General features: G+C 65.2%; 48 protein-coding genes (2 of these 48 cut by a window edge). 17 read left to right on the forward strand and 31 right to left on the reverse strand.

The genetic code is table 11. The features are described 5' to 3' along the window. From Q4I12_RS04865 to Q4I12_RS04905, 9 genes are all read left to right on the forward strand, one after another. Positions 1-517: the 3' portion of a cytochrome c3 family protein gene (locus Q4I12_RS04865; protein WP_302260804.1), read on the forward strand. Its footprint begins 296 nt before the window's first position; the window shows 517 of its 813 coding nt (coding positions 297-813); its start codon lies beyond the left edge, outside the window; it ends in the stop codon at positions 515-517. Positions 518-527: 10 nt separating this feature from the next. Beyond that, entirely contained in the window at positions 528-1,799 is a 1,272-nt protein-coding gene (locus Q4I12_RS04870; protein ID WP_168934736.1) for an electron transporter RnfC, read from the forward strand. Then, positions 1,799-2,758 (forward strand): RnfABCDGE type electron transport complex subunit D, encoded by a 960-nt coding sequence (locus tag Q4I12_RS04875; protein WP_168934737.1) that lies wholly within the window; start codon positions 1,799-1,801, stop codon positions 2,756-2,758. The genes Q4I12_RS04870 and Q4I12_RS04875 overlap by 1 nt, the downstream gene beginning before the upstream one ends. 2 nt (positions 2,759-2,760) lie before the next feature. Continuing rightward, a complete protein-coding gene (gene rnfG / locus Q4I12_RS04880; protein WP_297137676.1) occupies positions 2,761-3,339 on the forward strand; it encodes an RnfABCDGE type electron transport complex subunit G in 579 nt (192 codons plus the stop codon). Between the two features lie 10 nt (positions 3,340-3,349). Beyond that, positions 3,350-4,030, forward strand: a complete 681-nt coding sequence (gene rsxE / locus Q4I12_RS04885; protein WP_168934739.1) for an electron transport complex subunit RsxE — start codon at positions 3,350-3,352, stop codon at positions 4,028-4,030. Positions 4,031-4,057: 27 nt separating this feature from the next. Next, complete coding sequence (locus Q4I12_RS04890) at positions 4,058-4,633, forward strand: electron transport complex protein RnfA (RefSeq protein ID WP_168934740.1); 576 nt, start codon at positions 4,058-4,060, stop codon at positions 4,631-4,633. Positions 4,634-4,682: 49 nt separating this feature from the next. After that, a complete protein-coding gene (rnfB, locus tag Q4I12_RS04895) occupies positions 4,683-5,615 on the forward strand; it encodes an RnfABCDGE type electron transport complex subunit B (RefSeq protein ID WP_006007242.1) in 933 nt (310 codons plus the stop codon). Beyond that, positions 5,608-6,636, forward strand: coding sequence for an FAD:protein FMN transferase (locus Q4I12_RS04900; protein WP_302260811.1), 1,029 nt, complete (start codon positions 5,608-5,610; stop codon positions 6,634-6,636). The genes rnfB and Q4I12_RS04900 overlap by 8 nt, the downstream gene beginning before the upstream one ends. Positions 6,637-7,021: 385 nt before the next feature. Continuing rightward, positions 7,022-7,782, forward strand: a protein-coding gene (locus tag Q4I12_RS04905) for an IS5 family transposase (RefSeq protein ID WP_295640739.1) whose coding sequence is annotated in 2 segments (ribosomal slippage) — positions 7,022-7,379 and positions 7,379-7,782 — 762 coding nt in all. Because the reading frame shifts where the segments join, the coding sequence is not laid out codon by codon here. A gap of 9 nt (positions 7,783-7,791) precedes the next feature. On the opposite strand, the gene Q4I12_RS04910 is transcribed toward Q4I12_RS04905, so the two are convergent. From Q4I12_RS04910 to Q4I12_RS04925, 4 genes are all read right to left on the reverse strand, one after another. Beyond that, positions 7,792-8,202 (reverse strand): OsmC family protein, encoded by a 411-nt coding sequence (locus Q4I12_RS04910; protein ID WP_168934742.1) that lies wholly within the window; start codon positions 8,200-8,202, stop codon positions 7,792-7,794. 199 nt (positions 8,203-8,401) lie between these two features. Further along, positions 8,402-9,712, reverse strand: a complete 1,311-nt coding sequence (locus tag Q4I12_RS04915) for a malic enzyme-like NAD(P)-binding protein (RefSeq protein ID WP_302260813.1) — start codon at positions 9,710-9,712, stop codon at positions 8,402-8,404. Between the two features lie 743 nt (positions 9,713-10,455). Next, positions 10,456-10,959: an aspartate 1-decarboxylase gene (panD, locus tag Q4I12_RS04920; protein ID WP_168934744.1), complete on the reverse strand. Its 504-nt coding sequence runs from the start codon at positions 10,957-10,959 to the stop codon at positions 10,456-10,458. 184 nt (positions 10,960-11,143) lie between these two features. Further along, positions 11,144-14,710, reverse strand: a complete 3,567-nt coding sequence (locus Q4I12_RS04925; RefSeq protein ID WP_168934745.1) for an FAD-binding and (Fe-S)-binding domain-containing protein — start codon at positions 14,708-14,710, stop codon at positions 11,144-11,146. Between the two features lie 263 nt (positions 14,711-14,973). Here Q4I12_RS04925 and Q4I12_RS04930 point away from each other — a divergent pair, with 263 nt between their 5' ends. Then, on the forward strand, positions 14,974-16,077 hold the full coding sequence (locus Q4I12_RS04930; RefSeq protein ID WP_168934746.1) for a hypothetical protein: 1,104 nt from the start codon (positions 14,974-14,976) through the stop codon (positions 16,075-16,077). 128 nt (positions 16,078-16,205) lie between these two features. Here Q4I12_RS04930 and lepA read toward each other — a convergent pair whose 3' ends face one another. The 21 genes from lepA to Q4I12_RS05035 form a co-directional block, all read right to left on the reverse strand. Next, a complete protein-coding gene (gene lepA / locus Q4I12_RS04935) occupies positions 16,206-18,011 on the reverse strand; it encodes a translation elongation factor 4 (protein WP_168934747.1) in 1,806 nt (601 codons plus the stop codon). 172 nt (positions 18,012-18,183) lie between these two features. Next, positions 18,184-18,558, reverse strand: coding sequence for a Rid family detoxifying hydrolase (locus Q4I12_RS04940; protein ID WP_168934748.1), 375 nt, complete (start codon positions 18,556-18,558; stop codon positions 18,184-18,186). Positions 18,559-18,562: 4 nt separating this feature from the next. Then, complete coding sequence (locus tag Q4I12_RS04945; protein ID WP_302260816.1) at positions 18,563-19,879, reverse strand: MmgE/PrpD family protein; 1,317 nt, start codon at positions 19,877-19,879, stop codon at positions 18,563-18,565. After that, on the reverse strand, positions 19,863-21,308 hold the full coding sequence (locus Q4I12_RS04950) for a Na+/H+ antiporter NhaC family protein (protein ID WP_204625511.1): 1,446 nt from the start codon (positions 21,306-21,308) through the stop codon (positions 19,863-19,865). The genes Q4I12_RS04945 and Q4I12_RS04950 overlap by 17 nt, the downstream gene beginning before the upstream one ends. 44 nt (positions 21,309-21,352) lie before the next feature. After that, positions 21,353-22,036, reverse strand: a complete 684-nt coding sequence (locus Q4I12_RS04955) for a helix-turn-helix transcriptional regulator (protein WP_297137671.1) — start codon at positions 22,034-22,036, stop codon at positions 21,353-21,355. Between the two features lie 156 nt (positions 22,037-22,192). Then, positions 22,193-22,594 carry a F0F1 ATP synthase subunit epsilon gene (locus tag Q4I12_RS04960; RefSeq protein WP_204674999.1) on the reverse strand — a complete coding sequence of 134 codons (402 nt, stop codon included), beginning with the start codon at positions 22,592-22,594 and terminating at the stop codon, positions 22,193-22,195. 9 nt (positions 22,595-22,603) lie between these two features. Then, positions 22,604-24,025, reverse strand: a complete 1,422-nt coding sequence (atpD, locus tag Q4I12_RS04965) for a F0F1 ATP synthase subunit beta (protein WP_168934755.1) — start codon at positions 24,023-24,025, stop codon at positions 22,604-22,606. A gap of 12 nt (positions 24,026-24,037) precedes the next feature. Next, complete coding sequence (locus tag Q4I12_RS04970) at positions 24,038-24,919, reverse strand: F0F1 ATP synthase subunit gamma (RefSeq protein WP_168934756.1); 882 nt, start codon at positions 24,917-24,919, stop codon at positions 24,038-24,040. A gap of 17 nt (positions 24,920-24,936) precedes the next feature. Then, complete coding sequence (gene atpA, locus Q4I12_RS04975; RefSeq protein ID WP_006007267.1) at positions 24,937-26,445, reverse strand: F0F1 ATP synthase subunit alpha; 1,509 nt, start codon at positions 26,443-26,445, stop codon at positions 24,937-24,939. 3 nt (positions 26,446-26,448) lie between these two features. Beyond that, on the reverse strand, positions 26,449-27,000 hold the full coding sequence (atpH, locus tag Q4I12_RS04980) for an ATP synthase F1 subunit delta (protein ID WP_006007270.1): 552 nt from the start codon (positions 26,998-27,000) through the stop codon (positions 26,449-26,451). After that, positions 26,997-27,542, reverse strand: coding sequence for a F0F1 ATP synthase subunit B (locus tag Q4I12_RS04985; protein WP_168934757.1), 546 nt, complete (start codon positions 27,540-27,542; stop codon positions 26,997-26,999). The genes atpH and Q4I12_RS04985 overlap by 4 nt, the downstream gene beginning before the upstream one ends. A 148-nt stretch (positions 27,543-27,690) precedes the next feature. Continuing rightward, positions 27,691-28,110 (reverse strand): F0F1 ATP synthase subunit B, encoded by a 420-nt coding sequence (locus Q4I12_RS04990; protein ID WP_006007274.1) that lies wholly within the window; start codon positions 28,108-28,110, stop codon positions 27,691-27,693. A 303-nt stretch (positions 28,111-28,413) separates the two neighbouring features. Then, on the reverse strand, positions 28,414-29,475 hold the full coding sequence (locus Q4I12_RS04995; protein ID WP_302260820.1) for a glycosyltransferase: 1,062 nt from the start codon (positions 29,473-29,475) through the stop codon (positions 28,414-28,416). 68 nt (positions 29,476-29,543) lie between these two features. Beyond that, complete coding sequence (gene aroL, locus Q4I12_RS05000; RefSeq protein WP_168934759.1) at positions 29,544-30,062, reverse strand: shikimate kinase AroL; 519 nt, start codon at positions 30,060-30,062, stop codon at positions 29,544-29,546. A gap of 9 nt (positions 30,063-30,071) precedes the next feature. Continuing rightward, a complete protein-coding gene (locus Q4I12_RS05005; protein WP_302260821.1) occupies positions 30,072-31,151 on the reverse strand; it encodes a M24 family metallopeptidase in 1,080 nt (359 codons plus the stop codon). Between the two features lie 552 nt (positions 31,152-31,703). Further along, on the reverse strand, positions 31,704-32,105 hold the full coding sequence (locus tag Q4I12_RS05010) for a (deoxy)nucleoside triphosphate pyrophosphohydrolase (RefSeq protein WP_297137667.1): 402 nt from the start codon (positions 32,103-32,105) through the stop codon (positions 31,704-31,706). Beyond that, positions 32,102-34,108, reverse strand: coding sequence for an ABC-F family ATP-binding cassette domain-containing protein (locus Q4I12_RS05015; protein ID WP_168934761.1), 2,007 nt, complete (start codon positions 34,106-34,108; stop codon positions 32,102-32,104). The genes Q4I12_RS05010 and Q4I12_RS05015 overlap by 4 nt, the downstream gene beginning before the upstream one ends. Then, positions 34,105-35,157: an NAD-dependent epimerase/dehydratase family protein gene (locus Q4I12_RS05020; RefSeq protein WP_302260823.1), complete on the reverse strand. Its 1,053-nt coding sequence runs from the start codon at positions 35,155-35,157 to the stop codon at positions 34,105-34,107. The genes Q4I12_RS05015 and Q4I12_RS05020 overlap by 4 nt, the downstream gene beginning before the upstream one ends. Next, entirely contained in the window at positions 35,154-36,287 is a 1,134-nt protein-coding gene (locus tag Q4I12_RS05025) for a hypothetical protein (protein ID WP_302260825.1), read from the reverse strand. The genes Q4I12_RS05020 and Q4I12_RS05025 overlap by 4 nt, the downstream gene beginning before the upstream one ends. Before the next feature lie 197 nt (positions 36,288-36,484). Beyond that, entirely contained in the window at positions 36,485-37,411 is a 927-nt protein-coding gene (locus Q4I12_RS05030; RefSeq protein WP_168934816.1) for a dihydroorotate dehydrogenase, read from the reverse strand. 28 nt (positions 37,412-37,439) lie between these two features. Continuing rightward, the gene (locus Q4I12_RS05035; RefSeq protein WP_006007298.1) at positions 37,440-38,249 is read right to left on the reverse strand and encodes an iron-sulfur cluster-binding protein; all 810 of its coding nucleotides are present in this window, start codon (positions 38,247-38,249) and stop codon (positions 37,440-37,442) included. Positions 38,250-38,721: 472 nt separating this feature from the next. On the opposite strand from Q4I12_RS05035, the gene Q4I12_RS05040 reads away from it, so the two are divergent. From Q4I12_RS05040 to ggt, 6 genes are all read left to right on the forward strand, one after another. Then, positions 38,722-39,768: an aspartate-semialdehyde dehydrogenase gene (locus Q4I12_RS05040; protein WP_006007301.1), complete on the forward strand. Its 1,047-nt coding sequence runs from the start codon at positions 38,722-38,724 to the stop codon at positions 39,766-39,768. 259 nt (positions 39,769-40,027) lie between these two features. Next, positions 40,028-40,978, forward strand: a complete 951-nt coding sequence (locus Q4I12_RS05045; RefSeq protein ID WP_297158257.1) for an aminotransferase class IV — start codon at positions 40,028-40,030, stop codon at positions 40,976-40,978. Between the two features lie 382 nt (positions 40,979-41,360). Beyond that, a complete protein-coding gene (locus tag Q4I12_RS05050) occupies positions 41,361-42,269 on the forward strand; it encodes a PP-loop family protein (protein ID WP_168934765.1) in 909 nt (302 codons plus the stop codon). Positions 42,270-42,491: 222 nt separating this feature from the next. After that, positions 42,492-45,842, forward strand: coding sequence for a DEAD/DEAH box helicase (locus Q4I12_RS05055; protein ID WP_302260831.1), 3,351 nt, complete (start codon positions 42,492-42,494; stop codon positions 45,840-45,842). Positions 45,843-45,844: 2 nt separating this feature from the next. Further along, positions 45,845-47,140 (forward strand): amidohydrolase, encoded by a 1,296-nt coding sequence (locus Q4I12_RS05060; protein ID WP_302262091.1) that lies wholly within the window; start codon positions 45,845-45,847, stop codon positions 47,138-47,140. 408 nt (positions 47,141-47,548) lie between these two features. Beyond that, entirely contained in the window at positions 47,549-49,306 is a 1,758-nt protein-coding gene (ggt, locus tag Q4I12_RS05065) for a gamma-glutamyltransferase (RefSeq protein ID WP_302260833.1), read from the forward strand. Between the two features lie 247 nt (positions 49,307-49,553). Here ggt and panB read toward each other — a convergent pair whose 3' ends face one another. The 4 genes from panB to Q4I12_RS05085 form a co-directional block, all read right to left on the reverse strand. Continuing rightward, positions 49,554-50,375 carry a 3-methyl-2-oxobutanoate hydroxymethyltransferase gene (panB, locus tag Q4I12_RS05070; RefSeq protein WP_302260835.1) on the reverse strand — a complete coding sequence of 274 codons (822 nt, stop codon included), beginning with the start codon at positions 50,373-50,375 and terminating at the stop codon, positions 49,554-49,556. A 125-nt stretch (positions 50,376-50,500) separates the two neighbouring features. Beyond that, on the reverse strand, positions 50,501-51,175 hold the full coding sequence (gene purN / locus Q4I12_RS05075) for a phosphoribosylglycinamide formyltransferase (RefSeq protein ID WP_168934768.1): 675 nt from the start codon (positions 51,173-51,175) through the stop codon (positions 50,501-50,503). Between the two features lie 3 nt (positions 51,176-51,178). Further along, positions 51,179-52,696: a uroporphyrinogen-III C-methyltransferase gene (gene cobA, locus Q4I12_RS05080; RefSeq protein ID WP_204674030.1), complete on the reverse strand. Its 1,518-nt coding sequence runs from the start codon at positions 52,694-52,696 to the stop codon at positions 51,179-51,181. Then, positions 52,697-54,196, reverse strand: a complete 1,500-nt coding sequence (locus Q4I12_RS05085; RefSeq protein WP_302260837.1) for a leucyl aminopeptidase — start codon at positions 54,194-54,196, stop codon at positions 52,697-52,699. Positions 54,197-54,386: 190 nt separating this feature from the next. On the opposite strand from Q4I12_RS05085, the gene hemW reads away from it, so the two are divergent. Further along, on the forward strand, positions 54,387-55,553 hold the full coding sequence (gene hemW / locus Q4I12_RS05090; protein ID WP_302260838.1) for a radical SAM family heme chaperone HemW: 1,167 nt from the start codon (positions 54,387-54,389) through the stop codon (positions 55,551-55,553). 52 nt (positions 55,554-55,605) lie between these two features. Here the strand turns inward: hemW and Q4I12_RS05095 are convergent, their stop codons facing one another. Together Q4I12_RS05095 and asnS are read right to left on the reverse strand one after the other, a co-directional pair. Then, positions 55,606-56,601 carry an IS30 family transposase gene (locus tag Q4I12_RS05095; RefSeq protein WP_302260839.1) on the reverse strand — a complete coding sequence of 332 codons (996 nt, stop codon included), beginning with the start codon at positions 56,599-56,601 and terminating at the stop codon, positions 55,606-55,608. 467 nt (positions 56,602-57,068) lie between these two features. Beyond that, positions 57,069-57,671, reverse strand: partial view of an asparagine--tRNA ligase gene (gene asnS, locus Q4I12_RS05100; protein WP_302260840.1) — the final stretch only. 762 nt of this gene lie beyond the right edge of the window; the window shows 603 of its 1,365 coding nt (coding positions 763-1,365); its start codon lies beyond the right edge, outside the window; it ends in the stop codon at positions 57,069-57,071.

A 57,671-nucleotide genomic window follows, 5' to 3' on the forward strand; every position in this document is an offset into this window, starting at 1 on the left:
TGCCAAGAGCTATCCGGCGGAAAGCTGTGTGACCTGCCACCATTACGAACTGGCGGCCAAGGACTGGGGGCACCAGCAGCACAGCGAGGACTTTGGCGTGGACTGCACCTCCTGCCACCATGCCGACACGAACATCGAGCCCGAACCGCAGAGCTGCGCCAACTGCCATGAGGCCGGGGCCCGGCCCGCCAACAAGGCTGCCGAGCCCGGCACGCCGCCGGTGCTGGCCGATGCCGTGCACGCGCGCTGCGCGGCCTGCCATCAGGATCTGTTCGGCAAGGCCAAGAACTGCGCTTCCTGCCATGAGCTGAAGCCCACGCGCAAGGATGAGGCTGCCGTGAAGGGCAAGGTGAACGCCCTGTATGCCGACTGCACGGTCTGCCATGTGAAGAAGACGCCGGACAAGCTGATCCCCGGCCGTATGGACGCCTTCCACGGCCAGTGCATGGGCTGTCATGAAAAGCTCGGCAAGGGCCCCTTCGGCAAGGACAAGTGTGCCCAGTGCCATACCAAGTAGTGAGGCGGGTATGAAAGAAGTATTTCAGATGTTGAAGGACCCGCGTTTCCACCTGGTGTACGGGGTGACGCAACGCTACAGCAACGGCCCGGAACCGCGCCGCGTGCGCCTCAACCGCGAGGGCTACAAGCTCGTGGAAGGCGTGACCAAGAAAGCCCTGGTCTACCCGCGCATGCGCCTGGCGGTGCATCCTTCGCCGCTCAAGGGGGACGCGTTTTCGCCCATCTTCGGCCGCATCACCGACGTGACCGAGCGCAGCCTCTTCGTGGAGGCCATCGAGCCCGACGAGGCCCTGCGCGCCCTGGCCGACGGCGTGGAAAAGGTGGACCTGATCAATGACGAACGCACGGGCCAGGAACTGGCCGTGCTGCTCAAGAGCCTGGGCCTGAACACCAAGAGCCTGGGCCAGCAGTGCGAGACCCTGATCATCAACGGCCTCAACCCCGACCCCGGCGTCACCTGGGCCGAGCCCATGCTGCTGACCCACCAGGGCACGCTGCGGGCCGGTCTGGCCGTGCTGCGCCGCCTTTCCCCGGCCAAACGCATCCTGCTGGCCGTGCCGCGCGAGATGCACCTGCATTTCGACGACGTGGAAGTGGTGCGCGTGACGGCCCGCTATCCGGCCAGCGTCGATGCCCTGCTGGTCAAGAGCGTCACCGGCAAGGAAAAGCCCGAAGGCGTGGGCGTGGTGGGGCTCCACAATGTCTGGAGCCTGGGCCGCGTGGCCCGCACGGGCCTGCCGCTCATCGAGTCGGTCATCACCCTGGGCAGCTACACCCACTCCGGCAACTATATCGTCAAGGAAGGCAGCATGCTGGGCGAGCTGCTGGAATTCGCCCACATCAAGCTCAACAGCGGCGACACCCTGGTTCGCGGCGGCCCGCTGCGCGGCGAGAGCATCGACCGCCTGGACCGCAGCATCACCAAGGGGGCCACGGGCGTCTTCGTGGTGGAGGCCGGTACCGTGCCGCCCATGGAAGGCCACAGCCCCTGCATCAACTGCGGCGCCTGCGTGCTGATCTGTCCCGCGCGCCTGAGCCCCAGCATGCTGAGCCGCAACGCGGAATTCGCCCTGCACGAGCGCTGCCGCGACGAACACGTGGACTGCTGTCTGGAATGCGGCCTGTGCGGTTATGTCTGCATCGCCCGCCGTCCGGTCCTGCAATACATCCGTCTGGCCAAGCACAAGCTGGCCCAGGCCGATGAGGCCCGCCGTCTGAAAGAACGGGAGCTGCGTCCCGCGGCGCAGCCTGCCGCCGAAGCCAAGGAAGGAGAAAACTGATGCCCGCTGCCGCTCAATCTTCCGTTTTGCTGGCCATGAGCGCCCCGCCGTACTGGCATTGCGGGCGCACCGTGCGCCGCCAGAGCCTGATGACCCTCGCGGCCCTGCTGCCTGCCGTCATCGGGGCCGTCTGGACCTGGGGCCTGCCCGCCGTACGCGTCATGTCCCTGTGTGTGGCCGTGGCCGTGCTCACCGAGGCCGCCTGCCAGAAACTCATGGGCCGCGAGCTGGCCATCGACGACTACACGGCCGTCTGTTCCGGCCTGCTGCTGTCCTTCATGCTGCCGGCCGACGCCCCCTGGTGGATCGCGGTCATGGCGCCGCTCATCGCCATCAGCCTGGGCAAGATGGCCTTTGGCGGTCTGGGCGCCAACCCGGTCAACACCTCCGTGGTGGGCTGGGCCGTGCTCTTCGTCTCCTTCCCCCTGTTCATGGAACCTAATGCCGTGCAGCTCAACGCCGCGTCCATGGTGGACCCGCTGGTGCGGCTCAAGTTCTTCGGCTGGGCCGATGCCGGCAGCATCCCCCTGCAGGACCTGCTGCTGGGCCAGCAGATCAACGGCCTCGGCGCCGGGCAGGTGGGGGCGCTCTTCCTGGGCGGCTCCCTGCTGGCGGCCCGCGGCATCATCCGCTGGCAGATCGCCCTGGGCTTCTTTGCCGGGGTGGCCGGCCTGGCCGCGCTCTTCTGCATGAGCAGCCCCGCCACCGACGCCTCGCCCCTGTTCCATCTGTGCACGGGCTCGGTCATGCTGGGCGGTTTCTTCCTCATCACCGATCCGGCCAACGCGCCGTCGCGCCCCCTGCCCATGTTCCTGTACGGCCTGCTGGGCGGCGCGCTGGTGATGACCATCCGCAAGTACGGCATCTACCTTGACGGTGTGCCCTTTGCCATCCTGCTGGCCAATCTGGTGGCCCCGCTGCTGGATTCCATCCGGCCCAAACCTTTTGGAGTGCGCTAGCCATGGCCGATATCCTGCGAATGATCGTCGTCCTGTCAGCCCTGTGCGGCCTTTCAGGCTTTGCCCTGTCCTACCTCAAGATGGTCACTGCGCCCGTCATCGAGGAACAGGTGCTGACCTATGTGCAGGGACCGGCCATTGCCGGGGTGTTCTCTGATATCGACAACCAGCCCATCGCCGACCGCAAGGCCTTCGAGACCGAGAAAGGCCGGGTGCTGGTCTTTCCCGCCATGCGTGACGGGAAGCTGGTGGGGGTGGCCCTGGAAGCCAAGGGCAAGGGCTACGGCGGTGACGTGGGCGTGATGGTGGGCTTCAATGTGGCCAACGACACGCTGGCGGGCATCGGCACCACCACCCTCAAGGAAACGCCCGGTCTGGGCATGCGTATCGCGGAGCCCGGCTTCACCGGGCAGTTCAGGGGCATCGCCGCGCCGGTGGGCCTCAAGAGCCAGGGGGGCAGCATCGACGGCATCTCCGGCGCCACCATCTCCTCTTCGGGTGCGGTGACGGCCGTGAACCTGGCCGCCGAGGCCTACAAGGCCCTCAAGCCTGAAATCCTCAAGACCTGGGGCAACAAATAAGGAGCCGGCCATGAGCAGCGTCATGCAAGAATTCACCAAGGGGCTGTGGAAGGACCTGCCGCCCTTCCGGCTGGTGCTTGGTCTGTGTCCCACGCTGGCGGTCACCAACTCCGCCAACAACGGCCTGGGCATGGGTGCGGCGGTCATCTTCGTGCTCGTGCTCTCCAACATGATCATTTCCATGGTGCGCGGCATCATCCCCAAGAAAGTGCGCATCGCCTGCTTCATCGTCATCGCGGCCTCGCTGGTGGTGGCGGTGGAACTGCTCATGCAGGCCTATGCCTATCCGCTCTACCAGCAGCTGGGCATCTTCGTGCCGCTCATCGTGGTGAACTGCATCATCCTGGCCCGCGCCGAGGCCTTCGCTGCCAAGAACGGCGTGGCCGCCTCGGTGGCCGACGGCCTGGGCATCGGTCTGGGCTTCACCATGTCGCTGACCTTCCTGGGCTCGCTGCGCGAGATCCTGGGCAACGGCACCTGGTTCGGCCACCCGGTCATGTGGGACGGCTTCCAGCCGTTCGCCATCATGGTGCAGGCCCCCGGCGCCTTCATCTGCCTGGGCCTCATCCTGGCCACCATGAACGTCATCAATGTCTGGCAGGCGCGCCGCAAGGGCGGCCAGGTGGTGGAAACCTCCAGCTGCGGCGGCTGCAAGGCGTGCAGCATGCTCCAGCAGCGTCAGGAACAGTAGCCCGCAGGCTTTCGCAAGGATGCGCGTATGGATATCTTCCAGCTTTTCATCTCGGCCATCTTCGTCAACAACATCGTGCTGGCCCAGTACCTGGGCAACTGCCCCTACCTTGGCTGCTCCAAGGAAAAAGGCGTGGCCCTGGGCATGGGCGGCGCGGTGATCTTCGTCATCATCGTGGCCACGGCCTGCACCTGGCTCATGCAGCGTTACGTGCTGGAGCCCTTTGGCCTGGGCTACCTGCAGACCATCGTCTTCATCGTGGTCATCGCCTCGCTGGTGCAGTTCGTGGAGATGTTCCTCAAGAAGATGGTGCCGCCCCTGTATGCGGCCCTGGGCATCTTCCTGCCGCTGATCACCACCAACTGCGCCGTCATGGGCGTGGCCATCCTGGTGCAGCGCGAGGAATACGACCTGCTCACCTCCGTACTGTACGGCGGGGCCTCGGCCGTGGGCTTCACCCTGGCCCTCCTGCTCATGGCGGGCATCCGCGAGCGGCTGGATACCTGCCGTCTGCCCAAGGCCATGGCCGGGACGCCCATCGCCCTCATCATGGCCGGCCTGATGTCGCTGGCTTTCATGGGCTTCAAGGGCATGGCGCAATAACGCGGACTACGGGCTTTTGACTGCCGCTGGGCGGCAAGGAGAGGCATATATGGTTTTCGTTTCCATCATCACCCTGTTCGGATTGGGGCTCGTGGCCGCCATCCTGCTGTCCATCGCCTCGCGCGTCTTCTACGTCAAGGAAGACCCGCGGGTGGAGGCCGTGCTGGAGGTCCTGCCCGGGGCCAACTGCGGTGGTTGCGGCTTTGCCGGCTGCGAAGGCTACGCCGCGGCCGTGGTCTCCGATCCCGACATCCCGGCCAACAAATGCTGCGCCGGCGGTGCCGATACGGCCATCGCCGTGGGCGAGCTGACCGGCAAGACCGTGGCCGAGGCGGAGCCCCTGTTCTCGCTGCGGCGCTGTGACAAGCTGGCCGGCAACGTGGCCCTGCGCTACCAGTACCAGGGCATGCCCTCCTGCGCGGCGGCGGCCATGCTGCGCGGCGGCACCGATACCTGCCACTGGTCCTGCATGGGCTTCGGCGACTGCGTGCAGGTCTGCCCCTTCGACGCCATGCAGGTCAAGGACGGCGTGGTGCGCGTGGACATGTCCCGCTGCACGGGCTGCGGCATGTGCGTGTCGGCCTGCCCGCGCGGGGTGCTGGAGCTGGTGCCGCGCCGCCATCGTGTGGCCGTGTTCTGCAATACGCGCGACAAGCTGCGTGCCGTGACCGAAGTCTGCGACGCGGGCTGCATCAATTGCGGCCGCTGCGCCAAGGCCTGTCCGGCCAAGGCCGTGAGCAACGTGGCCGGGCGCATGGTGGTGGACCAGATCAAGTGTGTTTCTTACGGGCCTGATTGCGGTGAGGCCTGCGTGGAGGCCTGTGCCCGCCACATCCTGCGGCGAACCTGCCCCACGGGCATCGAGGCCGCCAATGTGGCCAGGATGAAGGATGACAGCGATGGCGACGGCGCTGCTGGGGGCGGCACCGTGCCTGTGACCGGAAAGAATGACCGCCCCGCACAGGAGAACTGCAATGCCTAAGACCTCTCGCCGAGATTTTTTGCGTTGGACGCTGGCCGGCAGCGGCCTGCTTCTGGCCGGTGCGGCCTCCGTCCTGGAGCCCGCGCCCGCCCGGGCCGTGACGCGCCTTGGCGCGCCCACGCAGCAGACGGCCCTGTTCATGGGCACCATGGTGAGCATCACCGTGGCCTGTCCCTCGTCCACCCAGGCCCACGATGCCATGGATCTGGCCTTTGCCGAGGGGCGCCGTCTGGAAGCCCTGCTGACCCAGCATGACGCGGCGGCCCCCCTGGGCGTGCTCAACAGCCAGGGCAGCCTGCGTGACGTGCCGCCCGAGCTGCTCAATGTCTGGCAGCGGGCCCACGGCATCTGCCATCTGACCGGCGGTGCCTTCGATGCCACTGTCCTGCCCCTGGTGCGCCTGCTGGAGAGCCGCAGCAATCCCGAAGGCGAGCTGGAGCTGCCCGAGAGCGACCTGCGCGAGGCCCTGGCCCTGGTGGATACCGAGGCCGTGTACGCCGGTCGCGACGGGATGCGTCTGGAACGGCAGGGCATGGGCCTGACCCTGGACGGCATCGCCAAGGGGCATATCGTGGATGCCATGTCCGCCGTGCTGCTGCGCGCGGGCTGCGAGAACCATCTCATCAATGCCGGCGGCGACATCTTGGCGCGCGGTCACAAGGCCCCGGGCGTGTTCTGGCGCGTGGCCGTGGAAGATCCGGAAAAGCGCGGCCACTACCCGCAGGTGCTGGAGCTGTACAACCAGGCCATCGCCACGTCCGGCGGTTATGAGATGCACTATGACGCCGAGGGGCGCCATCACCATCTGCTGGACCCGTCCACCGGGCGGAGCCCCGTGCTGGGCAGCATGAGCGTGCTGGCCGCCACCTGCATGCAGGCCGATGCACTGGCCACCGGCCTGTCCGTCCTGCCCGCCGGGGAGGCCCTGACGCTGGCCGACAGCCTTTCGGGCTGCGCCTGCGGCCTGCTGCGCCGGGACGGCCGCCTGCAGGTCTCCCGCCGCTGGCCTGCGGAAGCCTGATACTGATTGTTCATGGATGCAAAAAGCCCGTCCCCCAGGGGACGGGCTTTTTCCGTTTCCGGCATCGGCCGTTCCTGTTCCCCATCCCGGCAAGCCCGCTCTCCGCGATCTGCCGCGGTATCCTGTCGTCGGGCCTCAAAAGGGGCACGGCAAAAGGAGGCAAGAGGGGAGGAGGAAACAACGTCCGGGACGTCTTCCGGCCGCTGGCGGCCATCCGGGGAGAGCGACCTGGTCCGCCGCCGCATCCGGCGGCTGCCGCAAGGCATGAAAAAAGGGAGGACGTCGTCCTCCCTTTTTTGTCATATCGTGCGCCGGGTACCCTAGATAGTGTCGTCAAATTCAAAAGTATGTTATAATCTCTTCACTTACAATGAGGAGAGACCATATGGCGGCACATCGGAGGCATGATATTTCCGACAAGGTATGGGCAAATATTGAAAAACTTCTTCCCGGTTCCAAAGGCTCTGTCGGTCGTCCTTCCGCCGATAACCGATTGTTTATCAACGCCGTCTTCTGGATACTGAGAACCGGGGCTCCGTGGCGGGATTTACCCCCCGATCTTGGCGACTGGAAAAATACACATCGCCGCTTCTGCCGATGGCGAGATCGGGGAGTTTGGGAGAAAATACTCGAAGCTCTCATTGTCGAACCTGATTTTGAATGGCTCATCATTGATGCCAGTCATTGCAAAGTACATCCCCATGCGGCGGGCGCTGCGGGAGGTAATGAGGCCATGAGCCGCACAAAAGGGGGCTCAACTCAAAAATACATCTGGCCGTGGATGCGCATGGTATGCCGGTCAGAGTTATTGTTACAGAAGGTACCCGAGCTGATTGCAAAGAGGCCTGTGCGTTGATTGACGGGTTGAGTGCCGGGGCACTTTTGGCTGATAGAGGCTACGATACGGAGAGTATTCTCCGCAAAGCAGGTGAATCCGGTTTCCAGGTTGTCATCCCGCCAAAGAGAAGTCGTAAAATATCACGCAACTATGACAGAGAGCTCTACAAAGTCAGGCATCTTGTCGAGAATGCTTTTCTCCATCTCAAGCGCTGGCGGGGAATTGCCACACGATATGCCAAAAGATGTGCATCTTTTCTTGCCGCCGTTCAAATCAGATGCATATCTTTGTGGGCAAACATAATTTGACGACACTATCTAGCGGCTCCACTTGAAGGTGAAGACCTGCTCGGTATCGGGATGCAGGCTCAGATGCACGGGGCAGGTATGGGCGGCCCGTTCGATCATGGTCTTTTCCTTTTCGGAGAACTCACGGTCGGGCATGTTGAAGATGATCTCGATCTTGCCGATGCGGCGCGGGTTGGCGCTCATGGTCTTGCTGATCTCGATGGTGGTGCCGGTCACGTCCACGCCGTGGTTCCGGCCGTAGATGCCGATGATGGTCATGGCGCAGGCGGCCAGGGCCGTGGCGCAAAGGTCGGTGGGGCAGAAGGCCTCGCCCTTGCCGTTGTTGTCCTTAGGGGCGTCGGTGACGAGCACGGTACCGCTCTGCTGGTGCACGCATTCCACGCGCAGGTCGCCGAGATATTTGGCGGTGATGTCTGCCATGGGGGAACTCCTTTTTTGCCCCAGAATGCCCTGTCCGCTCCCCGGACGCAACCGCAGTCAGGGAAAACGGTTTCGCGGCTTCTGGGGGCCTTGTGGCGTTATGCCGGGCCATGTCCGGGATGCCGGACCGTTCCGGCCATGAAAAAAGGGGAGGCGGCTGCCTCCCCGTACGTTCGGAACAGCGGGATCGTCCGCTGCTTTAATCGTTGGCCAGACGGGCGGCGTCGGCGCGATGGCGCATGCGGGCCACGCGTTCGCGCAGACCGGCGCGGTAGGCGTCCAGATCCTCGATGCGGGCGCGGGCCACGCCGCTTTCCATGGCGGCACGGGCCACGGCGGGCGTCACCCATTCGATGATGCGCGGATCCAGCGGGCTGGGGATGATGTAGTCGGGGCCGAAGCTGAACTTCTTGCCGCCGTAGGCCTTGCTCACTTCTTCGGGCACGTCTTCGCGGGCCAGCATGGCCAGGGCCTCGGCAGCGGCCAGCTTCATGGCTTCGTTGATCTCCGTGGCCTGCACGTCCAGGGCGCCGCGGAAGATGAAGGGGAAGCCGGACACGTTGTTGATCTGGTTGGGGCAGTCGGAGCGGCCGGTGCCCATGAGCAGGTCGTCACGGGCGGCCTTGGCTTCGGCGTAGGTGATCTCGGGCACGGGGTTGGCGCAGGCAAAGATCACGGGATGCGAGGCCATGCTGCGCACCATGTCCTGCGTGACCAGACCGGGCTTGGACAGGCCCAGGAACACATGGGCACCCTGCATGGCTTCGGCCAGGGTGGCGTCCTTTTCCTGCGCGAAGGCGGCCTTGGTGGGATGCAGCTTGTCCTGGCGGCCCTTGTGGATCAGGCCCTTGCTGTCGAACATCCAGATGTTCTCGCGCTTGACGCCCAGGCTGACGTAGAAGTTGGCGCAGGCGATGCCGGCGGCACCGGCGCCCACCACCACGACCTTCATGTCTTCCATCTTGCGGCCGGCGATGTGGGCCGCGTTGATGAGGCCCGCGCCGGAGATGACGGCGGTGCCGTGCTGGTCGTCATGGAAGACGGGGATGTTCATGATCTCCTTGAGCTTCTGTTCGATGTAGAAGCACTCGGGGGCCTTGATGTCTTCCAGGTTGATGCCGCCGAAGGTGGGCTCCAGGGTCTTGACCACGTTGATGAGTTCGTCGGGATCGGTGGTGGCCAGCTCCAGGTCGAAGACGTCCACGTCGGCGAACATCTTGAAGAGCATGCCCTTGCCTTCCATGACGGGCTTGCCCGCCAGGGGGCCGATGTTGCCCAGGCCCAGCACGGCCGTACCGTTGCTGACCACGGCCACCAGATTGCTGCGGGCGGTGAGGCTGGCCGCGGCGGCGGGATCGGCCTCGATGGCGCGGCAGGCATCGGCCACGCCGGGCGAATAGGCCAGGGTCAGGTCGTCCTGGGTCTCGCCCCGCTTGGAGGGCAGCACTTCCACCTTACCGGGGCGGGGCTCCGCATGATATTTCCAGACATCTTCCTTGGTATAGCTCATAGTATCCTCTGCTGCTCGGCTGGAGCGGTGAGATAGTGAAAAACGGGCCCGGACAGGCGTGGGGACAGCGTTCTCCTGTTTGCGTGGCTCCTTGATCGGAGCGGGGAGGAACACGCGCTCTCGCGCCATGACGGGCGTTTTCGGCCCCGGGCCGCGGGACATGGCCGTATGCCATGCGATCGCCCGGCCAACACATGAGTATAAAAATCCGTTGCCGCTTTCGCAAGTGCGGGCAGGGGGGCGGACGTGGCTGGTTGCGGGGGAAGGAGGGACCCTTGGCCGGCGCACAAGGGGCCCTCCTTCCCCCCGAGCCCCCCATCCTCCCCCCAACGCGTTTTTTTCAGAAGGATGGACGGGTGGTGTGGCGCGGCAGACTGCGCGCCTCTGATGGTCCCCCGGTACTGTGGGAGAGGGGCAATGGAAAATATGGCGGGATGCCCGCTACTTCCGCGGGATGCAGGGAGTAGGTCGCCTATGGAGCGGGGACGGGAAGAGGACGGCCGATGTCCCTAGGTGCGCCGTTTTGTTCCGGCATGCGGTGTGGCCATCAGCGGGGCAGGGGAGGGAGGCGCTGTCAGGCTTCGTGTGCGGCCTTTTTGAAGGCTGGAGAAGACACGAGGGGAAGGGGAGATTTTCCACCGGAGACGGCCGGAGGCGGTCGCAGGGCCATGCCCGTCATGACGCGGTCGCTTCGGGCATCGGCAGCGCGATGGCGTCCCCTTCCCCTCTGGTAAAAGAACTGTCTAGCCGATCCATTCCTGGCCGGTGGCCATGTCCATGATGACGAATTCCGTGCCGTCGCCCTTGGCGGCCACGCGGTATTCCAGCTTCTCGGCCACACGGTTGGGCAGCTCGCCGCTCTGGTCGAAGGTCAGCACCCGGCAGGAGAAGCCGTCGTGATAGTCGCTGACGGGGATCTCGCGGGAAGAGGCCACGATGATCTCGTCGCCCACCTGACAGGTACGGGCCGCGGCGCCGTTGAGGCAGACCACGCCGCTGCCGCGCGGGCCGGGCAGCACATAGGTCTCGATGCGGGAACCGCTGTGCTTGTTCCAGATGTAGACGTATTCCAGCGGCAGCAGATGGGCCGCTTCGAGGATGTCGGTGTCGATGGTGATGGAGCCGTGGTAGTTGAGCTTGGATTCCGTGACTACGATACCGTGCAGCTTGGCGCCTACGACGCGGATGGTGCCCTGCCCCTGGGGCTGGACACCCACCAGCATACGGGTGACTTCTTTTCTTTCCATGTGGTTCCCCTTGGGGGACCTGTCCGTCATGCGGCAGAACGTACCGCCGGGCAGGGTCTGGAGGAGCCGTCGGGCTCCTTGTGGACGATTTTGAAGAATGGGGGAGCATGAAGGGGGAAGGGGACTTTCCCCGCGGAAAACGTTCCCTTCCCCCCTCATATCATTTCATCGTCATCATTCTCGTCTAGCACTGGACGATGCGCACGTCGCCGCGGGTCTCGTTGGCGCGGCGGCGGAAGCGCTGGCGGCGGTCCTCACCGTCCACCTGGTTGGCCAGCCATTCCAGCACGTGCAGCACGGGGTGCTTTTCCTTGAGCTGGATGAGGCAGCGGGCGATGCCGATCTTGCAGGAGGGGCAGCCCACCAGGATGGGCCCGGCGTAGCAGGCGCCGGTCTGCGGCTGGGGCTCGAAGGCCTGGGCCAGGCGTTCCTTTTTGCGGGCGCGCAGCAGGTTGTAGATGGTGGGGGAGGTCACGGCGCCCATGCCGGACTCGCCGCAGCAGCCGGGGATGGTGGAGACCTTGACCTTGCAGAGCTGTTCCAGGGCGCCGGTGAGCTGGGCCTGTCCCTTGAGGGTGGGCACGCCCGCCCATTCGCAGTGGCAGGCCGCGTGATAGAGCACATTGGTGCCGGGGGCCACCGGGGCTTCCATGCCCTCGTGCTGCAGCAGGGGCAGGACGATCTGGCTCACGTCCTTCTGTTCCAGCTGCGGGAACTGCTCGTTGAGCTTCATGCGGGCCAGGCTGTCGCGGCAGGAACCGCAGGCCGTGGCCAGATAGCGCACATCGAAGCCCTGCTTGATGAGGTTGCGCAGCATGGAGGCCAGATACTGGCGGTTCTGGGCCATGTTGTCTTCGTATTCGGTATCCATGCCCGCGGCCAGCAGGGGATAGCCGCAGCACAAATGGCGCGGCGGCACGGCCACGGCGTGGCCGGTGTGCAGCAGCAGCATGATGGCGGCCAGACCGATGCGGTCATAGAAGAGCGAACCGCCGCAGCCGGGGAAGTAGAGCACGCAGGGCATGCCCGGCGTCACTTCCCTGGGCGCGAACACGGAACCGCGGTGCAGGCGCAGGGATTCGTACAGGTTGGTGTAGCCCATCTTGGGGCCGCTGCCCGCAAAGATGGGGCTCTGCATGCGCTTCTTCCACACGGAGGGCACCACGCCCAGCAGCTTGTTCTGCACCTTCTGGCCCAGCGAGGCCATCTTGGCCGCCTTGGGCACGCGGGACGAAACGTCATGCACCAGCCATTCCAGGGCACGCTTCTTGATGGGATGACCGCCGGCGTTCTCGTGTTCCAGCAGGGAGCGCAGGGTCAGGGCCACCTCGCCGGACGGGATCTTGACCGGGCAGTTGGCCAGGCAGCGGCCGCAGGCCGTGCAGTGTTCCACCAGGTCGCGCAGCCAGCGCAGCAGGTTGTCGTCGATGGCGCCCTTGTTGACCTGCGAGTAATAGACGGCTTCCAGCAGCATGCCCAGCACCATGTTCTTGTTGCGGGGGTGGTACTGCATGGAACGCTCGGGGTAGCACATGGAGCAGACCTGCTTGCACTTGCCGCAGCGGGTGCAGACCTGCACCGTGGACAGCAGGCTGATGAGCTTTTCCTTGTCCGGCAGACCGCTGGCGTGGATGTCGTTGATGAGCCGGTTGAAGGAGAAGGTGAAGGGACGCACGGGCAGTTCGCGATGCACCAGCTTGGCCGGGTTCATGACGTCGCGGGGGTCCACGCGTTCCTTGAAGGCGCGCAGGGCGTCCATCTTGCTCTTGCCGAGGAAGGAGATCTTGGTGATGCCGATGCCGTGCTCGCCGGAGACCTCGCCGCCCATCTCCTGGCATTCGGCCATGACGCGGGCCGCGGTCTCTTCGGCCTCTTCCAGCATGTGGGCGTCGTTGGAGTTGACCGGGATGTTCACATGGCAGTTGCCGTCACCGGCATGCATGTGGCTGGCCACCACGATGCGGCTGGCTTCCATGTAATCGCGGATTTTGCCGATCTTCTTGTCCAGATGGGCGTACTTCTGGCCCATGCCGGCCAAAAAGGCCTCGGCGCGCTTCCAGAGCTCGGTATCGGAAAGCTCGGCCTGCGGGTTGTCGCCGGACGCCACCTTGGAGGCAAAGGAGAACTCGCGGTTGAATTCCTTGTCTTCCATGGGGAAGCCGGGCAGGCGGCCCACTTCCTGCAGGGCGTGGCGGTAGGCCTGGGCCGTGCATTCCAGGTTGAGCTGTTCGAGGAAGAGGGCGAAGTCCGGGATGCGGTCCATGGGGATGACCACGTCCTCGTTGAGCTTGAAGCCGGAGGTGCGCTTGGCGATGGCCGACAGGCGGTGCCGGTCTTCCCAGAAGCGTTCGCCTTCCTTGTCGTCCTGGGCCACGATGATGTCCACGTTGTCCTGTTCTTCCACCACGCAGACGATGTCGTTGACGCACTTGTCCAGCAGGTAGGGGTCGTCGCCGTCCACCTGGAGGATGATGACCGAGATGGGCAGGCCCTCATACTTCTGGGACTTGCGCTTGTACTCGATGGCCTGCACGTACTTGGCGTTGAATTCTTCCAGGGCGGACAGATGGGCGTAGTCGCCTTCCTGACGGATGCGGTTGCGCAGGCCCACCAGCTCGCGCACCACCACGGCGGCGGGGTGCATGGAGCGGCCGAAGAATTCCAGCACCATGACGCGCTTGAACTTGGGCTTGGGATGGATGATGAAGCAGGCCTCGGTGATGATGCCGTCCACGCCTTCCTTCTGCATGCCGGGCAGGCCGCCCAGGGCCTTGTTGGTCACGTCCTTGCCCAGGCCGGGCAGGCGGATCTCGTCGCCGCGCAGGTGGATGACGTTGCGCACGCCGCCGCTGATGTCCTTGACCACGAACACGGCCGTTTCTTCGGGCAGGATCTTGTGGCGGGGATGGTTCTCGCGTTCCACGCTGATGATCTCGCCCGTGGGGGTGACCATGCGCCACCAGAGCAGGTTGTCCAGGGTGGTGCCGTATTCGAAGGCGCTGGGGCCGCCGGCGTTTTCGGAGACGTTGCCGCCGATGGACGAGGCCTGCTTGGAGGCCGGGTCCACGGAGAAGAGCGCCCCGGCCGCGTCCACGGCCTTGATGACGTTCTGGGTGATGGCGCCGGCTTCCACGGTGACGGTCATGTTCTCAAGGTCGATGGGGCCGATCTTGGTCAGACGGGTGAGGCTGACGATGACCGTACGCTTGCGGGCCGGCACGGCGCCGCCGGTCATGCCGGAGCCGCCGCCGCGCGGGATGAGGGCAAACTTCATGTCATTGGCCAGCTTCACCAGGGCAGCCACCTGCTCGGCGCTGTCGGGTTCCACCACCAGCAGGGGCAGTTCCATGCGCAGGTCCGTGGCGTCCGTGGCCGAGGCCACCAGGGCGGAGGGCGAGGAAAGGATGCACTCGTTGGGCAGGATGTTGCGCAGGGCGGAGATCAGCTCTTCGCGGAAGCTGCGTTCGGCCTCATAGGCGGACCAGAACATGGTGATGCCTTCGCCGATGGCGTTGGCGAAATAGTGGGCCAGGGCCATGGATTCCCGTTCGAAGCGGGCGTGCACGCTGTTGCGCACGGTCTCCACGTTGATGAAGGGGTTGTAGGCCACCAGGAACAGTTCTTCGGCAATGGCAATGGCCAGATGCCGCACAGACTCGGGCCACTCCGCGAAGTCGTCGATATTGATACGCAGGATGCGGTTGACCACATAGTCAGGTGAGATGGATATGTGCGGACCCTTGTGAGCCATGGCGTAGGTACCTCGTTGTCTTCTGCATTTTCCTTGTGCACGGGCCCGGCGGGCCGGATGCACAAGTGGAGAAACCTTGTTTTTTACTGCTATTGGCCGCGCAAGGCAAGCACGCCCCCATACTGGGGCCACTGTCTTCGCCAGAGAGGAAAAAGCCGTCAGGAACGATTCCTGTCATGCCTGTCATGCCTTGTCCTCTTTACATTTTCCCGAACTTGAAAGATGCTGTGCGCCACACACGATCCCCGGAAAGGAGACTCCACATGCTGCTCAAGCTGCAATGGCTTACAGATATTTTTGACTGGTTGCACCACAATTGGGAGCGGACCCACGTCCAGCGCAAGGTGGCGCTGGTCATCTTCTGGATCTACGTGGCGGCCCTGTGCTGCGTGGAGCTCAAACGCCAGGGCATGCTGCCGCCCGCACTGGCCCAGCTGACGCCCCACAGCCATTTCAGCGCCATCCAGCTGGCTTTCACCCTGATCCTGGGCCTGGAGGTCATGAGCCTGATCTTCATCATCTCCACATCCTTTTCACGGTCCGTGGGCAAGCAGTTCGAGATCCTGGCGCTGATCCTGCTGCGCAATGCCTTCAAGGAACTGGCGCACCTGCCCGAGCCGGTGAGCATCGCCGGCAACCTCGATCCCGTCATCCATATCGCGGTCACGGCGCTGGGGGCCCTGGGCATCTTCGTGGCCCTGGGCATCTACGGGAAGCTGGCCTCCAGCTATGCCTACATCCAGAGCCCGGAGATGCGCATGCGTTTCGTCATCAGCAAAAAGCTGCTTTCGCTGACGCTGTTCGTCATCTTTTTGGGCATCGGCATCCGGGATGCCTGGATCCACATCCACACCGGCGAGGACATGCGCTTTTTCGAGACCATCTACACGGTGCTGATCTTCGCCGACATCGCGCTGGTCCTCATCTCGCAGCGCTACATGCCGTCCTTCCATGCGGTGTTCCGCAACTCCGGCTTCGTCATCGGCACGCTGATGATGCGTCTGGCCCTTTCGGCCACCCCGCCGTGGGACACGGCCGCCAGCCTGTTCGCGGCCGCCTACGTGCTGGCCCTGACCTGGGCCACCAGATACTTCCGGCCCGCGGCCCTGCGCGGCCCCCAGCTGCCTGCCTCGTCCCGCGAGACGGAGCATCTGCCCCCGTCCTACGGCAAGGTGCCGGAGCCCGCGGAACCGCGTGAGGGCGTGCTCTACGGCAAGCCGCATCTGGAAGCCTGGCGGCAGCGCCGCAAGACCCGGGAGGCGGCCCTGCCCGTGGCGCGGGAGGAATGCGTGTTCGGCGCTGCGGAGCGCCGCGCCCGGCGCACGATGCCCCGTCCTCCGGCCGGAAAGAAGAAGGCCGCCAGCTGACGGACCGGCCGGGAGGGATGGGCGCCGGACAGCGAGCGCTTCTCCGGCTCCGGTGCCGTCCTGTCGTGATGCATGAAAAAAGGCCACCCTGCGGGGTGGCCTTTTTACGTCCGTACAAAAAACGCGGTTTATTCGTCGCCCACCTTGAGGGCGGCCAGGAAGGCTTCCTGCGGCAGCTCCACGTTGCCCATGCGCTTCATGCGCTTTTTGCCTTCCTTCTGCTTTTCCAGCAGCTTGCGCTTACGGGTGATGTCACCGCCGTAGCACTTGGCGGTCACGTCCTTGCGGAAGGCGGACACCGTCTCGCGGGCGATGATCTTCTGGCCGATGGCCGCCTGGATGGCCACCTGGAAGAGCTGGCGCGGGATGGTGCGCTTGAGCTTGAGGGCCAGCGAACGGCCGTAGGTGTAGGCGCGGTCGCGGTGTACGATGACGGCCAGGGCGTCCACGGGCTCGCTGTTGAGCAGGATGTCCAGACGCACCAGGTCGGACTCGCGGTAGTCGATGGGCTGGTAGTCCATGCTGGCGTAGCCGCGCGTGCAGGACTTGAGCCGGTCGAAGAAGTCATAGACGATCTCGGCGAAGGGCAGCTCGTAGGTCACCACCACGCGGTTGGCGGCCAGGTAGTGCAGGTTCTTCTGGGTGCCGCGCTTGTCCTCGCAGAGCTTCATGACGTTGCCCACGTATTCGTTGGGCACGTGGATGTCCATGCTCACATAGGGCTCGTAAAGGGCCTTGATCTTGGTGGAGTCGGGCAGATGGGCCGGGTTGTCGATCTCCAGCGTCTTGCCGTCGGTGGTGTCCACCCGGTAGATGACCGAGGGCGCCGTGGCGATGAGGTCCACCTCGAATTCGCGTTCCAGGCGTTCCTGGATGATCTCCATATGCAGCAGGCCCAGGAAACCGCAGCGGAAGCCGAAGCCCAGGGCCTGGGAGGTCTCGGGCTCGAAGCTGAAGGCGGCGTCGTTGAGCTGGAGCTTTTCCAGCGCGGCCTTGAGGTTCTCGTAATCGTCGGATTCCGAGGGATAGAGGCCGCAGAACACCATGGGCTTCACTTCCTTGAAGCCGGGCACGGGCTCGGTGGCCGGATTGGCCGCCAGGGTGATGGTATCGCCCACGCGGGCATCGCCCAGGGACTTGATGCTGCCGCAAAGGAAGCCCACCTCACCGGCGTGCAGTTCCTTCACGTCCGTGGCCTCGGGCGAGAACACGCCCAGGCGCAGCACTTCATATTCCTTGCCGGTGCTCATGAGGCGCACCATGTCGCCCAGTTTCACCCGGCCGTCCACCACGCGGAAGAGTACCACCACGCCCTGGTAGCTGTCGTACCAGGAGTCGAAGATCAGGGCCTTGAGGGGGGCGTCCAGATCGCCGCCCGGCGCGGGCAGACGATTGACGATGGCTTCCAGCACGGCGTCCACGCCCAGACCGGTCTTGGCGGACACGGGCAGGGCGTCGGTGCAGTCCAGGCCGATGGCTTCCTCGATCTCTTCCTTGACGCGGTCCACCTCGGCGCTGGGCAGGTCGATCTTGTTCAGCACGGGCACGATCTCGTGGTCGTGGTCCAGGGCCAGATAGACGTTGGCCAGGGTCTGGGCCTCCACGCCCTGGGTGGCGTCCACCACCAGCAGCGCGCCTTCGCAGGCGGCCAGGGAGCGCGACACTTCGTAGTTGAAATCCACGTGTCCGGGCGTGTCGATGAGGTTCAGCTCATATTCCTCTCCGTTGGCAGCCACATAGGGGATGCGCACGGTCTGCGCCTTGATGGTGATGCCGCGCTCGCGTTCCAGATCCATCTTGTCCAGGTATTGCTGGCGGGCCTCGCGCTGGCTGACGACCTTGGTCAGCTCAAGGATGCGGTCGGCAAGGGTGGACTTGCCGTGGTCGATATGGGCGATGATGCAGAAATTGCGAATATGATCCAGACTGGGCATGGTATATCCTGCATTGGGTTACGAAGATTGAAAAGTATCTTAATAAGCCAAAACAGGGCCAAAGTCCATGCTGCCCGCCCGTGCCCGCCCGGAGGGAGGGGAGAAGGAGCCTGTCCGGGAAACGGAGTTGTGCGGAACCGTTCCCGGACAGGCCGGTCTCATGCCGGCGGGGTCACCGCCTGCATGCGATACCGCGGATCTCGACCTCTGCTCCCGGGCAGAGCCCCCGGACCTCGACGAACAGCCGTGCCGGCTTGTAGGCGGGGAAGTAGGTGGAATAGATGGCGTTGAAGTCCTCAAAGTTGCGCATGTCCGTCACGAAGACATCGACCTGGGCCATGTTGTCGAGCGTCATGCCGGCCGCGGCAAGCACGGCTTTCAGGTTTTCGAGAGCCTGGATGGTCTGGGCCTTGAAGCCGGTGACGATCTGCCCGCTGGCGGGGTCCTGGCCGATCTGGCCGCTCAGATAGACGGTGCTGCCGGTATCCACGGCCTGCGAATAGGGACCGATGGCCGCCGGGGCCCCTGTGCTCTGGATCATGTCCATATGGTTACTCCTCGATATGACGGGCAAGGGTGCGCGGCCAGATGTCCAGCGCATTGTCCAGGTCTTCCGCATGCCAGATGGCCTCCCGCATGCGGGCGCATTCCTGCTCACCGAAGACGGGGGCGGTCAGGCGGGTGAACTTGTCCAGCAGCTCTTCATCGGAGGGGCTGTCGGCGGGTTCCCACTGGGGCTCCAGTTCCCCGGACCGCAGCTCCCTGCCGTCCGTGGTGGTGATGCAGACTTCGGAGAACGTCCGGGCCGGGAAGCGCTCTTCCACCACCACTTCGATCATGTCGGCAAGCTCCAGGACATCCTTGTCGAAGATGCGCGGCGGCAGGACCTGGGCCCCGCTGATCTGGCCGTCCAGCAGGGCGACAGCGATGGGATAGGTGATGTTGTACTGGGCCGCGTCCGTATGCGTGGGGTGTTCGCGGCTGAGCGAGGCCGCCTTGGAGAAGGTATGGATGACAAGACGGCGGATGTCGCTGACGGCAAGGTGGTTTTCCCTGACGATCTTGAGGGCGCCTGCGATGGAGGCCTGGGCCCAGCGGCAGCAGCAGTAGGGCTTGAAGTACAGGTCCGCCATGCGCCAGCGGCTTCCCAGTTCTTCGGCCAGCGCGGCGTCGAAATCCAGCAGGGGGGAGGTGAACCCGGCCTGTGCCAGCAGGATGGACATCATGGCCGTATGGGCCCCCCAGCCGACGCCGTCCTTGGCCATGCAGGGGGTGGCCACACCGCGGGCGATGAAGCCTACCGGGCCGTGGTAATCGGCGCAGTTCAGCGCCTGGAGCAGGACGTCTTCCTTCAGGCCGAGGATGCGGCCGGCGGCGGCCACGGCGCCGATGGCACCCCAGAGGCCGGAAGTGTAGACGCGGGCATGATCCCGGTTCCAGTACATGCCGGAGCGCATCCCCACCTCGTAGCCGACGGCCACGGCAGACAGCATATCCGTGCCCGAGGGAGGCGTTTCCGCCATCTCGGCGGCAGCCAGCATCACCGGCGTCAGGGCCGCACCGGGGCGTCCCTGGGCGGGCCGGTAGCCGTGCTCCACATCAAGGGCATTGGAGGCGAAACCGTTGGCCATGCTGGCCCCCAGGGGGGAGACCTTCCTGCCGCTGGAGATCAGGGTGCATTCCCCGCCCTGGAAAAAACGTTCGGCCGTGCGGGCGGTCAGGCGGGCCAGCGGTGTGACCGCACCGGCGGACAGGGCGCCCATGCTGTCCAGCAGGCAGCGCTTTGCCTGATGGCGGATCGGTTCGGGAAGATCGGCATAGCTCTGCCTGAGAATGAAATCCGTAAGGAGGTTAGCGGGAGACGGCATCATTTTGCTCCTTGGAAGAAAGACCTTGGGTCGGTATCCGCTTCTGCCATCCCGTGATGGCGGAAAGGAAAAGGACGAGCAGCAGGGCCCAGGCGTAGGGCATGAGGAGCGCGGAGGTGATGGGCGGGCTGACAAGGCCGTATTCGGCGGCGGCGTGGCTGACCGTATTGAACCAGAGCGCACAGACGATATGCCAGGGCAGCATATAGAAGATCGTACAGGCCGAGCAGCACAGCAGGTCGGCGGCGCGTTCGGGAGCTATGCCGAAGCGCTGGGAGAGGGGCTTGACGAAGGTCGTACCCAGCAGGACTTCCGCAGGGACGTTGGCGGAAATGGGGATGGTGATCAGCACCGTGGAGGCGATGATCGTGATCTCGGCCTGACGGGCCGTCTTGATGAAGGTCTTCTGCACCCAGTTGACGATATCTTCCATGATGCCGCTTTCCATGACGAGCTGGATCACGCCAAGGATGAAGAGGATGAAGATGATGACCCCCGTGACGCCGCTCACGCCGTTCTCGAGCAGGCCGCTGCTCATGCCGCCGGTGGTGACGGGATGGAGCAGATCCGACAGGCTGAGGCGGCCTATGGCAAGGCCGATGACGATGGCCGCGGCAATGCCCCAGGTGAGGGATTCGATGATATGGCGCCCAAGGAGCGAGGCCACGATGACGATCCCGAAGGCAAGCAGGAGCAGCAGGCAGGTGGGCGACATGGAGGCCGCGAACTGGGGCGGCGTGGAGACCGTGCCGCCACCGCCGAAGCAGGCAAAGACGATGGCGGAGATGGCGGCGGCCGTGAAGACCAGGGGCGCGCGGGTCCGGGTTATCTTCTGGATGTCAGCGTCCTGGGTGAAGGCGACGGTGATGTTGGAAGAGGAGATGGGGGAATAGCTGTCCCCCAGGGCGCCGCCGGAGAGGATGGCCACGGCCAGGAAGGCGGGGTCCGCCCCAAGGAAGACACCGGCCGGGAACATGACGGGCGTCAGCGCCAGGATGGTGCCGTTGGCGGTGCCGGTACCCAGTGAGAACAGCATGGCCGCCAGGAAGGTGATGACGGTGAACACACTGCCCTGGGCCCCTACGTTGAGCCCGAACCAGAGCAGCCCCTCGATGATGCCGCCGGCCTGCATGATCTGGCCGAAGACACTGGCAAAGATCCAGGAGGCACACAGCACGCCGACGCTCTTGTTGTTGAACCCGCGCAGGACGGTCGCGCAGTATTCCTTGGGCGTCTTGGAGAGGAAAAGGCCGATGCAGATGGCGGCAAAGCCGATGCTCCAGAAGTTCTTTGGCGTGGCCGGCCCGTGCAGGGACAACCATAAGAGGCCGCAGATGAGCAGGAGCAGGGGGATGGCTGCCCCCCACTTTCCCCCCCACATCTTGAGGGCAGCGTTGTATTCGCTCTCGGGGCGGTTCGGGACTGACATGAAGTACCTCCAGTAAATGTTTATGTGGAGCAGTCCTCCACATGTTATGAAGGCAATTCCGGATCTTGCGGGCCGTTGGCCGGGCCCTGGCGGCACGCTTTGCGATAGCTGTAGAGCGTATATTTGGAGATGCCCATGATGGAGGCGATATGTTCGACCATGCCCTTGAAGCGGAAGGCTCCGTGCTGGTCGAACTGGGCTATCAGGGCGATGCGTTCTTCCCTGTCCAGCTCTGTGGGAAGCTTGCCGAATTGCTGCAGTACCTTGCGGACGATGGCTTCCATGGTCTCTTCCGAGGTGGCGGCAAAGGTCTCCTGGGTACCGTCATTGCGGCTGTCTTCGGCGGGGGCCGTGCGTATCTGGTCTTCCAGGGCGGCGATGGCGGCCATCTGGCGGGAGATGTTCTGGTTGATGCACATGGCGAAGACAGGCACGCCCTTGTCGTCCTTGATGTAGACCAGTGATCCGCGCAGGGGTTCGCCATGGCGGCCCTGGGCGCGGTAGGGGCGCACGTCCGGTGCATCGGCGCCATAGCGGCTCAGGTGGTTGATGAGGAAATCGGTTGCCGGAGCTCCGGGGGCTCTTTTGGTCACTTCGCCGGCGATATGGGCCAGGGAGGATTCGAGACGGCTGAGGTCGTGGATGGCGATCTCGTAGTCACGCCCCCAAAAAGCGACCAGCCCGTCGGCGATCCTGCACAAATTTTCCAGAAGAGTTTTCTTGTCCATGTGGAACTCCATGAGGTGAATATACGGGGTGGCTCTCGATTTGTAAACTATTTTTTGTACGACAAAAAATTTTTTGTATAAAAATTTTCGGGTATGAAAAAGCCGCATTGCGGTTTCCCGCAATGCGGCTTGTTTTAATCAGGAGACTGATTGCCGCTAGCGCAACTGGGCCACATGCAGGCGCTCGACGGCGCGCTGCAGAGCGGCTTCCGCTCTGGCATGGTCCACATTATCGGCCTGGCTGGCCAGGCGCTTTTCGGCGCGCTCCTTGGCGGCCTGGGCGCGGGCGGTGTCGATGTCTTCGGCCAGTTCGGCCGATTCCGCCAGCACGGTCAGGACCTTGTTGTTCACATCGGCAAAGCCGCCGGAGATGAACACGTTGTGCTGCTTGCCGCCTTCAGTATAGCGCAGATTGCCAATCTTGAGGGCAGAGAGCAGGGAGACGTGATGCGGCAGCACGCCAAACTCACCCATGACGCCGGGGCACACGGCCATATCCACCTGAGCGCTGACAACGGTCTTGTCAGGTGTCACCACTTCCAGTTGCAGCATGCTCATGGGCGCTCCTTACTTAGCTTCCTGCTGGATGCGGGCTTCGTACTTGGCCACGGCCTGGTCGATGCTGCCCAGCATGTAGAAGTCGGATTCGGCAAGGTGGTCGTACTGGCCTTCCAGGATGCCCTTGAAGCCCTTGATGGTGTCTTCCAGCTTCACATACTGGCCGGGGGTACCGGTGAAGGTTTCGGCCACGTGGAAGGGCTGGGACAGGAAGCGCTGGATACGACGCGCACGGGCAACGGTGAGCTTGTCTTCGTCAGACAGTTCGTCCATACCCAGAATGGCGATGATATCCTGCAGTTCCTTGTACTTCTGCAGCACCATCTGCACCTGACGGGCCACGCTGTAGTGCTCTTCGCCCACGACGTTGGGGTCGAGGATGCGGGAGGTGGAGTCCAGCGGGTCCACGGCGGGGTAGATACCCAGTTCGGCGATCTGACGGGAAAGCACGAGCGTACCGTCCAGATGCGAGAACGTGGTAGCCGGGGCGGGGTCGGTCAAGTCGTCAGCGGGCACGTAAACGGCCTGCACGGAGGTGATCGAACCCTTGTTGGTGGAGGTGATGCGTTCCTGCAGGGCACCCAGGTCAGTACCCAGGGTGGGCTGGTAACCCACGGCCGAGGGCATGCGGCCCAGCAGAGCGGACACTTCCGAACCGGCCTGCGTGAAGCGGAAGATGTTGTCGATGAAGAGCAACACGTCCTGGTTTTCTTCGTCGCGGAAGTATTCGGCGCAGGCAAGGGCGGTCAGGGCCACGCGGGCACGGGCTCCCGGAGGCTCGTTCATCTGGCCGTAAACCAGCGTGGCGCGCTCCAGAACACCGGCTTCTTTCAGTTCGTTATACAGGTCATTGCCTTCACGGGTACGTTCACCCACGCCGGCGAACACCGAAGAGCCGCCGTGCTGCTTGGCAATGTTGTTGATCATTTCCATCAGGATAACGGTCTTGCCCACGCCGGCGCCGCCGAACAGACCCATCTTGCCGCCCTTGGGGAAGGGCACGAGCAGGTCCACGACCTTGATGCCGGTTTCAAGCAGTTCCACCTTGGTGTTCTGCTCGGTGAACTCGGGGGCGGGACGGTGGATGGGGTAGTACTTCTCAGCGTTGACCGGACCCATTTCGTCCACGGGACGGCCGATAACGTTGAGGATACGTCCCACAGCCGCCTTGCCCACGGGCACCATGATGGGGTTGCCCGTATCCACAACTTCCATGCCGCGCACCAGACCTTCGGTGGCGTCCATGGCGATGGTACGCACCACGTTGTCACCGAGGTGCTGGGCCACTTCACAGACGAGGTCAGGCGCGTCGCTGTTGTTGGGGTTTTTGATTTCCAGGGCGGTCAGGATATCAGGCAGGTGTCCGTCGCTGAACTCAACGTCCACGACGGCGCCGATAACCTGGACGATTTTACCAATGTTTTTGCTCATGCTTGGCTCCTGTTACCCGTTCAGCGCTTCTGCGCCGCCGACGATGTCGATGAGTTCGCTGGTGATGGAAGCCTGCCGTGTCTTGTTGTAGAGCAGGGTCAACGTATTGATCATCTCGTTACAGTTACGCGTCGCGTTGTCCATAGCGGCCATGCGCGCAGCGTGTTCACTGGCAGACGTATCCAGCATTCCCCGGTAGACCTGAACCTTGATGTAGCGGGGGAGCAGCTCGGCCAGAAGGGCTTCTTCCTGCGGTTCGTAAACGTACTCGCAGTGGGCTTCTTCCTGACCTTCTTCCGCTTCCGCCTCAGGGGCAGCCAGGGGCAGCAGGCTCAGTGTGCGCGGGGGCTGATGCCCCATGGACACAAACTCGCCGTACACCATCCAGACTTCATCAAAAGCAAAGGTTTCGTAGCCGTGAATGACTTCCTGCGCGATGGAGCTGGCCAGCGAAAAGTCCAGGCTGCCCATACGGTCACCGTAAGCGACCGAGATGTCGTAGCCGGCCTTGCGCACAGCGTCGCGTCCTTTGCGGCCCATGCAGGCGAAGGTGACCTTCATACCGGCATTGGTTTTTTCAGCAGCGAGCTTCAGGGCCGTGGTGATGATGTTGCCGTTGAAGCTGCCGCACAGACCACGATCGGACGTGACCAGCACGATGGCGCAGTTTTTCTTTTCCTCATGCTCGGCCAGCAGCGGATGGGCAGTGCCCTCCACCTTGCGGGCAAGCTCGGCCAGAACCTGGCGATACTTGCCGGCATACGGCCGGAAGCGTTCGATGCGGGCCTGCGCGCCGCGCAGTTTCGCCGAGGCCACCATGTTCATGGCCTTGGTGATCTGCTTGGTCTTGCCGACCCCCACGATTTTCATTTTTACGTCTTTGAGTGAAGGCATATGGGTATCCCCCGGCGTTAAGCCTGGTAGCCCTGCTTGAAGGCGGTAATCGCCTCGTTCAGCGCCTTTTCCACAGCTTCATCAATGACTTTCTTATCCTTGATGGCGTCCAGCACGTCCTTGCGGGTATCGCGCATGAAGGCCAGCATTTCACTTTCAAAGCGACGGATCTGATCCACCGGCACGTCGTCCATGTAGCCGCGGGTAGCGGCGTAGATGGAAGCCACCTGTTCCTGGGCGGGCATGGGCTGGTACTGGGGCTGCTTCAGCAGTTCCACCAGACGGGCGCCGCGTTCCAGTTTGGCCTTGGTGGCCTTGTCCAGGTCGGAACCGAACTGGGCGAAAGCGGCCAGTTCGCGGTACTGGGCCAGGTCCAGACGCATGGTACCGGCAACCTGCTTCATGGCCTTGATCTGAGCGGCGCCACCCACGCGGGACACGGACAGACCCACGTTAATGGCCGGACGCACACCGGCGTTGAACAGGTTGGGTTCCAGGTACACCTGACCGTCGGTGATGGAGATCACGTTGGTCGGGATGTAGGCGGACACGTCACCGGCCTGCGTTTCGATGATGGGCAGGGCGGTCAGGGAGCCGGCACCGAGCTTGTCGCTCACCTTGGCAGCGCGTTCCAGCAGGCGGGAGTGCAGGTAGAACACGTCGCCGGGGAAAGCTTCACGTCCGGGAGGACGACGGAGCAGCAGGGACATCTGGCGATAACCCACAGCCTGTTTGGAGAGGTCATCGTAGATGATCAGGGCATGCTTGCCGTTGTCGCGGTAGTACTCGGCCATGGTGCAACCGGTGTAAGCCGCGATGTACTGCAAGGGAGCCGGGTCGGAAGCGGTGGCCGAGATGATGGTGGTGTATTCCATGGCACCGTGCTTGCGCAGGGTGTCGGCCACCAGGGCGACAGACGCTTTCTTCTGGCCGATGGCCACGTAGAAGCAGTGAATGTCGGTTTCTTTCTGGGCCAGGATGGCGTCGATGCAGACGGCGGTCTTACCGGTCTGACGGTCGCCAATGATCAGTTCACGCTGGCCGCGGCCGATAGGAGTCATGGCGTCGATGGCCTTCAGACCCGTGGGCATGGGCTCATGCACGCTCTTACGCGCGATGATACCAGGGGCCTTGATTTCCACCGGGCGGACTTCTTCGGCTTCGACCGGGCCGAGGCCGTCGATGGGCTGGCCAAGGGGGTTGAGCACGCGGCCCATAACCTTGTCGCCCACGGGCACGGAGAAGATCTTGCCGGTACGTTTGACAGGATCGCCCTCCTTGATGCCCACATCGGAGCCGAGCAGCGCGACACCCACGTTGTCTTCTTCGAGGTTGAGCACCATACCCATGACGCCGCCGGGGAATTCCAGCAGTTCCATGGCCATGGCATTCTGAACCCCGTAGACGCGGGCGATACCGTCACCGACATACAACACGGTGCCGGTTTCGCTCATTTCTACGCGCTGCTCGTAGTTTTTGATTTGATCTTCAATGATCTTGCTTATCTCTTCAGCTTTGATCTGCATGTGCTATTCACCCCTCTTGAATGTCTCCCGAAGGATCGCCAACTGCGCGCGCAGACTTGCGTCCAGCACTCGATCACCAACCTTGAGCACCACGCCCCCAAGGATGGAAGCATCCACATCAAAGGCAAGCTCAATGCTCGCCCCCGCCTTCTTTTCAAGCTCGGCCTTGAGTTCGGCCCGCTTGTTATCCGTAAGCTCCACGGCGGTAGTGAGCGTACCACGGATAATTCCTTTGGCGTCGTCAAGCAACTTGCCATACCAGCCGACAATCTCGCCGAGATAAGCCAGACGCTCTTTGTCGGCCAACAGCAGGCAGAAGTTGCTGACGGTTTTGTCCGCCTTGATTTTCTTAAGCAGCTTGCCCATCACAGCCTTTTTTTCATCGATGCTGATGACCGGGCTTTTCAGCGCGGCGTCCAGCTTCGGCGAGGCGGCAAGCATGTCTCCCAGCGCGGCGAGATCGCTCCCGTAACGCGAGAGGGCCTCATCCCCTTGTTGTTTGCCCAGCGCAAATATGGCGCCGGCATATCTGCGAGCAACTATCGCGTCCGTCAATGGAGCACCACCTTGTTGAGGGAGTTGGTAATGAGCTTTTCATGCTCGGCGGCGGTCAGCTTTTCAGCCAGGACCTTTTCCGCTGCGTCCACAATCTCATCGGCAATGGCGGCGCGCACTTCGGCCAGCATGGCGCGGCCTTCGTTCTCGGCAGTGCGACGAGCCTGTTGCACAATCTGTTCGGCCTGACGCTTGGCTTCTTCGACGACGGCCTGCTTCACGCTTTCGGCCTGAGCGAGGCTTTCATCAAGGATGGCCTTGCGTTCGGACTCAAGGTTGCTGATGCGCTTTTCCACTTCATCCAGGCGCTTCTGGGCTTCAGCGCGGCGGGCTTCCAGATCCTGGAGGTCCTGGCTGATGCGGGCGCGGCGGCCGGAGAAGAACTTGCGGGCCAGACCGCCCACGAAGTACCACAGGATACCGGCGAAGATGATGAAGTTGAGCACACGCCAGCCAAAGTCGCCCCAGCGCGGCGCGTCATGCCCTTCAGAGGCCTGCGCCCCCACGGCGAAAAGCAGCGTAAGCGCAAGGACAGGCACCATAACTCGCGTCAAGCCCAGCCCAGCGTGTTTCCATTTGCTCAAAGCCCACCCCCTTGATTGGGTTTCTCTTGATTCTTTACCCTCGCGGTCCGAAGACCGCCCGAAAAACCACCGAGCTCGCGCGTGGCACAGTGGCAGAAACGGCGTACTAGCCACGCAGCACACGCTCGGCCAGCTGGCCGGAGAGCGTGGCGACCTGACCGCGCAGTTCCTTCAGGGAAGCATCGGCTTCGGCCTGCAGGTTGCGACGGGTCTCGGCAATGATTTCCTGGGCGCGCTTCTGGGCTTCAGCCACCAGGCTGGCCTGTTCGGCGGCGCCGGCTTCGCGGGCCTTTTCGCGGTTCTGGCCTGCATCCTGACGGGCGCGGGTCAGCTGGTTGTCATAGTCGGAAAGGCGCTGTTCGGCCTGGTATTCGTAGGATTCGGATTCGCCGGACATATCGTCCATGACGGCTTTGCGTTTGCGGATGATTTCGCGGATGGGGCGAATCAGAAGGAGGTTCAGCACGTACAGTGCAATGAAGAAGTTCACCAACTGGAAAACCAAGGTGATATTAAGGTCCAACATTACCGTATCCTCCCTCTGGACGGTGTGATGTTCAAAGCTTTTATAAAATACCCTCAACAAGGGGTTATGTCAAAGGGTATTGGTGACAAAATTCGCAAAGTCTTCGCATCTGCACAAACAATTTTATGATATTTTTCATATGTTTTCGTAAAAATCAAGTAATTTTAAGCTATTATCTCAACAAATAAAAAGCGGGATCTCTTGGGAAAAATGCGCGGCCGCAAGGGCGAAAGAAGGCAGAGCGCGGCAGGAGCCGTCAATTTTTGGACAGCGGCTCACGCTTCGCGGACTATCCGGGACCTCTCAGACCAGCAGCCACTGCTCCGCATCATAGCCGGCGGCAGCCAGCCAGCGGGCGGCATCCTCGTCGGCGCCGTGGGCGGTGAGGGCGTTGAGCAGGAAACAGCGTCCCGGCCCGGGCAGTCCGTCCCGGCCGATGACCGGCACGCCGTGCACCTTCTGCCCGATCTTTTTGGGATCGATGTCCACGAAAGCGGCCGCCTGCACGCCTTTTTCCCACAGGGGAGCCAGACGGCGGCGCGCCACCTTGCCCGCGCCCAGCAGGTAGACCCGCGGATGCCAGGGGTTGTGGCGTTCCAGCCAGCGGGCCAGCCAGAGGGCGCGCAACTGGTTGTTGGCGGCCTCGCAATAGCGGCTGTCGCTGCGGGTGGCCCGGCGCGGCGGATCGTTCCAGACCAGCAGCTCCTGCGGCAGCTTGGCCATGCGCACCCCGGCGTGCAGCCAGCGCAGCCACAACTCCCAGTCCTCGGCAAAAAAGCCGTCGGCATAGCCGCCGTGCAGCCGGGGCAGCTCGCGCCGGAACATGACCGAAGGATGGCTGACGGGCGTATCGCGAAAACGGTTGCGGCTGATGGCCTCATGATCCAGCAGGCCGTTCTGCCAGTCCACGAAATGGGCAAAGCCGCGCGCGGTCTCGCGGTCGCCGCCAAAATGTACCCGCGTGGCCAGCAGGCCCGTTTCGGGATGTTCCGCCATCCAGGCGGCCTGCAGGGCCAGGCGTTGCGGGTGGCAGACATCATCGGCGTCCATGCGGGCGATGAGCGCGCCCCGGGCGGCCTCCAGACCGGCGTTGAGCGCGCCGGGCAGGCCCTCATGCGGCCGGTGCAGGACGCGCAGGCAGGGATATTCCGCCGCCAGGGCATCCAGCAGGGCCGCCGTGCCGTCGGTGGAACCGTCATCGACGGCCAGCACCTCGAAGCCCGGTACGGGGGCGTCCGGCGCGGCTTCCTGCCGGGCCAGGGAACGGATGGCCACGCGCAGGGGCTCTTCCCCCTCTGCGGTCAGGGGCAGGGAAGCGCCGTTCCAGACCGGCAGCAGGACGGTCACCAGCGGGCTAGCAGACATGTCTCCTCCCAAAAAACGCACGGGGAGCGCATCAGGCCGCTATGGGCGTGACGCGCTCCCCGTGATGATCAATGACGCAGCAGGGTCCGTACTGCCAGGCACAGTTCCGTGATGCTCTGGCGGGCGTCCAGTTCGTGGTGGGCGGCGTCCCGGTAGAGGGGCAGGCGGGCTTCCAGCACCTCGCGCACTTCATCGTCCAGGCTCTTGCCGGTGAGGCTGGGGCGCTGGGCCTCCAGCGGATTGCGCCGCAGGCGGGCGGCCAGCACCTCCACGGGGGCGGACAAAAAAAAGACCCGGCCATGCTCGCGCATATAGCGCCGGTTGGCCTCCGCCAGCACCATGCCGCCGCCGGTGGCCACCACGCCACGGCCCGCCAGCTCCTCACTGGCCAGGCGCAGGGATTCGCTCTCGCGGCTGCGAAAGCCTTCCCAGCCCCAGCGCTCCACCATGGTCGCCACGTCCATGCCCAGACGCTCGCAGAGGTGGTGGTCCGTATCGCAGTAAGGCACGTCCAGCACTTCGGACAGGGCCTTGCCCAGCGTGGTCTTGCCGCAGGCCCGCGGGCCCACAAGGTAGATCAGGGACATGGTGCCTCCCTAGAGGATGCGGTTGCCGTCGGCCGTGATGAGCACCGTGTATTCCCAGCGGATGCCGCCCCATTGCGGATAGTAGAGGCCGGGCTCCACCGTGACCACCATGCCTTCCTGCAGGACCTTGTCGCCGCGACGGCCCAGGCTGGGGGCCTCGTGCGTCTCCAGCCCCACGCCGTGGCCCAGGCCATGGGTGAACCAGGCCTCCACGCCCGCCTTCTCGAACACGCCCCGCGCCAGCGTATAGGCCTCGTGCAGGGGCAGGCCCGGCCGCATCTTGTCCAGGGCGGCCTGCTGGGCGTCACGCACCAGCTTCATGGTCTCGCGGAACTCCTTGTGCGGCGTGTCGCCCACCCAGAAGGTGCGCGTCTGGTCGGAGCAATAGCCGTCCACGCGGCAGCCCACGTCCACCAGCACCAGGCCGTTGTCCGGCAGCTTTTTCTCGCCGGGGATGGCGTGGGGCAGGGCCGCGTTCTGGTCCACGGCCACGATGGACGGGAAGGCCAGTTCCGAGGCGCCGTTGTCGCGGAAATATTTTTCGATGGCCCAGGCCAGCTCGGCTTCGCTGCGGCCCGGTTGCAGCTGGCTTTCCTCCAGCCAGCGCAGCATGGCGTGGTTGAGGGCGAAGGAGCGCTCCAGGGCTTTGATCTCGTCCGCATCCTTGATGACGCGCAGCTCTTCCACCAGGCCGTCGGCGGCCTGCAGACGCGCGCCGCGTCCCACGGCACGGCCCAGCGAGCGGGCGAAATTGAGGCTCACGATCTCCGCCTCCAGGCCCAGGCGGCTGCCGCAACGCCGCATGAGCTGGCCGATCTCCGTGGCCGCGTCCGGGCCGTAGATGAGGATGCGGTCCTCGTCCCAGAGACGGGCCGCCGCATCCTTGTAGCGGGCGTCCGTGCAGAGCCAGTCCCGCCCGTCCGCGCAGATGACCAGGCGTCCCGCGCTCTCGTTGAGCTGCACGTCATGCAGCTCGAAGCCGGAAAGATAAAAACGGTTGGCAGCGTGGCTCACCAGCAGGGCATCCAGACCGCGGGCGCGCATCAGTTGGCGCAGGCGGTCGCGTCGGGCAGCATAGGGCGTGTTCATGCGAGGTTCCTTTGCAGGGAAGGCAGAGAGGGATGGGCGGGGGGAAGGGGGACCTTTTTGGAAAAAGGTCCCCCTTCCCCCCGGACTCCCCCAACCCTTCCAAAAACTTTTATTCAGGCCGGTATGGCAGGTCCCCGTCTGGCGGACACAGGGCATGGCATCGTGCGCTGCCGTCGGGCGAGGCTTTGGGGACAAGGTGGCATCTTAGCCGCCGTCCGGCCCGGACGCAATGGCCGGGTTTGCGGAAGGAAATACGGCGGAGATACCGGGGCCGCTTTTCCTGCCGGAAGGTCATATTGGAGGCACAGGCGGCTCCACTCTGGCCCTGGCTGAGTATTTGGGGAAGGTTATGGATCAGTCTCCCGGCCTCTTTTCCATGAACTTCCCCCTGAAAAACAAGAAAGCCTGTGTCCCCGCAGGGACACAGGCCGTGAAAGCGCGTTTGGGGAAGGATGGGGGGAGTTTGAGGGGGGGAAGGGAACCGCCTTTGTGCGCTAGCCAAAGGGGTTCCCTTCCCCCCTCAACAAAATCACTCTTACAGAGCCTGACGCGCTACCGCGGCGCGCAGGCGGGCAGGCTGGCCACCAGATCGGCGTCGGCGGGCAGGAAGGGCAGGTCACGGGCCTGGGCGGGCGTGACCCAGCGCAGCTCCTGACGTTCCCGGGCGCAGGGCGTGCCGTCGAAGGCGGTGACGTGGAAGAAGTGCAGCTGCACGTGCAGGTCGCGCTCGGCGTAATCGTGCTCCACGATCTGCCAGAGCCGGCAGGCGCGCACGCTGATGCCCAGCTCCTCACGCAGCTCGCGGCAAAGGGCCTGTTCGGCGGTCTCGCCGGGTTCGAGCTTGCCGCCGGGGAACTCCCAGTAACCGGCCATGGGCTTGCCTTGCGGGCGCAGGGCGGCCAGCAGGTGGTCGTCCTGCCAGATGATGCCGCCGGCCACGACGATGGAGGTCATGCCAGATCCCCCATGCTGTCGATGTCGGCGCGCCTGGCTTCGATGGCGGCGATCTGTTCCTCCAGGGCGGCCATGTCTTCCATAAGGCGTTCGGTCAGGTCGCGCAGCTCGTTGAAGCGCTTGAGCAGCTCGGTGGAGCGGGCGCCGTCGGCGTAGACGGCCGGATCGGCCAGCTGGGTCTCCACGTCGGACTGTTCGTTCATGGCCTTTTCCAGCTCGCCTTCCAGCGCGGCGTATTTCTGCTGCAGGGGCTTGAGCTCCTTGTGCAGGGCGTTGCGGCGCTCGGCCTGCTCGCGCTTGAGGCGCTTCTGCTCCTCGCGGGAGAGGTTGGCGCGGGGCGCGTTGTCGGGCTTCTCGGCCTTGTTGGAGGCGTTGAGGCTGGGGCTGACGCTGCCGCTTTCCAGCGCGGCACGGCGGGCCGTGTCGTAGCTGGCGAAGTCGGGGTAGACGGTGATGCCTTTCTCGTCCAGGGCCCAGGCCTCGGCACCCACCTGCGAGAGCAGCCAGCGGTCGTGGGCCACCATGAGCAGGGTGCCGTCGAATTTTTGCAGGGCCGTGCCCAGGGCCTCGCGGCTTTCGAGGTCCAGATGGTTGGTGGGTTCGTCCAGCAGCAGGAAGTTGCAGCGCTTGAGGAACAGGCTGGCCAGCACCAGACGGCTCTTTTCACCGCCGGAGAGCTTGCTCACCTGCCGGTCGAAGTATTCCTGCCCCAGCAGGAAGAGGCCCAGCACGCTCATGAGCTCTTCTTCGGTGGTGCGGGGGTCGGACAGGCGCCGGATCTCGCCCAGCACGGTGGTGTCCGGGCGCAGGGTGTCCATCTGGTGCTGGGTGTAGTAGCCCAGGCGCATCTGGGGCGCGGTGACCACGTTGCCGCCGCAGCGTTCCAGGGTCCCGGCCAGCAGCTTGAGCAGGGTGGACTTGCCGCAGCCGTTGTGGCCCACCAGGGCCACGCGCTGGCCGTTGTAAAGGGTGAAGGTCAGCGGCGGCCACATCTGCTTGCCGTCCGGGAAGTGGAAGGCCAGATCGGCGGCGGCAAGGGCCACCTTTTCCATGTGCGGGGCTTCGGGCCAGGTGAAGTTCAGTTCCTTGCGCTTGGGCTCGGGACGGTAATCTTCCAGCTCTTTTTCCAGCTTTTTGGCCATCTTCTGGCGTGAACCGGCCTGACGGGCCTTGGTGGCCTTGGCGCGGAAGCGTTCCACAAAGGCCATCTTGCGGGCCAGTTCGTCCTGCAGGGCCTTGGCCTCGCGTTCGCGCTGGGCGTTGTATTCTTCCTGAAGGGAGAGGAACTGGGTGTAGGTGGCCTTGCGGAAGACCGGGCGGGACAGGCCCAGATAGAGCACGTGCGTGCCCACGCGGTCCATGAACACGCGGTCGTGGGCCACGAAGACCAGAGCGCCCTTGAAGTCCATGAGGAAGGACTCCAGCCATTCCACGGCTTCCATGTCCAGATGGTTGGTGGGTTCGTCCAGCAGCAGCACGTCGGCCCCGGCGGTGAGCACGCGGGCCAGCTTGGCGCGTTCGCGCCAGCCGCCGGAGAGCTCGCGCAGGGTGCGCAGCCACTTGCTTTCGGCAAAGCCCAGACCGGAGAGCACGGCCTTGGCGCGGTGCTCGGGATTGTAGCCGTGGGTGGCTTCCAGCTCGGCCTGGCGGTGCATGAGCTGGGTCAGGCGCGCCTCGTCCTTCTGCTGGGCGGCCTCTTCCCATTCGGCCCAGAACTCGTTCCAGTCATGGAGCACGTCCAGCACATAGGTCAGCAGGGGCGTGTCCAGGGCCTCTTCGGAAAGCTCCTGTTCCACGAAGCCCAGGCGGCAGCCCCTGGGCAGGATGACACGGCCGCCGTCGGCGGGTTCCACACCGGCCAGCAAGCGGAGGAGGGTGGATTTACCGGTCCCGTTGGGGCCGCAGACGCACAGACGCACGCCGGAATCCACTTCCAGCGAGAAATTGTTGAAGATGTCCCGTCCGCCAAAGGACTTGGACAGTTCCTGGATGGTTATTTTCACAGCAGGCCCTCGCGCCTGTAGCCTTCCACGGCTTCTTGCATGCCCTGGTCGAGCGTGAGGGCGGGGGCATAGCCGAGTTCCTCGCGCAGGCGCGACGCGTCGCAGGTCCAGCCGGACTGGCGGGCTTCGCGGTATTTGTCCAGATTCCAGTTGGGGGCGCGGCCCTTGCGTCCCAGCGCGGCCAGCAGGCTGCCGCCCAGGGTGGACAGCAGCGCGGTCAGGCCCAGGAAGCAGAGGGGCAGGCGCAGGATGCAGGCCTTTTTGCCCATGGCCCGGGCCATGGCTCGGTAAAAGTCGGCCATGGCGTAGCAGCCGCCGTCATTGACGTGATAGACGCCGTGCGCTTCGGGGCGGCAGCAGCAGACGATGGCGCGGCCCACGTCGCGACCATGCACGGCCGAGACCGGGAAGCGGCGGAACATGCCGGGCGTGACGGCCACGCCGTAGCGCAGGCCCTGGAACACGGGCAGCAGGCCGCGGTCGCCGGAGCCGTAGATGATGGGCGGCCGCAGGGTGACCATGCGCTCGCCCAGGGCACGGCCCAGTATCTGTTCCACCATGAGCTTGGACCAGCCGTAGGCGGACACGGGCGCGCCGGGGGGGTCGTCGCCCCTGCCGGCGGCAGTGTCGCAGGGGCCGCTGGCGGCCAGACTGGAGACCAGCACCATGCGCTGCGGGGCCTGGCCCTGCGCGTCGAGGCGCTGCCAGGCCGTGGCCAGGGCGCGGGCGGCCTCGCTGTTGGCACGCAGATAGTCCTGCCAGCCCAGACCGAAGAGCAGGGCGGCCATGTGGATGCAGATGTCCTGGCCGCGCAGGGCTTCTTCCAGCCCGGCGCCGCTGCGCAGGTCGGCGCGGACAACCTCCACCCCGGCGGGCAGATGGTCGCGGCGGGACGTGGCGCGGGTGATGCAGGTGACGCGGGCCCCGGCAGCCACCAGCTGGGGCAGCAGGTGACGGCCCACGAAGCCGGTGCCGCCGGTGACGACGATTTTTTTGCCGTCCAGCCAGGGAGCGGGCATGCCCAGGGGAGTATCGGCGCTATGGCTCATGACACGATCTCCTTGCGGTACAGGCGGTAACGTTTGGTGATCCGCCCGGAAAAGTCTTCGATGAGGTCATTGACGGCCATGTTGTCCTCCAGCACCCACGAGCCTTCCACCTGGCAGAACTCGGGATGGCGGCGGGCCTGTTCCAGCATGTAGTCCAGCAGGAGCAGGGGCAGGCCCAGCAGGCGGAACTCTTCGCGGATGCCGAAGAGGATCATGCGGTACTTGCCGCGCATCTCGCCGCGCGCCTGCCAGTAATGCCAGAGGGCGCTCAGGCCCAGCTTGCCGTTGAGGCGCTTGAGCAGGGGATTGAAGTCCGGCAGGGCCACCATGCCCGCGGCGGGCTCGCCGTCATGGAAGAAGAGGACGAAGAAATCGGGGTTGAGCAGGCCCTTGAGCTCCTTCACCAGCACGTCGGCCTCGCCGTCGGAAAGGGGCGCGAAGCCCCAGTTGCCGGCCCACGAGATGCGGTAGAGGTCCAGCATGATGCGGATGTCCTCGGTGAGGGTGGCCTTGGAGGAGACGCGGCAGGTGAAGCGCTCCTGCTCCTTGAGGTGGAGGATCTCGTCCTTGAGCCAGTCCTCCACCCGCAGCTTGTCGCGCTCGATGAGGTAGGCGAACAGGTCCTGCTCCTTGCGCATGTGCCAGGATTCCAGCAGGGCGGGATAGTAGGGCGGGTTCCAGGGCATCATGAGCGCGGGGGCCTCGTCGAAGCCGTCCACCAGCATGGCGCAGGTGTAGTTGGTGGACGGATTGAGGGGCCCGCGCATGAAGGCCATGCCCTGGCGGCGCAGCCAGTCATGGGCGGCCTGCAGCAGGGCGTGGGCGGCCTCGCGGTCATCTTGGCATTCGAAGAAGCCGAAGGCCCCGCAGCGTTCGCCGGCATAGGCGTTGTATTTTTCGTCCACGATGGCCGCGATGCGGCCCACGGGGCGGCCGTCGCGCAGGGCCAGGAACAGTTCGCGCCGGGCGGTCTTCCAGAAGGGATGCTCGCCGGGCGAGAGCAGCTCGCGGTCCTGCTTTTTCAGGTTGGGCACCCAGAGGGAATCCGGCGTGTAGATGCTCCAGGGCAGTTCGACGAAGCGGTCCAGGTCTTCCGCAGTGTTGACGGGGATGATGCTCAGTTCTGCCACGCGGGCCTCCATGGAGCAGACTTGCAGGGGCTGCCGTACCCTGTTGCGGTTGGATCTTCGGGGCTGGCCGGGCCGTCCCGGCAGGCGCCGGGGCGCGAAAGCAAGGCCGGGACGGGGCGCAGTGCCCCGGACAAAAAACACCGCGCGGGAGAGCGCCTTACGGTACCCTCCCGCACGGGAAAAGGAGCGGACGTGCGTTAGGCCGTCTTCAGGGAGCCGCGCAGCTCGTCCAGGCTGGTCACACCCAGCTGGCGGCAGACGGCGGGCAGTTCCTTGACGATCTCGAAGGCGCGGTCGGGGCTGATGAAGTTGGCCGTGCCGATCTGGACGGCATGGGCACCCACCAGGATGAACTCCAGCACGTCTTCGGCGGAGCAGATGCCGCCCAGGCCGATGACGGGGATGTCCACGGCCTTGCAGACCTGCCACACGCAGCGCAGGGCCACGGGCTTGATGGCCGGGCCGGACAGGCCGCCGATGACATTGGCCAGGCGGGGCTTGCGCCGGGCCACGTCCACGGCCATGCCCGAAAGGGTGTTGATGCACGAGATCATGTCCGCACCGGCGTCCTGCACGCTGCGGGCCATGAGGGCGATGTCCGTGACATTGGGCGAAAGCTTGATGATGAGCGGCTTGTTGGGGGCCGCGTCACGGGCGGCGCGGGTGACGGCCGCGGCCAGCTTGGGGTCCTGCCCGAAGAGGATGCCGCCGCTCTTGACGTTGGGGCAGGAGACGTTCACTTCCAGCGCGGCCACGCCTTCCTCTTCATTGAGGCGGGCGGCCAGCTCGCCGAATTCGGCGGGGGAGGTGGCGTAAAGGTTGGCGATGACGGGCAGATGCTGCCAGGGCAGGCGGGGGAGCTTTTCCTTGCAGAAGGCTTCCACGCCGTCGTTCTGCAGGCCCACGGCATTGAGCATGCCGGCCGTGGTCTCCACGATGCGCGGGCAGGGGTTGCCGTCGCGGGGCAGCAGGGACAGGCCCTTGACGATGATGCCGCCCAGGCTGGTCAGATCGCCGTAGGGGGCGAATTCCATGCCGTAACCGAAGGTGCCGGAAGCCGTGAGCACCGGGTTCTTGAGGTGCAGGCTCTGCGTGGGCCCCTTGAGGGTGACGGAAAGATCCATAGAGTGCTGGTTCATGCTGTCCCCCGGCCTAGAGCTCGATCTGGTTGGCCCAGAACACGGGGCCGTGGTTGCAGGTCTGGACAAGGCCGTTGCGCTTGTCGGCCACGGGCCATTCCTCGGTGGTGCGGGTCACGCAGCCAAGGCAGGCGCCCACGCCGCAGGCCATGCGGTTTTCCAGCGAGAGCTGCACGCGGGCGTTGAGCTCACGGGCGAAGCCGTGCACGGTCTTGAGGAAGGGCAGGGGGCCGCAGGCCAGGATCAGGCCCTTCTGCTCGGCGTATTCGCGCATGCGTTCCTGGATGGTGAAGATGAAGTTGTCCAGGTCGCCGGGCACGGTCTCGCGCAGGCTGTCCAGGGGCACATGCTCGTTGATGCTGTCCACGGGGTAGCAGCTCAGCGGCTCGCGATGGCCAAAGAGCATGGTCACGTTCCACGGCTTGGGGTGCTCGCTCACATAGCCCACGAAGGGCACGATGCCCATGCCGCCGGCCAGCAGCAGGGTGGGGGTGTCGGGCTCCATGGCGAAGCCGTTGCCCAGGGGCCCCCAGACGCGCACGGTGTCGCCGGCCTTGAGTTCGGCCATGCGACGGGTGCCGCGCCCCACGACCTGGAAGAAGCAGATCAGGTGGCGGGAAGTCATGTGGCAGATGCCGAAGGGACGGGCCCAGGGCATCTCGAGACCGAACGACGTGGGCCGCACCATCACGAACTGGCCGGGACGCCACGACGGCCAGTCGGGGCGGGTGAGGCGCAGGGCGAAGAAGCGGCTTTCCTGGCCGGTCTGGCCGAAGGGGACCAGATCCAGCACCGTAAGTAGGCAGGAGCTAGGTTGTGTCATCGCGCAAGTATAGGAGCTTGTGCCGGAGCGGTCAACATTCCGGGCCCGTCAGAAGCGGCCGGAAGGCGTTTTTTTCTGCCTGCGCCGCAAGCCGGGAAAAGCGCAGGCAAAAAGGCTCGGTCATGCCCCGGGGAGAGCCTGCGTCAGGGGGGCGGACGGCGGGCGTCCGGGCCGCGGGATGCTTTGCATATCCGTCCCGGCGGCGGTGCGGGAAGGATGCGGAAAATCGTTTCGATTTCAGCGTGTTGCGACGCACCATGCCGCACGGTCGGCAAAAAGGGCGCTGCACTGCCGGAGCACTGCAGGATAACTGTGTAATTTTTCACACGAAAATTGTCAGTACAGACGCGCCGTCACATCTTCCCTTTTGCCATGATGCCCGCTATAGTCAGGTTTCTTTTGGGGCCGGGCCGGAATGATGCTGCTGCAGACCCCGTATAGCCTTTGATTTGCCCTGCATGGAGAATTGAGCATGAGCAAGAAGTTGACTGTTGCCGTTGTGGGCGCCACGGGCGCCGTGGGCCGTGAAATGCTGAAAACCCTGCACGATCGCCAGTTCCCGGCCACGGAAGTGCGTGCTTTCGCCTCGGCCCGTTCCGCCGGGACCAAGGTGCCTTTCGGCGATGACGAGCTGGTGGTGCAGGAACTGAAGGAAGATGTCTTCGAAGGTATCGACATCGCCATCTTCTCCGCCGGCGGCAGCACTTCCGAAAAATTCGCTCCCCATGCCGCCCATGCCGGCTGTGTGGTGGTGGACAACTCCTCCCAGTGGCGCATGGACGACCGCTGCCCCCTGGTCGTCCCCGAAGTGAACCCCGAACACCTGGAAGGCCATCAGGGCATCATCGCCAACCCCAACTGCTCCACCATCCAGATGCTGGTGGCCCTCAAGCCCATCCATGACGCCGTGGGCATCAAGCGCATCGTGGTCTCCACCTATCAGGCCGTGTCCGGTACCGGCCAGAAGGGCCTGGAAGAACTGGAACGCCAGACCCGCGACCTGTTCAACATGCGCGAGCCCGAAAACAAGGTCTATCCTTACCGCATCGCCTTCAACGTGCTGCCGCACATCGACGTCTTCCTGGAGAACGACTACACCAAGGAAGAAATGAAGATGGTCAACGAGACCGTGAAGATCTTCAACGATCCCACGGTCAAGGTGACCGCCACCTGCGTGCGCGTGCCCGTGTTCTACTGCCATGCCGAGTCCGTGAACATCGAGACCCACAAGAAGATGACCGCCAAGGAATGCCGCATCCTGCTCTCGCAGGCCCCCGGCGTGCGCGTCTTCGACAACCCGCGCGAAAAGATGTACCCCATGCCCGCCTACTGCGTGGGCGACGACGAGACCTATGTGGGCCGCATCCGCGAGGACGAGACCATCGAGAACGGCCTGAACCTCTGGATCGTGGCCGACAACGTGCGCAAGGGCGCGGCCCTCAATGCCGTGCAGATCGCCGAGGAACTGCTCAAGCGCGATCTGGTGCGCGTGCCCGACAAGAACGTTTTCATGTCCTAGTCCGCAGCGACAGGATACGGACAGCAGAGGGGGAGGGGCCCGTTCCCGCCGTGGCGGGGCAGGTCCTTCCCCCTGCTTTTTGCCCTGCGGCGCGCAGGCGCGGGCGTGATCCCCGGCAGCGGGGCAAGGTATTCCCCGCCGCTGCCGTTCGTGCTAGAAAAAGACGTTTCACCGGCGACAGCCGCCGGCAGGGGCCCTGCCCCCGATCAGCAACCACAACAGGCCGCTCCCGCGCGGGAGGGCCTTTCGCGGGGATGCCATGAAGATTCTGGATGCCGATGCCTGGATGGCGGCCCTGATGGCCGCGCCCCGGCCCGGGGCCGACAAGATCCTGGCCTTTTACGATGCGCGTGTGGACGCCGTCTGCCGTGACGCGCGCTGTCTGCTCCTGCCCTTGGACGACCACATGTGCCACCGGGGCGATGCCCTGTTCGAGAGCCTGTGCTACCGCGAGGGCCGCATCTTTGCCCTTGAGGAACACCTGGCCCGCCTGCGCGACGGCAGCCGCGCCCTTTCCCTGCTGCCGCCCTGTTCGTGGGACGAGCTGCGCGCCCGCATCCTGGACGTGGCCCGCGCTTCGGGCACCGATCATGGCGACATCCGCGTGCTGGTGGGCCGCGGGCCCGGCGGTTTCGGCGTCTCGCCCGAGGAGTGCCCGCAGTCCAGCCTCTACATCGTGGCCCTGCGCAAGGCCCTGCCCACGGAAGCCTTTTACGAGAAGGGCCTCACGGCCTTTGCCAGCGCCATCCCGCCCAAGCAGGAATATCTGGCCCGCATCAAGAGCACCAACTATCTGCCCAACGTCTTCATGGCCGCCGAGGCCCGGCAGCGGGGCATGGACGTGGCCGTGACCTTTGACGAGGACGGCCATCTGGGCGAGGCCGCCATCGCCAATGTGGGCATCGTGGATGCCGAAGGCCGCCTGTGCTGTCCCGAAGGGCGCCGCATCCTGCCCGGCACCTCCATGCTGGCCGCCCGCAAGATCGCGCCGCAGCGCCTGCCCGTGGTGGAACGCCCCATCCGCCGCGAAGAGATCTTCACGGCCCGCGAGATGCTGCTCTTCACCAGCGCCAGCCTGTGCGTGGGCATCAGCCACTTCGAGGGCCGTCCCATCGGCCGGGGCCCCGACGCCGGCCGTCCCGGCCCCGTGGCCCGCTGGCTGCGTGACGCCCTGCTGGAACACATGCTGGCCACCGGCACGCCGTTCTAGGGGCATATTTGAGAGGGAAGGGGCCCCTTTCCTCAAACTCCCCTCTCCCCTGCGCACGTTATCCGGGAAAGCCCCGCCATGTCAGATGAACATGGTGAAAAGTTCCATACAGGGAAATAGCCATCCCTCATGGAGCATCCCGGTTTTCTTGAATTTGTATGTGCGGGTTTTGGGGAAGGAGGGGGAATGGGGGAGGGAACCCCTTTTTGCCGCAAGCAAAAGGGGTTCCCTCTCCCATATATTTCTCCCGCTGGCCGTCGTCTGGACGCCGGGCGGGATGTTTCTTATACAGGAAAGGCCCCGTGCGGGCTTTTTTCCTGTTTTTGCCATGACATGCCGCCGGAGCACGCCGGGGCATCCACTCTTTCCAAGGAAGACGCCATTGAAATGCAAGATCTGCAAGGCGACGGCCGTGGTGGCCCTGCGCAGCCACAACGCCGCCTTCTGCCCCGACTGTTACCTCAAGTTCTTTGCCCGTCAGGTGGAAAAGGGCATCGAAGGCCAAAAGCTCTTCACCCGTGACGAACGCATCCTGGTGGCCCTTTCGGGCGGCAAGGATTCGCTGGCCCTGATGCTGGAGCTTTCCCGGCAGGGCTATGACGTCACCGGCCTGCACATCGACCTGGGCATCCCGGAATCCTCGCCCGTGGCCCGCGGCGTGGTGGAGCGCTTTTGCGCCAAGCACGGCCTGAAGCTCATGGTCAAGGAACTGGCTGCCGAGGGCCTGGCCATCCCGCTGGTCAAGGAACGCCTCAACCGTCCCGTCTGCTCGGCCTGCGGCAAGATCAAACGGCATTTCTTCAACAAGGTGGCCCTGGACGAAGGTTTCGACGCCCTGGCCACGGGCCACAACCTGGATGACGAGGTGGCGCGCCTGTTCAGCAACACCCTGCGCTGGGACACGGCCTATCTTTCGGACCAGGGCCCGCGCCTGGACGGCGAGGACGGCTTTGCCCGCAAGGTCAAGCCCCTGTGGCGCCTGACGGAGTTCGAGACCGCCAACTACGCCTTCCTCATGGGCATCGAGCACCACTATGCCCCCTGCCCCTACAGCCCCGGCGCCAGCTTCAGCACGCTCAAGGCCCTGTTGCAGCGTCTGGAAGCGGCCATGCCCGGCCGCAAACTGGACTTCTATCAGGGCTTCCTGGCCCGCGCCCGGCCGGTGTTCGCCCGGCGCGAGGCCGAAGAGGGCGTGGAACTGGCGCCCTGCACCAGCTGCGGCTATCCCACCTCGTCCGGCGACATGTGCGGCGTGTGCCGCATCCGTGAAGCCCTCAAGGACAGCAAATAGCCTTGGCTGCTCCAGAAAGATCATGGCGGGGAGGGGCGGCGCCCCTCCCTGTCCTTGCCTTCTTCCCCGCCCGGAGACCGCTGCGCTCGTACAGGGCCGGAGATTTTCCCGGAGTACCGGCAGCCTTTCCCCGGCTGTCCTTGCGCCGGAGCCCCCATGCCCGGCCTTGTTTGACGGCAGGCTGTACGGCGGCCGGGGCCATGATCGTCAGGGAGGCCCGTCATGGGCGTCGCTGAATATGTCCGGGCCCTGCTGGCCTCGGACAAGCTGGGGCCGCAGGTACGGCATCACCGCTGCGAGCCCGCGCGGGCGGCCGTCTATGCGGAAAGCCGCCTGCCCTGGCCCGCGGCCATCCGGCGCACGCTGGAGGAGCGCGGTCTGAGCGGCCTTTACAGCCATCAGACCCTGGCCACGGACCATATCCGCGCCGGGCATTCCGTGGTGGTGGCCACGCCCACGGCCAGCGGCAAGAGCCTCATCTACAATCTGCCGGTGCTGGAGCGCCATCTGCGCGACAGCGAGGCCCGCGCCCTCTATCTTTTCCCGCTCAAGGCCCTGGCCCAGGACCAGCTGGCCGGGCTGCAGCGCCTGGTCTCCGGCTGGCCCGAGGAGGCCCGGCCCACGGCCGCCCTCTATGACGGCGACACCAGCGACCATTTCCGGCGCAAGATCCGCCGCGACCCGCCCACGGTGCTCATCAGCAATCCCGAGATGCTGCACCTGGCCCTGCTGCCGCACCATGAGCAGTGGGCCCCCTTCCTGGCCGGGCTGTCCCATATCGTGGTGGACGAGGCCCATACCTACCGCGGCGTGTTCGGCGCGCACATGGCGGGCGTGTTCCGCCGTCTCAACCGGCTGGCCGCCCATTACGGCGCTACGCCGTCCTATGTTTTTTGCACGGCCACGGTGGGCAATCCCGGCGAGCTGGCCGCGTCGCTCTCCGGCCTCGACCTGCTGCCCGGCCGCCAGCCGCCCGTGGTGGTGGACCAGTCCGGCGCGCCGCAGGGCGCACGGCATTACGTCTTCCTCGATCCCGACCAGAGCCCGGCCACGGCGGCCATCGACCTGTTGCGGGCCGCGCTGGCGCGCAAGCTGCGCACCATCGTCTACTGCCGTTCCCGCCGCATGACCGAGCTGGTCAGCCTGTGGGCCGGGAGCCTTTCCGGGCCGTGGGCGGGCCGCATCTCCGCCTATCGTGCGGGATTCCTGCCCGAGGAACGCCGCCAGATCGAGGCCCGCATGGCCTCGGGCGAGCTGCTGGCCGTGGTCAGCACCAGCGCCCTGGAGCTGGGCATCGACATCGGCGGGCTGGATGTCTGCATTTTGGTGGGCTATCCGGGCACCATCATGTCCACCCTGCAGCGGGGCGGGCGCGTGGGCCGCGCGCAGCAGGAGTCGGCCGTGGTGCTGGTGGCGGGCGAGGACGCGCTGGACCAGTATTTCATGAGCCACCCCGAAGACTTTTTCAGCCGCCCGGCGGAAAAGGCCGTGGTCAATCCCTGGAACGAGGTCATCCTGGCCCGGCATCTGGAGTGCGCGGCCGCCGAGCTGCCCCTGTCCGCCCGCGATCCCTGGCTGATCCCGGCCCCGGCGCAGGAGGCCCTGCGCGATCTGGCGGCCCAGGGGCGCCTGCTGCTCTCCGCCGACGGCAGCCAGTGGCTGGCCGCCCGCAAGCGGCCGCAGCGGCTGGTGGATCTGCGCGGGACGGGACAGAGTTTCGTCATCGAGGACAGCGAGGGCACGGTCATCGGTTCCGTTGACGGCTTCCGGGCCTGGCGCGAGACCCATGTGGGCGCGGTCTACCTGCACCGGGGCCGCAGCTATGTCATCGAGGAGATGGACCCGGCAGCGGGCCGGGTGCGGGCCCGTCAGGCCAAAGTGGACTGGTTCACGCGGGTGCGCGGCCACAAGAGCACGGACATCCTTGAAGAGCTGGAGCGCCGTCCCCTGGGGCGCGGCGTGGTCTGCCGGGGACGGCTGCGCATCATCGACACCATCACCGGCTACGAGAAGCGCAGCACGCGCGACAACCGCCTGCTGACCATCGTGCCGCTGGAAGCGCCGCCGCAGATCTTCGAGACCGAGGGCCTGTGGTATGTCATCCCCGAGAGCTGCCGCCAGCGTCTGGAAGAGGATTTCGTGCACTTCATGGGCTCCATCCATGCCTGCGAGCATACGGCCATCGGCATGCTGCCCCTGCTGGTCATGGCCGACCGCAACGATTTCGGCGGCATCTCCATCCCGCTCCATCCCCAGACCGGCCTGGCCTGCGTCTTCATCTACGACGGCCTGCCCGGCGGCGCGGGCCTGACGCGTCAGGCCTTCGGCCATGCCCGCGAGCTGCTAGAGGTCTGTGCGGCGGTCATCGAGGCCTGCCCCTGCGAGGACGGCTGTCCTTCCTGCGTGCATTCGCCCAAGTGCGGCTCGGGCAACCGGCCCATCAGCAAGGCCGGGGCCCTGCGCCTGATCCGCGATCTGCTGGCGCCCGGTGCGGATGCCGAGGGCGAGGCCCTGTGCGCCGACCTGCGCATCAGCCCGCCGCCGGAACTGCTGCCGCCCCAACCTGTGGACGAGCCCGCGGCCCCGGTGCCGCCGCCCGTGCCGGACATGGCGGCCATCATGGCGGCCTGGGCCGGACAGGCCCCCGCCACGGCCCCGGCGGGCGCTGCGGGACAGGCCGGGCCGGGGGCCCGGACAAGCGTCGCTGGAGCCGGAGGAGCCGGGACGGTGGCCTCGGAAGGCGTTCCTTCGCAGGAGGAGCGTATCGAGGGCCGCGGAGGAGAGGTCTTTGTGGCCGGTACGAGCCCGCAGACCAGCGCATCCGCCGCAGCCGGGAAGCCTTTCGGCAAACAGGTGGCCCTTCCGCCCCCGTCATCCCCGGTGGCAGGACGGAAGACCGGCGGGGCCACGGCGGCAACAGCCACCCTGTCGATTATGCAAAAGCCGGGGCTCATGGCTCCCGCCGTAGCTGTCGGTGATGCGGGCAACGTCCGTGTCCGTCCCGAACCCGGTGTGGGGGCGGTGGGCAGGCCGCCGGAACATTATCTGGTCTTCGACGTGGAGACCCGGCGCAGCGCCGCCGAGGTGGGCGGCTGGAACAGGGCCGACCGCATGGGCGTGAGCATCGCCGTGGCCTATGACAGCCGGGCCGACGATTTCTTCACCTATACGCAGGAGGCCCTGCCGGAGCTCTTTGCCCGCATGCGGGCCGCGCAGCTGGTGGTGGGCTTCAACTCCTTCCGCTTCGATTACGCGGTGCTCTCGGCCTTCGCGCCCTTCGAGCTGCGGGCCCTGCCGGGCCTTGACCTCTTGCGCCGGGTGCAGGACAGTCTCAAGTACCGCGTGTCCCTGGACAATCTGGGGCAGGCGACCCTGGACGAGCCCAAGAGCGCCGACGGCCTGCAGGCCCTGCGCTGGTGGCAGGAAGGGCGGCTGGACGACATCGCCGCCTACTGCCGCAAGGACGTGGACCTGACGCGGCGGCTCTACCTTTTCGGGCTGGAACACGGCTGGTTGCTTTTCACCAACAAGGCCGGGCAGCGTGTGCGCGTGCCCGTGGATTTCAGGCAGTGACGATGGAGACGGCGGAAAAGATCATCCAATGGCGGCGGGAGCTGCACCGGCACCCGGAAGAAGGCTGGACGGAATTCTGGACCACGGGCTTCGTGGCCCGGCAGCTGGCGGACATGGGCCTTGCCCCGCATGTGGGGCAGGAGGTCATCGACCCTGCCGCACGCATGGGCCTGCCCGCGCCCGAGGTCGAAGCCCGGGCCCGGCAGCGGGCGCTGGCGGAAGGGCTGGAGCCGTACTGGCTGGAGCGCATGGGCCGGACCACGGGCCTGGTGGCCGATGTGGGCCCGGCGGACGCGCCGCTGGCGCTGGTGCTGCGCTGCGACATGGACGCCCTGCCGCTGATGGAAGCGCAGGAGGCTTCCCACCGGCCCGTGCGCGAGGGCTTCGTCTCCCGGCATGAAGGCCTGTGCCATGCCTGTGCCCATGACGGGCATATGGCTCTGGGCCTTGGGCTGGCGGCCCTGCTGACGGCGCCGGACGCGGCCCCCCTGCGGCGGCGTGTGCGCCTGCTGTTCCAGCCTGCCGAGGAAGGCGTGCGCGGTGCGGCGTCCATGGTCTCCCATGTGGCGGGGGCGCGGCATTTCCTGGCCGTGCATATCGGTCTGGGGGCCCCGCACAGCGGCGATCTGGTCACCGGCGTGGGCGCTTTTCTGGCCACCAGCAAATTCGATGTCCGCTTTACGGGCCGGGCGGCCCATGCGGGCGCTGCCCCCGAACAGGGGCGGGATGCCCTCAAGGGTGCGGCGTCGGCCCTGCTGGGCCTGCACGCCCTGCCGCGTCATGGCCACGGCACCAGCCGCATCTGCGTGGGACGTCTGGAAGGCGGCAGCAGCCGCAATACCGTGCCTGCCTCGGCCTTCATGGCCTGCGAGACACGCGGCAACAACAGCGAGGTCAACGACGACATGCTGCGGCGTGCCCGGGACGTCATCGCGGGCGCGGCCGCCATGCACGGGCTGGAATGGCGGCTCGATGTGGTGGGCGGTGCGCCTTCGGCGGCGAGCGATGCGGTCTTCGCGGAGTTGCTGGCCCGCTGTGCCCGGGAACTGCCGCCTGATGCCCGGGGCGGGGGCTGCTTCCCGCTGCCCCGGATCCGTGAGCAGGGCGACATGGGCGCCAGCGATGACGCCACGACCCTGATGCGGGCCGTGCAGGCAGAGGGGGGGCTGGCGGCCTATGCCTTCCTGGGGGCCGATCTGGCGGCCGGGCACCATCAGCCGGGCTTCGATTTCGACGAAGCCGTGCTCTGGCCCGGTGTGCGCTGGCTGGAAAAGATCTGCCGGGAGTTGGCCGGCTAGGACGTGGCCGTCCATGCGGAAGGGCCGCCTCTGGCGGGCTTGCGGGAAAAGCGACCGTTCGGAAGATGCCGTCGCGGCGACGGGAAAAGGCCCCGCAGGCCTGCGGGACCGGGGGATGCCGCCACGTGATGCGCAGCTGCCCTGATTTTTCTACATTGGGGAATATTTTTTATAATTACCTGTATACGCAGGATAATTTTTTGATGGAGCCCCTGCCCTCATCGGCAGGGCCTGTGGAAAAATGCTGTTTTCCACATTCGGGTCGAAAAATAACAGCCCCTGCTGCTGTCTGTTCTGTCAATAGATTGAGATAACAGGAAAAATCTTTACGGCATGCCTTCTGCATCATGTCCGGTATCCCGGACGCCGCCATCCGGCAAAGGCGTCGGGCAGAGCAGGAGATACACGATGGAAAGACGAAGGTTCCTGTATTCGGCACTGGCCGCAGCCTCGCTGGCGACCATCCCGGCCGTGCGGAGCAGCGCCGCCGCCACTACGACAGCACGCAGGGAAGGGAGCGCGCCCATGACACCTTCCCAGAGACAGAACCCCATGAGCTGCAACGGCATGGTCACGTCGCCGCACTATCTGGCCAGCCAGGCCGGGCTGGACATCCTGCGGCGCGGCGGCACGGCCATCGACGCAGCTGTGGCCACGGCCGCCACCCTGGCCGTGGTCTATCCGCAGATGTGCACGCTGGGCGGCGACAATTTCTGGCTCATCTATGATGCCCGTACGGGCAAGATGAAGGGCCTCAATGCCAGCGGCCGCGCCGGGGAAAAGGCCAGCATCGACTTTTACCGCAGCCGGGGGCTGAGCAAGGTGCCGGCGCGCGGCTATCTGGCCGCCAATACCGTACCGGGCGTGGTCTCGGGCTGGGACGAGGCCTGGAAGTACAGCCGGTCGGCCCTGGGCTCGCAGCTTTCCTTCGCCTCCCTGCTGGACACGGCGCGCGAGCTGGCAGAGAGGGGCTTCCCGGTCAGCACGTCACTGGCGTACTGGAGCGAGGTGGACACCGACCCCACGGATCAGGAATTCCGCGATCTGCAGCGCTATCCGGGCTTTGCGGCCACCTATCTCAGGGATGGCAAGCCCTACGGGCTGGGCGAGGTCATGCGCCTGCCCGAGCTGGCGGCCACGCTGGCCCTGCTGGCGGACAAGGGCGCGGACGAATTCTACAAGGGCTCCATCGCCGCGGCCATAGCGGCGGATCTGGAAGAGAACGGCGGCCTGCTCACCGTGCGGGACTTTGCCCGGCATACGGCCGACTGGGTGGAGCCCATCTCCGTGCCGTACCGCGACTGCCGGGCCTGGAACCTGCCGCCCAACACCCAGGGCATGGCCTCGCTGGAGATCCTGAACATCCTCAACAACTTCGACCTGTCGCAGATACGGGAAGGCAGCGCGGACTATTACCATCTTATCATCGAGGCCACCAAGGAGGCCTTCCTCGACCGCGATACCTACCTTTCCGACCCGGCCTTCGTGGACATCCCGCTGGAGCGCCTGCTCTCGGCCGGGCACGGCAAGCGGCAGGCCGCCCGCATCCGCATGGACAGGGCCGCCACCAGCCTTGCGCCGCTGGACCCCAAGGGCGACACCATCTGGCTGGGCGTGGTGGACGGGCAGGGCAATGCCGTTTCCCTGATCCAGAGCATCTACCATGACTTCGGCTCCGGCATCGTGCCCCGGGGCACGGGCGTGCTGCTCCAGAACCGGGGCAGCTTCTTCTCCCTCGACCCTGCGCACGTCAACCGCCTTGAGCCCGGCAAGCGCACCTTCCACACCCTGAACCCGGCCATGCTGACCAGGAACGGCAAGCCTTTCCTCGTCTACGGTACCATGGGCGGCGAGGGCCAGCCCCAGACGCAGGCCGCCATCGCCACCCGCGTGCTGGATTACGGCATGACCCCGCAGGAAGCCATCGACGCGCCCCGCTGGCTGTACGGCCGCACCTGGGGCAAGTCCAGCAACGACCTCAAGCTGGAGGGCCGCATCTCCGCTGACGTGGCCGACGAGCTGGCCCGGCGCGGGCACCCCGTGCGCCGGGTGGAGGACTATACCGATACCATGGGCCATGCGGGTGCCATCCGCATCGACCCGCAGACAGGCGTGCTCCAGGGCGGTACGGACCCGCGCGGCGACGGCCTGGCCTGCGGCTATTAGGCGGACGGCAGCTCCCTTTCCCGTGGAGCCGCTGCCGGTATGACGGCCGCGGCCGCCCGGGTTCCCGGACTGGACGCAGCACCCCCTCGGGAAGCGCTGTGAGGTAGAAAGGTCTCAACGAAACAAACATAAAAAGCCCCGGCAATGCCGGGGCTTTCGTCTTTTTTAGCCGGTCCCGTGGGAAAGGGGGCCCTTCCCCCGGCAGCCGTTACGCATCGGCCTATGGGCAGTCCGCAGTGATGGCGGTTCAATACAGTTTTTCCAGATCCTTCTCATCCATGCCGTAGGTATGTTCCGTTGCCGGGAAGGTCCCTGCGCGAACCTCGTCGGCATAGGTCTGGAAAGCCTGGCGCATGGCCGCGCCCAGCTCGGCATAATGTTTGACGAATTTGGGCGAGAGACCGTCTACCATGCCCAGCATGTCCTGCCAGACCAGCACCTGGCCGTCGCAGTCCGGGCCCGCGCCGATACCGATGGTGGGCACGCTGACGCTGCGGCTGACCAGCGCGGCCAGTGGTGCGGGCACGCATTCCAGCACGATGGCGAAGACCCCCGCCTGTTCCAGTGCCCGGGCATCGTCCAGCAGGGCCTGTGCGGCTTCACGGCCCCGGCCCTGGACCTTGTAGCCGCCCATGCTGTGCAGGGATTGCGGCGTGAGACCCAGATGCCCCATGACCGGGATGGACGCCTGCACGATGGCTTCCACCTGCGGGCAGAAATGGCGGCCGCCTTCCAGCTTCACGGCCTGGGCCCGGCCTTCCTGCACCAGGCGTCCGGCATTGGCGCAGGCCTGCTGCGGCGACAGGTGGTAGGACATGAAGGGCATGTCGCAGACCAGCAGGGGCTTGGTCAGGCCCCGGGACACGGCGGCGCTGTGATGGATCATCTGGTCCATGGTCACGCTCAGGGTATCGGGCTGCCCCAGCATGACCATGCCCAGTGAATCCCCCACCAGCACGGCATCCACATGATCGTCCATGAGCCGGGCGACGGTGGCGTCATAGGCCGTGAGCATGGCCAGTTTGCGTTGCCCCTTGGCCTGGCGGAAAGTGACGGCGGTCTGTTTCATGGCAGTGCTCCCTTGCTGCGGGCGGGGCATGACCGCCCGGGAAAAACGGGCCGTGGCCCGGGTAGGAAAAGAAAAGGCGGGGAAAGGACGCATGTCCTTCCCCCGCCCTGATATGGACAGGATGGCTAGAAGCCTTCTTCCAGCGGCGGCCAGACCAGCCAGGGGCCGTCAGGCGTCACGGTCTTGCGGTCGGCCGGGGCCAGGAAGACCTGGCGGCCTTCCACGCGCAGGCGGCCTTCGGCCAGCCATTGCAGGGCCTGCGGGTAGATGCGGTGCTCCAGCGGATGGATGCGGTTCATGAGGTCGTCCAGTTCCTCGCCGGCATTGGCAGGCACGGCGGCCTGGATGATGACCGGGCCGCTGTCCACCAGTTCTTCCACGAAGTGCACGGTGCAGCCCGTGATCTTCACGCCGTAGGCCTGGGCATCGGGACCGCCGTGGGCGCCCGGGAAGCTGGGCAGGATGGCGGGATGGATGTTGATGACCCGGCCGGGGAAGGCCTGGAGGAAGGTGCTGGTCAGCATGCGCATATAGCCCGCCAGCACCACATATTCCGCGCCGGACGCCTTGATGGCGGCCACCATCTCGCGGTCGAAGCTCTCGCGGTCGGCAAAGGCCTTGTGGTCGATGCAGACATGCGGGATGCCGGCCTTTTCGGCGCGTTCGAAGACCTTGGCGCCGGGACGGTTGCCCGCGATGAGGCGGATGTCGATGTCCAGCACGCCCTGGGCGGCCTTGTCGATCATGGACTGGGCGTTGGTGCCGCTGCCGGAAGCCAGGATGGCGATTTTCAGGGCCATGGTTTACCTCTGCGGGCTGTAGTGAGCTTTCAGGGCCTCCACCAGCGCGGGGATGGTGTAGGCCTCGGGCTGGATGTGGCAGGGCAGGCCGTTGTCGGCCAGGGTCTTGGCCGTGACCGGGCCGATGGCGGCCAGCTTCACTTCAGGATGGGCGCGCAGCTCGTCCGCCGGGATCAGGGAGAGGAAGTTCTCCACCGTGGAGGAAGAGCCGAAGGTCACGCAGTCCAGGGTGCCGTTCTGCATGGCGGCCAGCACTTCGTCCTTGCGGGCGGCGGCGGGCACGGTCTCGTAGGCGGCGATGACGTCCACCTGCGCCCCGGCCTTGCGCAGCTCGTCGGGCAGCACTTCGCGGGCCTTGGCGGCGCGGGGCAGGAGCATCTTGACGCCGGCCACGGGGCCCATGGCCAGCAGGCCTTCCACCACGCCCTCGGCCACATAGCGGGCCGGGATGAAGTCGGGCTCGATGCCGCGTTCGCGCAGGGCGTCGGCCGTGGCGGGGCCGATGGCCGCCACCTTGCACTGGCCGATGGCGCGGCTGTCACGGCCGCAGGTGGCCAGGCGCTTCCAGAAGTGACGCACGCCGTTGACCGAGGTGAAGATGATCCAGCCGTATTCGGCCAGACGGGCCACAGCGGCGTCCAGCTCGCTGTAATCGGCCAGGGGGCTGATCTCGATGGTGGGGCACTGGATGACGTTGGCGCCCAGTTCGGTCAGGCTTTGGGCCAGGCCGCTGGCCTGTTCGCGGGCGCGGGTGACCACGATGCTGCGGCCGTACAGCGGGCGCTGTTCGAACCAGCCCAGCTGGTCGTGCAGGGAGCAGACCTTGCCCACCACGATGACCGAGGGATTGCTGAATTTGTTGTCCACGGCGGCCTGGGGCAGGGTGGAGATGGTGGCCACCAGGCTGCGCTGGTAGGGCGTGGTGCCGCGGTAGACCAGAGCGGCCGGAGTGTCGGGATCCATGCCCGCGTCCAGCAGGTGCCGGGCGATGTCGGGCAGGTTCTTCATGCCCATGACGAAGACCAGGGTGGAGGCGCTGGCGGCCAGGGCCTTCCAGTTGTGCACGGAACCGGGCTTGTCCGGGTTCTCGTGGCCGGTGATGATGGTCACCGACGAGGCGAAATTGCGGTGGGTCAGCGGGATGCCCGCATAGGCCGGGGCCGCGATGGTGCTGCTGATGCCGGGCACTTCCTCAAAAGGCACGCCGGCGGCCAGCAGTTCTTCGGCTTCTTCGCCGCCGCGGCCGAAGATGTAGGGGTCGCCGCCCTTGAGGCGGGCCACCACCTTGCCTTCCTTGGCCTTGCGCACCAGCAGGGCGTTGATCTCGTGCTGGGGCAGGGCATGGTTGCCCGCCACCTTGCCCACGTAGATGCGCTCCGCATCGGGGCGGGCATGGCCCAGCAGCGAGTCGTTGGCCAGTGCGTCATAGACCACCACGTCCGCGCAGGCCAGCGCGTCACGGCCCTTCAGGGTCAGCAGCCCGGCATCGCCGGGACCGGCTCCGATAAGATAGACCTTCATTTATACGCCTCCACGCGCCAGTTCCAGCAAGGTGCGGGCGCCGAAGCCCGTGGAGCCCACGGGGCAGAGCGCCGTCTTCTTGGTTGCCCAGTCCACGCCGGCGATGTCCAGATGCGCCCAGCGCACGCCCTCACGCACGAAATGCTTGAGGAAGAGCGCCGCGTGGATGGCCCCGCCTTCGCGCGGGCCCATGTGGCAGATGTCCGCCACCTCGCTCTTGAGGTTGTCTTCGTAGCCCTTCCACAGGGGCAGGGGCCAGTAATTCTCACCGCCCACGGCACCGGCGGCACGGATGTGCTCGGCCAGGGCGTCGTCATCGCAGAACAGGCCCGCCACCTGCGTGCCCAGGGCCACGGCGCAGGCGCCGGTCAGGGTGGCGATGTCCACCACGGCCGCGGGCGTCCACTGCTTCTGGGCGTAATCCAAGGCGTCGCACAGGGCCAGACGGCCTTCGGCGTCGGTGTTCTGGATCTCCACGGTATCGCCGGAAGCGGCGCGCACCACGTCGCCGGGGCGCATGGCATTGCCGCCGGGCATGTTCTCGGCGCAGGCCATGATGCCCACCACGCGGCGGGGCAGCTCGTCCCCGGCGCAGGCCACCAGCGTGGCCAGCACGGCGGCGGCCCCGCTCATGTCGCCCTTCATGGCGTGCATGTTGGCAGCGGGCTTGAGGCAGATGCCGCCGGTATCGAAGGTGATGCCCTTGCCCACCAGCACCAGGGGCTTTTCCTGCTCATGGCCTTCGGGAGCATGCTCCAGCACGATGAGGCGCGGCGGACGGGCAGAGCCCTGGCCCACGGCCAGCAGGCAGCTCATGCCGGCTTCGGCCAGATCCTTCTCGTCCAGCACGGTGCACTTGAGACCGGCATCGGCGGCCAGCTTCTGCGCTTCTTCGGCCAGCAGGGCGGGAGAGAGCAGGTTGGACGGCGTGTTGTCCAGACGGCGGGCCAGGCACACGGCCTCGGCCGCGCGTTCGCCGCGGCGGGCGGCCTGCTGGCCGCCGTCGGGCACGAAATCGCCCTCAAAGGCCACGGCCAGCCACTGGGGAGCCGCGGGGGCGTCCTTGGCGGGCTTTTTGAGATCGTATTTGTACAGGGCCAGGCAGGCGGCGTAGACGCTTTCTTCCACCAGGCGCTCACGGCCGCCGGGCAGGGTGGCCAGCTGGGGTTCCAGCAGCAGGATGGATTCCAGGCCCAGTTCGTGAGCACGCTGCACACCGGTGGCCACGGCCGTGCGGATGTCGTCCGTGGTCAGGTCTTCACGGGCGCCCAGGCCGATGGCCAGCACGCGCGGCACGCGCAGTTCGGGATGGCCGTGCAGTAGGGCCTGCTGGCCCTTCTTGCCCTGGAAGTCGCGCATGGCGGGCGCGATGGCCAGCCAGGGAGCCAGATTGTCCAGCGCGGGGCAGGCTTCCAGCATGTTCTCGCCCTGGCAGACAGGCACTATGAGAATCTCGGCCTTCCACTGGTCGGGGCCGAGGCATTGAAAACGGATGTCCATAAATTTCTCCGAAGCATCGAGATGAACGGGCGTCCCGCAGCGCGGGACGGCGACGGCGGGTTGCCATCGCGAGGAGCAGAATATACGCTGTGCCGTCGTTTTTGCCAAGCCGCGAGGCGCTTTGCCGTCCCGGGGCCCTTTCCTCTCCGGCCTGTGCCGTCATCCCTGCCCATCCGCATCCCCTTTCGTCATGCTCGTCTACATCCACGTCCCGTTCTGCCGCTCCCGCTGCCGCTACTGCGCCTTCCACTCCCTGCCGCTGGGCCCTGCCTCGCCCGACAGTTCGCCCCGGGTGGCGGCCTACCGGGACAGCCTGCTGCGCGAGCTGGATCTTTGGGCCGCGCGCCTGGGCAGGCGGCCGGTGGAGAGCGTCTTTTTCGGCGGCGGGACGCCCAGCCTGCTGCCGCCCGACTTCCAGGCCGCCGTGCTGGAGCGCATCGACCGGCATTTCCATCTGGCGGCCGGGGCCGAGATCAGCATGGAGGCCAATCCCGAATCCCTGCTGGCCCGCCGGGCCGTGGACGCCTATCTGGCCGCGGGCATCAACCGCATCTCCATGGGCGTGCAGAGCATGGACGACAGTTTCCTTTCCCTGCTGGGACGGCCGCACCGGCGCGCCGACGTGCTGCGGGCCGTGGAGCATCTGCGGGCCGCGGGCTGCCGCAATCTGGGGCTGGACCTCATGTGGGGCCTGCCGGGACAGGATACGGCCCACTGGCTGGCCACGCTGGAAGACGCCCTTGCCCTGGAGCCGGAGCATGTCTCGGCCTATGGCCTGACGCTGGAAGAGGGCACGCCGCTGGAACGCGACTGGAGCGCCGGGCGTCTTTCCCTGCCCGAAGATGACGAGCAGGAACGCATGTATCTGGAAGGCATCCGCCTGCTGGCCGCGCACGGCCTGGAACAGTACGAGATCTCCAACTACGCCCGCCCCGGCTTTTTCAGCCGCCATAATATGGGCTACTGGACGGGTGCCGACTATCTGGGCCTGGGCCCGGCGGCCACGTCCACCCTGGAGGGCCGCCGCTGGACCGACACGCCCGATCAGGCGCGCTGGCAGGCCGACATCGACGCCGGACGTCCCGACCATGATGCCGAGGCCATCACGCCGCGCATCCGGCTGGAAGAGCGGCTCATGCTTTCCTTGCGTACCTGTGCGGGCTTCGGACTGGCGGAATACACGTCCCTCAGCGACCGGGATTTCATGGCCGACCACGGCGACTGGTGCCGCGAGCTGGTCGCCGCCGGTCTGGCCCGTCTGGACGGGGTCAGGCTGGCGCTCACGCCGCAGGGCCTGCTGGTCTCCAATGCCGTGGTGGCCGATCTGTTCGAGCGTCTGGACGAGCTGGGGATGTAAAATACGATGGGTGACGTGACGAGGGGAGAGGGACACCCTTTTGGGCAGATTGTCAAATGAATTGCACCGCAAGCAGGATACCCTTTTCCCGCAGCTGCTCGACAGTCGAAAGATAACCGAACTTCTTTCTTGGGCGGTGGGTTATGAGAGCCACCGCCCTTGCTATCTCTTCATTGGTCAGCCGGGAAAAATCCCTCCTTCGGGGAAAGAACTGCCGCAACAGGCCGTTGCTCTGTTCGTTCAGCGCACGTTCCCCCGGACAGCCCGGATGGCAGAAGTAACTTTTTACCTGAAGGGCCTCATCGACCTGCCGGAAGCCGAAGAACTCCTTGCCCCTGTCATAGGTCAAGGTGTGCCGATAGCGTGCGGGGACGCAGGAAAACAGCTCCTTCAGGCAGGAAGAGACGCACTCCACGTTTCGCGTCCGGCAAAATGCAGCCATGAGAAAGCCGCTTTTGCGTTCCACAGCCGTCAGGATATAGCCTGAATGCCGATGACCATGTATGAGATCGCATTCCCAGTGACCATAAATATTGGCGCCTGGGCGGTCGTCTATGTCCGGCAAATCGGGCAGATAGCGAACAGCGGACTTGGTGCGCCTGGAAAAGACTTTTCCTGGCCGCTTCAGACGAAGATATTTCCCATACCCCTTGAAAGGCCGTACCTTGCTGGAATCGCTGTCTTTCTGTATCCAACGGTAAATAGTCTTGAAACTTATCAAGGGAAGGTTGAGGCAGGCGGCCTGCAGACGCAAGCGCCCCGCGATCTGTTCGGGAGACCAGCGTTCCCGGAGTTTTTCCTGGACGTAGGCCACCAGCTCGGGTGTACGCCTGGAAGCCTTTTTGTCCTTCGTGTTCCGCCAGACAGCCTTGCGTTGCGCCATATCCGCCTGATATTTCCCGTCTTTCCCGCTGTTGCGTTTCAGCTCCCTGCTGATGCTGGAAGGCGCGTAGCCCAAGATCCCCGCTATTCTCCGAATGGAAAGATTCCCGGCAATGAGGCTGGCTAGTATTTCCCGATGTGTTTGTGTAAGCTGGTGATGACCCACGACAGTCTCCTCATTGTGAGGTTTGTTTTTTTCCAACCTTGACTGTTGTGGGTCTTCCTGTTTTACGCAAGCCCCGTGTTGCGTTTCAATTTACAATCTGCCTGAAAAAGGGTGCTCCCTCTCCCCTCGTGCTCCCCTCTCCCTTCCCAAAACCTTTGCTCCGGTCCCTGGACAATGCCGGGAGCGCCCCGGGCAGCCGTTGGCGTTGGTCTCCCGAAAGGTTTGGCGGGTGGAGGAGGCCGGACCCTTTCCTAAACAGGCTGCGGACAGGTTAAGCTGGCAGACATCGTCCCGATAAAAACGGCCGGCATCCTGCAAAGGATGCCGGCCGTTTTTAGGTGTTGCGATGCTGTGGACCCGGGCGCCATCAGGATGGCGGGGGACACGTCCCTCCCGGCGAAAGTGCGCTGGAGAGGGAGTTTGAGGGGGCTCCCCTCAAACCATGCCTGCCGCCGCAGGGCCCTTGCCTAGAATTCCAGGCTGCCGGGAGTGCGGGGGAAGGGGATGACGTCGCGGATATTGGTGATGCCGGTGAGCATCATCAGCAGGCGTTCGAAGCCCATGCCGAAACCGGCGTGGGGCACGCTGCCGAAGCGGCGCAGATCCAGATACCACCAGTAGTCCTCGGGCTTCTGGCCCATCTCGGCGATGCGGGCCAGCAGCTTGTCCAGGCGCTCTTCACGCTGGGAACCGCCGATGAGCTCGCCGATGCTGGGCACCAGCACGTCCATGGCCGCCACGGTCTCGCCGTCGTCATTGCCGCGCATGTAGAAGGCTTTGATCTCCTTGGGATAGTCATAGACGATGACGGGACGGCGGAAGTGTTCTTCGGCCAGGAAGCGCTCGTGCTCGGTCTGCAGGTCCACGCCGAAGGCCACGGGGAAGGTGAACTCCTTGCCGCTGTCTTCCAGGATGTGGATGGCTTCCCGGTAGGACACGCGGGCAAAGGGCTGGGCCAGCATGCCCTTCAGGCGGTCGATGAGGCCCTTGTCCACGAAGTTGTCGAAGAGTTTGAGGTCGCTCTCGCAGCGGGTCAGGGCATGGTCCACCACATGGCGGGTCAGGCCTTC

The sequence above is a fragment of the Desulfovibrio piger genome (assembly GCF_951793255.1).
GTDB lineage: Bacteria > Desulfobacterota > Desulfovibrionia > Desulfovibrionales > Desulfovibrionaceae > Desulfovibrio.

Excerpts from the sequence above, each read along its gene's own strand:
- Q4I12_RS04995 (WP_302260820.1), bottom strand. The coding sequence starts at position 29,475 with ATGTCTGCTAGCCCGCTGGTGACCGTCCTGCTGCCGGTCTGGAACGGC.
- Q4I12_RS05010 (WP_297137667.1), bottom strand. The coding sequence starts at position 32,105 with ATGACCTCCATCGTCGTGGCCGGCGGCATCATCTGGCAGGACGACCAC.
- Q4I12_RS04960 (WP_204674999.1), bottom strand. The coding sequence starts at position 22,594 with ATGAGCATGCTGCAACTGGAAGTGGTGACACCTGACAAGACCGTTGTC.
- Q4I12_RS04875 (WP_168934737.1), top strand. The coding sequence starts at position 1,799 with ATGCCCGCTGCCGCTCAATCTTCCGTTTTGCTGGCCATGAGCGCCCCG.
- ggt (WP_302260833.1), top strand. The coding sequence starts at position 47,549 with ATGGAAAGACGAAGGTTCCTGTATTCGGCACTGGCCGCAGCCTCGCTG.
- Q4I12_RS04990 (WP_006007274.1), bottom strand. The coding sequence starts at position 28,110 with ATGTTGGACCTTAATATCACCTTGGTTTTCCAGTTGGTGAACTTCTTC.
- purN (WP_168934768.1), bottom strand. The coding sequence starts at position 51,175 with ATGGCCCTGAAAATCGCCATCCTGGCTTCCGGCAGCGGCACCAACGCC.
- cobA (WP_204674030.1), bottom strand. The coding sequence starts at position 52,696 with ATGAAGGTCTATCTTATCGGAGCCGGTCCCGGCGATGCCGGGCTGCTG.
- Q4I12_RS05035 (WP_006007298.1), bottom strand. The coding sequence starts at position 38,249 with ATGACACAACCTAGCTCCTGCCTACTTACGGTGCTGGATCTGGTCCCC.
- Q4I12_RS04925 (WP_168934745.1), bottom strand. The coding sequence starts at position 14,710 with ATGGCTCACAAGGGTCCGCACATATCCATCTCACCTGACTATGTGGTC.
- Q4I12_RS05020 (WP_302260823.1), bottom strand. The coding sequence starts at position 35,157 with ATGAGCCATAGCGCCGATACTCCCCTGGGCATGCCCGCTCCCTGGCTG.
- Q4I12_RS05085 (WP_302260837.1), bottom strand. The coding sequence starts at position 54,196 with ATGGACATCCGTTTTCAATGCCTCGGCCCCGACCAGTGGAAGGCCGAG.
- Q4I12_RS04945 (WP_302260816.1), bottom strand. The coding sequence starts at position 19,879 with ATGCCGTCTCCCGCTAACCTCCTTACGGATTTCATTCTCAGGCAGAGC.
- atpD (WP_168934755.1), bottom strand. The coding sequence starts at position 24,025 with ATGAGCAAAAACATTGGTAAAATCGTCCAGGTTATCGGCGCCGTCGTG.
- Q4I12_RS04950 (WP_204625511.1), bottom strand. The coding sequence starts at position 21,308 with ATGTCAGTCCCGAACCGCCCCGAGAGCGAATACAACGCTGCCCTCAAG.
- Q4I12_RS04930 (WP_168934746.1), top strand. The coding sequence starts at position 14,974 with ATGCTGCTCAAGCTGCAATGGCTTACAGATATTTTTGACTGGTTGCAC.
- rnfB (WP_006007242.1), top strand. The coding sequence starts at position 4,683 with ATGGTTTTCGTTTCCATCATCACCCTGTTCGGATTGGGGCTCGTGGCC.
- atpA (WP_006007267.1), bottom strand. The coding sequence starts at position 26,445 with ATGCAGATCAAAGCTGAAGAGATAAGCAAGATCATTGAAGATCAAATC.
- Q4I12_RS05040 (WP_006007301.1), top strand. The coding sequence starts at position 38,722 with ATGAGCAAGAAGTTGACTGTTGCCGTTGTGGGCGCCACGGGCGCCGTG.
- rsxE (WP_168934739.1), top strand. The coding sequence starts at position 3,350 with ATGAGCAGCGTCATGCAAGAATTCACCAAGGGGCTGTGGAAGGACCTG.
- rnfG (WP_297137676.1), top strand. The coding sequence starts at position 2,761 with ATGGCCGATATCCTGCGAATGATCGTCGTCCTGTCAGCCCTGTGCGGC.
- lepA (WP_168934747.1), bottom strand. The coding sequence starts at position 18,011 with ATGCCCAGTCTGGATCATATTCGCAATTTCTGCATCATCGCCCATATC.
- Q4I12_RS04910 (WP_168934742.1), bottom strand. The coding sequence starts at position 8,202 with ATGGCAGACATCACCGCCAAATATCTCGGCGACCTGCGCGTGGAATGC.
- Q4I12_RS04915 (WP_302260813.1), bottom strand. The coding sequence starts at position 9,712 with ATGAGCTATACCAAGGAAGATGTCTGGAAATATCATGCGGAGCCCCGC.
- Q4I12_RS05005 (WP_302260821.1), bottom strand. The coding sequence starts at position 31,151 with ATGAACACGCCCTATGCTGCCCGACGCGACCGCCTGCGCCAACTGATG.
- Q4I12_RS04890 (WP_168934740.1), top strand. The coding sequence starts at position 4,058 with ATGGATATCTTCCAGCTTTTCATCTCGGCCATCTTCGTCAACAACATC.
- Q4I12_RS04940 (WP_168934748.1), bottom strand. The coding sequence starts at position 18,558 with ATGGACATGATCCAGAGCACAGGGGCCCCGGCGGCCATCGGTCCCTAT.
- Q4I12_RS04870 (WP_168934736.1), top strand. The coding sequence starts at position 528 with ATGAAAGAAGTATTTCAGATGTTGAAGGACCCGCGTTTCCACCTGGTG.
- aroL (WP_168934759.1), bottom strand. The coding sequence starts at position 30,062 with ATGTCCCTGATCTACCTTGTGGGCCCGCGGGCCTGCGGCAAGACCACG.
- Q4I12_RS05030 (WP_168934816.1), bottom strand. The coding sequence starts at position 37,411 with ATGGATCTTTCCGTCACCCTCAAGGGGCCCACGCAGAGCCTGCACCTC.
- Q4I12_RS04955 (WP_297137671.1), bottom strand. The coding sequence starts at position 22,036 with ATGGACAAGAAAACTCTTCTGGAAAATTTGTGCAGGATCGCCGACGGG.
- Q4I12_RS05045 (WP_297158257.1), top strand. The coding sequence starts at position 40,028 with ATGAAGATTCTGGATGCCGATGCCTGGATGGCGGCCCTGATGGCCGCG.
- Q4I12_RS04900 (WP_302260811.1), top strand. The coding sequence starts at position 5,608 with ATGCCTAAGACCTCTCGCCGAGATTTTTTGCGTTGGACGCTGGCCGGC.
- hemW (WP_302260838.1), top strand. The coding sequence starts at position 54,387 with ATGCTCGTCTACATCCACGTCCCGTTCTGCCGCTCCCGCTGCCGCTAC.
- Q4I12_RS04985 (WP_168934757.1), bottom strand. The coding sequence starts at position 27,542 with ATGGTGCCTGTCCTTGCGCTTACGCTGCTTTTCGCCGTGGGGGCGCAG.
- panD (WP_168934744.1), bottom strand. The coding sequence starts at position 10,959 with ATGGAAAGAAAAGAAGTCACCCGTATGCTGGTGGGTGTCCAGCCCCAG.
- Q4I12_RS04970 (WP_168934756.1), bottom strand. The coding sequence starts at position 24,919 with ATGCCTTCACTCAAAGACGTAAAAATGAAAATCGTGGGGGTCGGCAAG.
- panB (WP_302260835.1), bottom strand. The coding sequence starts at position 50,375 with ATGAAACAGACCGCCGTCACTTTCCGCCAGGCCAAGGGGCAACGCAAA.
- Q4I12_RS05060 (WP_302262091.1), top strand. The coding sequence starts at position 45,845 with ATGGAGACGGCGGAAAAGATCATCCAATGGCGGCGGGAGCTGCACCGG.
- Q4I12_RS05055 (WP_302260831.1), top strand. The coding sequence starts at position 42,492 with ATGGGCGTCGCTGAATATGTCCGGGCCCTGCTGGCCTCGGACAAGCTG.